The organism is Methanosarcina baltica (assembly GCF_055394095.1).
Window position 1 is genome coordinate 922,741 of the sequence record NZ_AP042463.1, and the last position, 57,671, is coordinate 980,411.

46 protein-coding genes, 1 tRNA gene and 1 other RNA gene (1 of these 48 running past the window's edge) are annotated in these 57,671 nt (G+C 46.1%); 14 read left to right on the forward strand and 34 right to left on the reverse strand.

Features of this window, described 5'->3' with window-relative positions:
- Window positions 1–420 precede the first annotated feature (420 nt).
- The gene (locus ACZ5QV_RS03995) at window positions 421–906 is read right to left on the reverse strand and encodes a hypothetical protein (protein WP_464601324.1); all 486 of its coding nucleotides are present in this window, start codon (window positions 904–906) and stop codon (window positions 421–423) included.
- 547 nt (window positions 907–1,453) lie between these two features.
- On the opposite strand from ACZ5QV_RS03995, the gene iscB reads away from it, so the two are divergent.
- Window positions 1,454–2,674 carry an RNA-guided endonuclease IscB gene (gene iscB, locus ACZ5QV_RS04000; protein WP_464601325.1) on the forward strand — a complete coding sequence of 407 codons (1,221 nt, stop codon included), beginning with the start codon at window positions 1,454–1,456 and terminating at the stop codon, window positions 2,672–2,674.
- Between the two features lie 240 nt (window positions 2,675–2,914).
- Here the strand turns inward: iscB and ACZ5QV_RS04005 are convergent, their stop codons facing one another.
- The 3 genes from ACZ5QV_RS04005 to ACZ5QV_RS04015 all read right to left on the reverse strand — a co-directional run bounded on the left by ACZ5QV_RS04005 (window position 2,915) and on the right by ACZ5QV_RS04015 (window position 7,580).
- Window positions 2,915–3,310, reverse strand: a complete 396-nt coding sequence (locus ACZ5QV_RS04005; RefSeq protein WP_464601326.1) for a DUF1699 family protein — start codon at window positions 3,308–3,310, stop codon at window positions 2,915–2,917.
- A 998-nt stretch (window positions 3,311–4,308) separates the two neighbouring features.
- Complete coding sequence (locus tag ACZ5QV_RS04010) at window positions 4,309–5,964, reverse strand: tRNA uridine(34) 5-carboxymethylaminomethyl modification radical SAM/GNAT enzyme Elp3 (RefSeq protein ID WP_464602028.1); 1,656 nt, start codon at window positions 5,962–5,964, stop codon at window positions 4,309–4,311.
- 1,043 nt (window positions 5,965–7,007) lie between these two features.
- Window positions 7,008–7,580, reverse strand: coding sequence for a hypothetical protein (locus ACZ5QV_RS04015; protein ID WP_464601327.1), 573 nt, complete (start codon window positions 7,578–7,580; stop codon window positions 7,008–7,010).
- A 670-nt stretch (window positions 7,581–8,250) separates the two neighbouring features.
- Here ACZ5QV_RS04015 and ACZ5QV_RS04020 point away from each other — a divergent pair.
- Both ACZ5QV_RS04020 and ACZ5QV_RS04025 read left to right on the forward strand, forming a co-directional pair.
- Entirely contained in the window at window positions 8,251–10,350 is a 2,100-nt protein-coding gene (locus ACZ5QV_RS04020) for an S-layer protein domain-containing protein (protein WP_464601328.1), read from the forward strand.
- A gap of 492 nt (window positions 10,351–10,842) precedes the next feature.
- A complete protein-coding gene (locus ACZ5QV_RS04025; RefSeq protein ID WP_464601329.1) occupies window positions 10,843–11,409 on the forward strand; it encodes a hypothetical protein in 567 nt (188 codons plus the stop codon).
- 637 nt (window positions 11,410–12,046) lie between these two features.
- On the opposite strand, the gene ACZ5QV_RS04030 is transcribed toward ACZ5QV_RS04025, so the two are convergent.
- The 4 genes from ACZ5QV_RS04030 to ACZ5QV_RS04045 are packed head-to-tail and all read right to left on the reverse strand — an operon-like array spanning window position 12,047 to window position 16,276.
- Window positions 12,047–12,805 (reverse strand): formylmethanofuran dehydrogenase subunit C, encoded by a 759-nt coding sequence (locus ACZ5QV_RS04030; RefSeq protein WP_464601330.1) that lies wholly within the window; start codon window positions 12,803–12,805, stop codon window positions 12,047–12,049.
- Window positions 12,806–14,524: a formylmethanofuran dehydrogenase subunit A gene (locus ACZ5QV_RS04035; protein WP_464601331.1), complete on the reverse strand. Its 1,719-nt coding sequence runs from the start codon at window positions 14,522–14,524 to the stop codon at window positions 12,806–12,808. It abuts the gene before it with no gap.
- 2 nt (window positions 14,525–14,526) lie between these two features.
- Window positions 14,527–15,834: a formylmethanofuran dehydrogenase subunit B gene (locus tag ACZ5QV_RS04040; RefSeq protein ID WP_464601332.1), complete on the reverse strand. Its 1,308-nt coding sequence runs from the start codon at window positions 15,832–15,834 to the stop codon at window positions 14,527–14,529.
- Between the two features lie 58 nt (window positions 15,835–15,892).
- Window positions 15,893–16,276: a molybdopterin dinucleotide binding domain-containing protein gene (locus tag ACZ5QV_RS04045; protein WP_464601333.1), complete on the reverse strand. Its 384-nt coding sequence runs from the start codon at window positions 16,274–16,276 to the stop codon at window positions 15,893–15,895.
- A 1,043-nt stretch (window positions 16,277–17,319) separates the two neighbouring features.
- Between ACZ5QV_RS04045 and ACZ5QV_RS04050 the strand changes: the two genes are divergently transcribed.
- Window positions 17,320–17,432 (forward strand) — tRNA-Met (locus tag ACZ5QV_RS04050).
- Window positions 17,433–17,679: 247 nt separating this feature from the next.
- Here the strand turns inward: ACZ5QV_RS04050 and ACZ5QV_RS04055 are convergent.
- The 3 genes from ACZ5QV_RS04055 to ACZ5QV_RS04065 all read right to left on the reverse strand — a co-directional run bounded on the left by ACZ5QV_RS04055 (window position 17,680) and on the right by ACZ5QV_RS04065 (window position 21,680).
- Window positions 17,680–19,671, reverse strand: a complete 1,992-nt coding sequence (locus ACZ5QV_RS04055; RefSeq protein ID WP_464601334.1) for an ATP-binding protein — start codon at window positions 19,669–19,671, stop codon at window positions 17,680–17,682.
- On the reverse strand, window positions 19,661–20,968 hold the full coding sequence (locus ACZ5QV_RS04060) for a DNA double-strand break repair nuclease NurA (RefSeq protein ID WP_464601335.1): 1,308 nt from the start codon (window positions 20,966–20,968) through the stop codon (window positions 19,661–19,663). The genes ACZ5QV_RS04055 and ACZ5QV_RS04060 overlap by 11 nt, the downstream gene beginning before the upstream one ends.
- A 160-nt stretch (window positions 20,969–21,128) precedes the next feature.
- The gene (locus ACZ5QV_RS04065) at window positions 21,129–21,680 is read right to left on the reverse strand and encodes a hypothetical protein (protein ID WP_464601336.1); all 552 of its coding nucleotides are present in this window, start codon (window positions 21,678–21,680) and stop codon (window positions 21,129–21,131) included.
- Between the two features lie 332 nt (window positions 21,681–22,012).
- Between ACZ5QV_RS04065 and ACZ5QV_RS04070 the strand changes: the two genes are divergently transcribed.
- A complete protein-coding gene (locus ACZ5QV_RS04070) occupies window positions 22,013–22,894 on the forward strand; it encodes a PHP domain-containing protein (RefSeq protein ID WP_464601337.1) in 882 nt (293 codons plus the stop codon).
- A gap of 438 nt (window positions 22,895–23,332) precedes the next feature.
- On the opposite strand, the gene ACZ5QV_RS04075 is transcribed toward ACZ5QV_RS04070, so the two are convergent.
- The 4 genes from ACZ5QV_RS04075 to ACZ5QV_RS04090 all read right to left on the reverse strand — a co-directional run bounded on the left by ACZ5QV_RS04075 (window position 23,333) and on the right by ACZ5QV_RS04090 (window position 27,234).
- A complete protein-coding gene (locus tag ACZ5QV_RS04075; RefSeq protein ID WP_464601338.1) occupies window positions 23,333–24,055 on the reverse strand; it encodes a dihydromethanopterin reductase (acceptor) in 723 nt (240 codons plus the stop codon).
- 305 nt (window positions 24,056–24,360) lie between these two features.
- Window positions 24,361–25,014, reverse strand: a complete 654-nt coding sequence (locus tag ACZ5QV_RS04080; RefSeq protein ID WP_464601339.1) for a DUF447 domain-containing protein — start codon at window positions 25,012–25,014, stop codon at window positions 24,361–24,363.
- Window positions 25,011–26,105, reverse strand: a complete 1,095-nt coding sequence (locus tag ACZ5QV_RS04085) for a triphosphoribosyl-dephospho-CoA synthase (protein WP_464601340.1) — start codon at window positions 26,103–26,105, stop codon at window positions 25,011–25,013. The genes ACZ5QV_RS04080 and ACZ5QV_RS04085 overlap by 4 nt, the downstream gene beginning before the upstream one ends.
- Entirely contained in the window at window positions 26,089–27,234 is a 1,146-nt protein-coding gene (locus ACZ5QV_RS04090) for a methanogenesis marker 9 domain-containing protein (protein ID WP_464601341.1), read from the reverse strand. Before ACZ5QV_RS04090 ends, ACZ5QV_RS04085 begins: the two co-directional genes overlap by 17 nt.
- Before the next feature lie 281 nt (window positions 27,235–27,515).
- Between ACZ5QV_RS04090 and rnpB the strand changes: the two genes are divergently transcribed.
- Window positions 27,516–27,870, forward strand: an RNA gene (rnpB, locus tag ACZ5QV_RS04095) — RNase P RNA component.
- Between the two features lie 148 nt (window positions 27,871–28,018).
- Here rnpB and ACZ5QV_RS04100 read toward each other — a convergent pair.
- From ACZ5QV_RS04100 to ACZ5QV_RS04130, 7 genes are all read right to left on the reverse strand, one after another.
- A complete protein-coding gene (locus ACZ5QV_RS04100; protein ID WP_464601342.1) occupies window positions 28,019–29,143 on the reverse strand; it encodes a geranylgeranyl reductase family protein in 1,125 nt (374 codons plus the stop codon).
- Between the two features lie 426 nt (window positions 29,144–29,569).
- Window positions 29,570–30,190: a DUF116 domain-containing protein gene (locus ACZ5QV_RS04105; RefSeq protein ID WP_464601343.1), complete on the reverse strand. Its 621-nt coding sequence runs from the start codon at window positions 30,188–30,190 to the stop codon at window positions 29,570–29,572.
- Window positions 30,183–30,818, reverse strand: coding sequence for a DUF116 domain-containing protein (locus ACZ5QV_RS04110; protein ID WP_464601344.1), 636 nt, complete (start codon window positions 30,816–30,818; stop codon window positions 30,183–30,185). Before ACZ5QV_RS04110 ends, ACZ5QV_RS04105 begins: the two co-directional genes overlap by 8 nt.
- 209 nt (window positions 30,819–31,027) lie before the next feature.
- Window positions 31,028–32,284, reverse strand: coding sequence for a (Fe-S)-binding protein (locus tag ACZ5QV_RS04115; protein WP_464601345.1), 1,257 nt, complete (start codon window positions 32,282–32,284; stop codon window positions 31,028–31,030).
- Window position 32,285: 1 nt separating this feature from the next.
- Window positions 32,286–33,080: a respiratory nitrate reductase subunit gamma gene (locus tag ACZ5QV_RS04120; protein WP_464601346.1), complete on the reverse strand. Its 795-nt coding sequence runs from the start codon at window positions 33,078–33,080 to the stop codon at window positions 32,286–32,288.
- Between the two features lie 974 nt (window positions 33,081–34,054).
- The gene (locus ACZ5QV_RS04125; protein WP_464601347.1) at window positions 34,055–34,714 is read right to left on the reverse strand and encodes an NAD(P)/FAD-dependent oxidoreductase; all 660 of its coding nucleotides are present in this window, start codon (window positions 34,712–34,714) and stop codon (window positions 34,055–34,057) included.
- 342 nt (window positions 34,715–35,056) lie between these two features.
- Window positions 35,057–35,446, reverse strand: a complete 390-nt coding sequence (locus tag ACZ5QV_RS04130) for a ferritin-like domain-containing protein (protein WP_464601348.1) — start codon at window positions 35,444–35,446, stop codon at window positions 35,057–35,059.
- Window positions 35,447–35,665: 219 nt separating this feature from the next.
- Here ACZ5QV_RS04130 and ACZ5QV_RS04135 point away from each other — a divergent pair, with 219 nt between their 5' ends.
- The 6 genes from ACZ5QV_RS04135 to ACZ5QV_RS04160 all read left to right on the forward strand — a co-directional run bounded on the left by ACZ5QV_RS04135 (window position 35,666) and on the right by ACZ5QV_RS04160 (window position 42,462).
- Window positions 35,666–35,863 carry a 4Fe-4S dicluster domain-containing protein gene (locus ACZ5QV_RS04135; protein ID WP_464601349.1) on the forward strand — a complete coding sequence of 66 codons (198 nt, stop codon included), beginning with the start codon at window positions 35,666–35,668 and terminating at the stop codon, window positions 35,861–35,863.
- A gap of 38 nt (window positions 35,864–35,901) precedes the next feature.
- Window positions 35,902–36,639: an RNA methyltransferase gene (locus ACZ5QV_RS04140; RefSeq protein ID WP_464601350.1), complete on the forward strand. Its 738-nt coding sequence runs from the start codon at window positions 35,902–35,904 to the stop codon at window positions 36,637–36,639.
- A gap of 216 nt (window positions 36,640–36,855) precedes the next feature.
- On the forward strand, window positions 36,856–40,053 hold the full coding sequence (locus ACZ5QV_RS04145) for an LAGLIDADG family homing endonuclease (protein WP_464601351.1): 3,198 nt from the start codon (window positions 36,856–36,858) through the stop codon (window positions 40,051–40,053).
- Window positions 40,054–40,143: 90 nt separating this feature from the next.
- Window positions 40,144–40,434 carry a DUF424 domain-containing protein gene (locus ACZ5QV_RS04150; protein ID WP_464601352.1) on the forward strand — a complete coding sequence of 97 codons (291 nt, stop codon included), beginning with the start codon at window positions 40,144–40,146 and terminating at the stop codon, window positions 40,432–40,434.
- Window positions 40,435–40,837: 403 nt separating this feature from the next.
- On the forward strand, window positions 40,838–41,461 hold the full coding sequence (locus ACZ5QV_RS04155; protein ID WP_464601353.1) for a hypothetical protein: 624 nt from the start codon (window positions 40,838–40,840) through the stop codon (window positions 41,459–41,461).
- A gap of 35 nt (window positions 41,462–41,496) precedes the next feature.
- The gene (locus ACZ5QV_RS04160) at window positions 41,497–42,462 is read left to right on the forward strand and encodes a coiled-coil protein (RefSeq protein WP_464601354.1); all 966 of its coding nucleotides are present in this window, start codon (window positions 41,497–41,499) and stop codon (window positions 42,460–42,462) included.
- A 71-nt stretch (window positions 42,463–42,533) separates the two neighbouring features.
- On the opposite strand, the gene ACZ5QV_RS04165 is transcribed toward ACZ5QV_RS04160, so the two are convergent.
- The 5 genes from ACZ5QV_RS04165 to ACZ5QV_RS04185 all read right to left on the reverse strand — a co-directional run bounded on the left by ACZ5QV_RS04165 (window position 42,534) and on the right by ACZ5QV_RS04185 (window position 49,003).
- Window positions 42,534–43,103 carry an S-layer protein domain-containing protein gene (locus tag ACZ5QV_RS04165; protein ID WP_464601355.1) on the reverse strand — a complete coding sequence of 190 codons (570 nt, stop codon included), beginning with the start codon at window positions 43,101–43,103 and terminating at the stop codon, window positions 42,534–42,536.
- A gap of 121 nt (window positions 43,104–43,224) precedes the next feature.
- A complete protein-coding gene (locus tag ACZ5QV_RS04170; RefSeq protein WP_464601356.1) occupies window positions 43,225–44,202 on the reverse strand; it encodes a biotin--[acetyl-CoA-carboxylase] ligase in 978 nt (325 codons plus the stop codon).
- Window positions 44,203–44,273: 71 nt separating this feature from the next.
- On the reverse strand, window positions 44,274–45,755 hold the full coding sequence (locus ACZ5QV_RS04175) for an acetyl-CoA carboxylase biotin carboxylase subunit (protein WP_464601357.1): 1,482 nt from the start codon (window positions 45,753–45,755) through the stop codon (window positions 44,274–44,276).
- A gap of 84 nt (window positions 45,756–45,839) precedes the next feature.
- Window positions 45,840–47,555 carry a sodium-extruding oxaloacetate decarboxylase subunit alpha gene (oadA, locus tag ACZ5QV_RS04180; RefSeq protein WP_464601358.1) on the reverse strand — a complete coding sequence of 572 codons (1,716 nt, stop codon included), beginning with the start codon at window positions 47,553–47,555 and terminating at the stop codon, window positions 45,840–45,842.
- Between the two features lie 491 nt (window positions 47,556–48,046).
- Window positions 48,047–49,003 carry a class I SAM-dependent methyltransferase gene (locus ACZ5QV_RS04185; RefSeq protein WP_464601359.1) on the reverse strand — a complete coding sequence of 319 codons (957 nt, stop codon included), beginning with the start codon at window positions 49,001–49,003 and terminating at the stop codon, window positions 48,047–48,049.
- 258 nt (window positions 49,004–49,261) lie between these two features.
- Here ACZ5QV_RS04185 and ACZ5QV_RS04190 point away from each other — a divergent pair, with 258 nt between their 5' ends.
- Window positions 49,262–49,471 (forward strand): histone family protein, encoded by a 210-nt coding sequence (locus ACZ5QV_RS04190; RefSeq protein ID WP_464601360.1) that lies wholly within the window; start codon window positions 49,262–49,264, stop codon window positions 49,469–49,471.
- Between the two features lie 126 nt (window positions 49,472–49,597).
- Here ACZ5QV_RS04190 and ACZ5QV_RS04195 read toward each other — a convergent pair whose 3' ends face one another.
- The 3 genes from ACZ5QV_RS04195 to ACZ5QV_RS04205 form a co-directional block, all read right to left on the reverse strand.
- A complete protein-coding gene (locus tag ACZ5QV_RS04195) occupies window positions 49,598–49,867 on the reverse strand; it encodes a 4Fe-4S binding protein (protein ID WP_464601361.1) in 270 nt (89 codons plus the stop codon).
- 290 nt (window positions 49,868–50,157) lie between these two features.
- On the reverse strand, window positions 50,158–50,664 hold the full coding sequence (locus ACZ5QV_RS04200; protein ID WP_464601362.1) for a COG2426 family protein: 507 nt from the start codon (window positions 50,662–50,664) through the stop codon (window positions 50,158–50,160).
- A 75-nt stretch (window positions 50,665–50,739) separates the two neighbouring features.
- A complete protein-coding gene (locus tag ACZ5QV_RS04205) occupies window positions 50,740–51,744 on the reverse strand; it encodes a replication factor C small subunit (protein WP_464601363.1) in 1,005 nt (334 codons plus the stop codon).
- A 167-nt stretch (window positions 51,745–51,911) separates the two neighbouring features.
- On the opposite strand from ACZ5QV_RS04205, the gene ACZ5QV_RS04210 reads away from it, so the two are divergent.
- Entirely contained in the window at window positions 51,912–52,709 is a 798-nt protein-coding gene (locus ACZ5QV_RS04210; RefSeq protein ID WP_464601364.1) for a hypothetical protein, read from the forward strand.
- 113 nt (window positions 52,710–52,822) lie between these two features.
- Here the strand turns inward: ACZ5QV_RS04210 and ACZ5QV_RS04215 are convergent, their stop codons facing one another.
- From ACZ5QV_RS04215 to ACZ5QV_RS04230, 4 genes are all read right to left on the reverse strand, one after another.
- On the reverse strand, window positions 52,823–54,787 hold the full coding sequence (locus ACZ5QV_RS04215) for a DUF262 domain-containing protein (protein ID WP_464601365.1): 1,965 nt from the start codon (window positions 54,785–54,787) through the stop codon (window positions 52,823–52,825).
- A gap of 408 nt (window positions 54,788–55,195) precedes the next feature.
- Window positions 55,196–56,968 (reverse strand): IS1634 family transposase, encoded by a 1,773-nt coding sequence (locus ACZ5QV_RS04220; protein WP_464600267.1) that lies wholly within the window; start codon window positions 56,966–56,968, stop codon window positions 55,196–55,198.
- Window positions 56,969–57,175: 207 nt separating this feature from the next.
- On the reverse strand, window positions 57,176–57,511 hold the full coding sequence (locus ACZ5QV_RS04225) for a DUF4870 domain-containing protein (protein ID WP_464601366.1): 336 nt from the start codon (window positions 57,509–57,511) through the stop codon (window positions 57,176–57,178).
- 76 nt (window positions 57,512–57,587) lie between these two features.
- A protein-coding gene (locus tag ACZ5QV_RS04230) for a Fe-S cluster domain-containing protein (RefSeq protein ID WP_464601367.1) crosses the window boundary here: on the reverse strand, window positions 57,588–57,671 show its end. It continues 717 nt past the right edge of the window; only the last 84 of its 801 coding nucleotides appear in the window; the start codon falls outside the window, past its right edge; it ends in the stop codon at window positions 57,588–57,590.

The following is a 57,671-nucleotide window of genomic DNA, read 5'->3' on the forward strand; positions in this document are numbered from 1 at the left end:
TTGTGTGAGGGGATGTTTGGTGTGTGTGCATTCAAACCACGGAACACACGGAATACACGGAAAAAGACGGCAGGAAGACGATATTTAAGGTTGTCCTAGCGTTTTTTAGTCCGCTTGAGCTCGCAAAGCGAGCGAAACGGACACCGTGCTGTTGCACTTGCAGTGCAACTCCCAGGAAATCTTTGGTTTCCTGTGATCCCGAAGCGGAACTCGGGTGCCGAAGCGGAACTCGGGTGCCGAAGCGGAACTCGGGGAATCCAGGGTATTTTTTGAATTCTATTGCATAAAGATCCAACTTACTCACCGGCCGCAGGCCGGTTTCCGTGGTTAATAAATGGTAAACAAAAATACTTGATTTTATATTTGACCCATTCCTTAGGCTATTTTTTACTCCGCAGGTGGGAAGGGAGGAGGAATAGTTTACTCCCCACTACCCCAGTCCCTGGGTTCGATTAAGTAAGATTTCCCCTCTCTTTTTATTTCCGGAAATTCCCGGATTTCCCGGACCGTGTACTTGAGGGCTTTGTTGCGGTATCGCTTTTCCAGTTCTTTCCACGGGATTATGTAAGCTTCTCTGCCGTGCCCCATTCCCATCCTGAGTTCCACGGCCAGAAAGCCCTTTCTCCCGGACTTTTTCAGAAAATCCGAGATCCTTTCTATCTGGTGGACTCCGTTTTTGTCCACCGTAAAGTGCTGGGTAAAATACAGGGCATTTGCTCCCTTTTCTACTGAGATGCTCTTGCATTCGATTCCCAGGTAAAAGTCTGGGTTAAGGGAATCTACAAGCACGTCCAGAAACTGGGAAGTGAACCTGTGCTGTTTTAACCGGTAAGAGATGGCCTTTATCTCATGTTCTTTCATGTAAGTATTAAATGAACGTACCAGTATGCGTTCGAATTCTGTCATAAAATTCCCTGTTTGTTTTTGTACTGTTCTATTTATGAACTCGTCACTGAATAACCTATGTATAATTTCAAATTTACATATTTTGAAATTCAAGATCAACGTAGCCAATCGAAGTTGCAATGAATGATAAGTTGCATGGGTTATTTCGTTGCGGGCCCATAGAGTACCGAAACAACCCAAGCTGTTTTCAAAAAATATCCGGACTATCCGCCCCGGGAGCATCTTGAAAATTTGTAGTCAATAACCCCTCCCTGCCTCCTCACGGAGTCGAGGAAGGGGCTTGCTTGTAAAAGCGAGCCCTTATTGACCAGATCACTAACCAGGAGCTTAACATGGTTAGTAGCCGATAGGAAAGAATATTATAGTTACCCTGGAATACCGTCTCAGTTCCAGGCTCTAAGGGTGTAAGTTAAACAGTTCTGAGAGGTAGGAACAGTGCTTGCATCATACAAAACCTTTCCATATCAGATCGAGAGGAAGACGAATTCCGAACTTGACTCCACAAGTTCAGATACGCATAACCCTATTTAATTGGGAGTAATTACAAATGTTTGTATATGTACTGAACAAGAACGGAAAGCCGCTCATGCCAACGAATCCTGCGAAAGCCAGAATTTTGTTAAAAACTAACAGGGCAAAAGTGATGAAAACCACTCCGTTCACAATCAAATTACTTTATGATAGTGAGGAATATACCCAGCCAATTATTGCAGGAATGGACACGGGCTCAAAACATATTGGTTGTGCTGCAGTTTCCAACAATCAGGTAGTATATCAGTCTGAAATTGAGATCAGAGATGACATCTCTAAAAAGATGAAAACTCGATCCAGTTATAGACGTACAAGAAGAGGCCGAAAAACCAGATATCGACCAGCAAGATTCAACAATCGTCATAACTCTAAAAAATCTGGTAGAATAGCTCCGTCAATCCGCAGCAAGATCGAATCTCATCGAAGAGAAGAACACGTCGTTGAGTCCATTTTACCGATAACAAAATGGGTAGTCGAACTTGCATCATTTGATATTCACAAAATAACCAATCCTAATATATCTGGAGCTGAATATCAAAATGGTCCAATGAAAAACCTGTATAATGCAAAAGCATACGTCCTGAGTCGAGACGGATATACATGTCAGCATTGTAAAGGCAAATCAAAAGACCGTAAACTGGATTGTCACCATATTATATTCAGATCAAATCGTGGTACAGATACTCCCGATAATCTGATCGTATTGTGTCGTACCTGTCATGACGAATTACATGCAGGCAAATTTGAAATTACAGGATCTCCCTCCAAAACAAAACATGCAACTGAAATTGGGATTATTAAATCTCAACTTAAAAAATCATCATGGGAATTCGACGAAAAATTTGGTTACGAGTCGAAATTCAAACGAGAACAAATACTAAAACTGCCGAAAACTCACTATAATGATGCAGTTGCGATATGCTGCACCGACAATCAACATGTTCAACTGGATGATACAGTATATTTCAAAAGACATGTTAGTGCAGGAGATTACCAGCAAACCAAAGGTAAACGATCCGAAAAATCAATACCAACTGGTAAAATATTCGGAATTAGAAAATTCGACAAGATACGAACTAAAAAAGGAGAAGGATTCGTAAAAGGTAAACGATCTTCTGGGTATTTTTCAATCGCGGATATTCACAATAACATTATACATAACAGTGTAAATGTTAAAAATGAATGTACCCGACTAACTGCAAGATCAACCACACTTATCCAATTCGAACGGATTTAAACCAAATTGTCGCATTCCTCCCCCACCTGCCAGCCTACGGCTGTCGAGGAAGGGGTCTCCTGCGACATGAGATGAAAATTTAAAATAAGGGGCTGAAAATCAAAAAAACCTGAACTAAAATAAGAAACCGGTGTTTGGCAGGGATTTTTTTCCCCGCTCATTCCACATCCCGGTTATCGGAAGAAAAGATGAGCCAGTCAGACATAGGGTCTCTGACCGGCTCTATTATGAGTTTTGAACTCAGTTTGCCATAATGAAGCTTACGAAGTCCGGGCTGAGCCTGGTCTCCCTCACGAGTCTATCGATAGTGTCCTCGTCGGAAAGTCCCTCGACCTTGAGTTCCTTTATGCGGTCAAAGACGTTCTGAGAGACTTCGGAGTATTCGTTGATGTCTTTCCTGTGGCCCCATACGTCCCCTTCGAGCAGTGCGATACTCTGCATGGAAAGGTACATCTGGGCTGAGCTGGAAATTGTCCTCTTGTAAGAGCTTGGGATGTGGATGGCTTTGATCCCGGGGCACTTCATGATAAGCTTAAATATGTCCTTGTTGGATGGCCTGAATGCGAGGTGGACAATTTCTTCGTCGTTTTTCAATGTGTCAATTTCATCTTTTGAACTTACAACTCTAATCTTCATTTATATCACCATTCTTTTTCAGGGTTTGATCGTTTTCCCTATATTTTGTTTTTAACCCGTGTTCCGCATTTTTAGAGACATAAATGTCTCTAGATGTTGAATTATGTGCTTAAAATTTGGGAACCAGGGTTTTAAATTATGTTTTTTGGGTTTTTGGGTTTTGGGTTTTTGGGTTTTTGGGTTTTGGGTTTTTGGGTTTTCAAGCTCTATTTTCCATATTAAGTGTGGTATTTAGAGCTTGCGTTTTTTAATTTTGAGGGTTTTGAGTCAGCCGCTTATATATGGAACTCAAGCTGTTTTTTATCAAACAGTTATAAGAATGCAGCAGAAAACCCGTGCATTTTTAGCTCAGGGTTAATTGACTCATGCTGGATTCCGGTTTTGTTCCTTACATAAACAGTATGACAGTAAAGAGATTACATTCTGATTATTTTTAATAATTCGTGAAAGCAGGTATACTCTAACATATCATACTATTTAACATTTTTCTGTCATATTCTAGCAAAGATATTATTTATAAAGTCATTATTTAGCAGCAACAACTTTGACAATATATTTATATGTTTTGCTTGAGGAGACATCCCTTCTTGTAGGACTGTCCTGATTATTAACAGATCTGTTTTTAGCAGCCAATGCCATTGATAAGTTAGCATACTGGGACAGAAATTTTTTGGGGGCTGCCAATATTATTAATATGTTCACTCGCTTTATTTAAAAGCTGCTATTTATAGTTTTACATTGACTTCTCTTAATAATATATGCAGTATATCCATAAGATAACCGATATATTAATGACATGTTTCGTATACCTTCAATATATTCCACACATTCAAGGCCTCACACTTGTCCCATATTTTTACCAATATTTATATATATTTCTATAGGTGCCTGCTTTGGGGGCTCATTTACTTATCAGGTCACATGGGTCAACTATAAGAGTTTTTGTTGGATGTAGGTGGTCTGGAATTCCGGTTCATCTGAGATCCAAGACCGCATTCTCAAATTTCCAACTTTTTTGACATGTAGGGGCCTTCAAGGAAATATCCGAGTTTCCTGTAGTATTCTCTGGCTCCTATACCGCTGATTATGGAAAGTTTTCCGTAGCCTGCATCCATCGCAATATTTTCGGCCCTCTCCAGGAGCTCTTTTCCGTATCCCCGGTGCTGCCAGTCCATCTCTTTTGCATCTTTTCCCGGGGGCACCATGGAGCCGAATACGTGCAGTTCCCGGATAAGGGCTGAGCCTTCCAGTTCCGGCCTGTGTGGGGCCGCCGGGAAACGCAGGCGTGCAAATCCGATCAAAACATCGGCGGCCTGCTCTTCGACGGCAATGAAATATTCCCTACCCCCACAAACCTCGTAGCTTTCAACCGTAAGCTCAATTTCCTTTTCGTCTATCTTTTTACCTCTCAGGAGGTTGTGCCCGACTTCCCGGCAGCGGATACAGCGGCATTTTCCGCCTCTTTCCCGGAGCCTTTCATCCGCAAGCTGCCGGAGGTTACTCTTCCTGACTCCGGCCAGGATCTGCTGAGCCGGGATGTCACGCTGGACGCGCTGGAGCCGGACCCATTTCGGGAGGACGGTCTTTATGTCGGCGATCAGCTCCACGGCTTCTTCGTCTGCGAGAGCTTCGTATTTCCCCTCTTCCCAGAGCCTGTGCAGAGGAGTGCCTTCCGTGACAAGGGTGGGGTAAATTTTCAGGTAGTCCGGCCTGAAGCGGGGGTCTTCAAAGAGTATCCTGAATTGCTTGAGGTCCCGCTCAGAGTCCATGCCTGGCAGGCGGGGCATCATGTGAAAACCGACCTTAAAGCCGCTGTCTCTGAGGACCTGGTTTGACCGGACGATTTCTTTTACCCCGTGTCCCCGCTGCATACGGGAGAGGACAAAATCGTAAACGCTCTGGGCCCCTATCTCGACCTTTGTCCCGCCAAGCTTGAGGAATTCGTCCACATGCTCTTCTTTAGTCCAGTCCGGCCGGGTCTCGAAGGTGATGCCGATGTTCCGGATGGCTGCGGTCTCGTTTGCTTTCTGCACGGCTTCGAGGGAAACGTAAGGAAGGGTTTTTCCAATAAGCTCTACATTTTCTCGCCATTCCGTACCCTCCAGGTCATTCATGGCCTCAAGGCAGCGTTTTGTAAACCATTCCTGGTAGTCAAGACACCGGGCCGAAAAGGTACCTCCCATCACAATCAGTTCCACCTTCTCAACGTCATGCCCTATTTGCTTAAGCTGGGTAAGCCGGGACGTGACCTGGGCGTAAGGGTCAAACTTGTGCTGTATGGCTCGCATGGCCGCAGGTTCCCGGCCCATGTAGCTCTGAGGGGATTTGAATACGGACTTGGGCCCTCCGGGACAGGGGAGACAGACTCCGTGAGGACAGGGCGCAGGCGAGGTCATAACCGCAACCACCGCCACGCCTGAAATCGTCCGAATGGGTTTTCGCCTCAGAAATCCCTTTACTTTTGCCTTCTCTTCAGGGGTTCCCTGCCCAATGAGGTCCCCGTTTCTGGGCAGGCTTGGAAGATGATAATGTTTGCTAATGTTCTTTTTGACCTGGTTCAACTGCTCTTCGGTTTCTATACTGCCTGCAAGTACCAGGTCCAGGATTTCCCGACAGGCTTTCCTGAAAGTTTCCGTGTTTCTTTCCTGCTCCATCGTGTTTTTTTCTTGATTCATCGTGTTTTTTTCCGGTTCCATATCTTACTCCTAACTTCACTCCGTTTTTTTCCGTTTACGACGAGCTGAGGCCGTAAAATCTATAATAGGGGGCTAAAATACTTTCAGTCTCGAAAGAAGAAACCACGGAAGACACGGAAAAGCACGGAAAAAATAATGCAGGGAGACGCCATTGAAGGTTGCTCTGGCGTTTTTTAGTCTGCTTGAGTGAGCGAAGCGAGCGAAACGGACCTCGTGCTGTTGCACTTGCAGTGCAACTCCCAGGAAATCTTTGATTTCCTGTGATCCCGAAGCGAAACTCGGGGAAGACGGCAATTACGGTTTCTCGGGCGTTTTTTAGTCCGCTTGAGCGAGCAATGCGAGCGAAACAGACCTCGTGCTGTTGCGATTTCATCACAACTCCCAGTAAATCCTTGGTTTCCAAATTTTAAGAGCATATGCCAAATTTCACAAATGTATAATGTCAGATGATTGCGATTTTGAAATTAGAGCTAATTTTATATGTGCTTAATCCTAAGCGCATGATTAAACATCAGGAGACACTAATGCGCCTAAAAATGCGGAACTCGGGTATTAAAAGTCCCGGTGAGTAACTTGGACCTTTATATAATCGAATTCAAAAACACTCCTGGATTCTTGAAAGAGGATAAAAAATGCCAGTACAACCGTAATTGTTGTCTTCCGGCCGTTCTTTTTCCGTGTGTTCTGTGTGTTCCGTGGTTTGAATTCACACACCAAACGTCTCTACCAACAAAAACACAATCTGTATAAGTATAAAGCAGTTCCCGAAATAAAATCAGGAGTTATATTTTAACCATTCCCTAATATAAAATTGAATATTCCTGAAAAATTAAAAAAGTTCCCGTTGGCTGACCAATTAAAATATTGAAAAAACAAAAGCTCCTCATTTTTCTGGAAAATGCGCTTTCCGCATTCCGGATGCGTCGGGATTTCCGATGGAAGGCTGAGGAGCGTTTTCTGAAAAATTTCTGAAAATTCGATCTGATTACTTCAAGGCCAGTTTAGCAGATGTCGAACCCTATCAAAAAGGTTCCCTGGCCTTTCTCGTTTACAAGCCCCATTCTGTCCCTGATATACTCATCCGAGGGAGTGGAAGGGGACCCAAGCACGACATTTTCTATCCCGGCCCTTTCAACGGCAGAGCATTCCTGGGGAGGCAAAACCACGGTTAAAGGTTCATTCTTGCCTTTGATACCTTTAGGTATGGCGTTTTTATACAGAATGATATTTCCCATCACAAGAATGTCCTTGCAATTCCTGCACTCTTCCAGTTTTTCCTCGTTGTAGACGTCTTCTCCTACCCTTTCTCCGTTCTGCATAAGAATTACGTTCGGGCCCTCAGGCCATACGTAGTCCATGGTGGTCGTAAAAGCGACAATTACCTGACGCCTGAATACTTCCTTTACGCCCTGGTTATCTCCCTGCCCGAGGCCCATAAGGACCATTCCTTCGGCTTTCTTTTCGAGCTGCAGAATCGTTTCCTTATCTTCTTCATCGAGGATATATGTATCTTCAACGCCTTTTATGGCTTTTATCTTGCATAGGACGTCTTCAATTGTGGTGTTGCATTCCAATGATGATTCCCCTTTTGTTTTTTAGGCTTTAAATATATTGTTTAAGGGCTATATTAGGTCTTGTATTTATAAGTCTGGATGAACGAGTTTTGGATGTTTTTTATATATATAATGTTAATATTATATAACTCTTATTTTTATATAGCTTTTCTGAAAAGTTGTTATTACTCATCCAGCTTAAGAATTTAATACTTTTTGTCCTGAAACAGAGCTATTATACTCGGGTAAATTTCAAAACAGAGGGCTGGATTATAAACTGTATATTGATACAATAACAGGTCACGGGTTGATCAATTCTCCCCTCTTCCTTTTCGGCCTTTTTTAATTGTGTTTTTAAAGATTTCGTATTTATTCGGTCGTTTTTTCGGATGCTTCTCCTCCTTTTTTCTTTCGACATTTACCGTCATTTGTATCGTTATTTTCCGTTTTTATTGCTTAAATTCTCTGATATAGACCACAAAAGATTTAATAAGGCAATTATTCTATAGAACACTTGTAATCTAATGTAATCTAATTTGAAGGGATACGGAGGGTACCGAAATCCTCTTCGACAATAGACGAATATTTTCAGTCATATTTGATGAAGAACGATGAACCCCTTAATTTATTCATATCCCGAAACTATTTCTTACATACACTGTATTTAAATAAATACGGAGGAAACTATAATATGAAAAGATTAGCAGCAGTTGCACTGGCTGCCCTCATGCTCTTATCTGTCTTCGCTGCATCCGCAAGCGCAGCAAGCACAGTAGAGATCCGTGGCCCAGTGTACGAAGATCCAACTGGTGGGGAAGATTTCTCTAATTTCGATTTCCCTATTGAGATGAACGGAACTAACTTCGCAGCATTCTTCTTTGACCTTGATGAAGGCATCTCCACTGAGAAGCTCTCCATCCTCGGAAATGGTATAGATGGCGAAGCTACCGACAACAGAAGGATCCCTGAAGAGGCTCTGGAATACACTACCTCTATCGAAAGGATTGACTTCGAGTATATCAAGGGTGGCTGGACTGAAGATGAAGTTGAAGTCCCCGATTACCCAGTTCTTGGGTTCTTTGCAGAAAAATATATTCCTATTGAAGCAACCAGTCCTGACAAACTCGCCAAGCTGCTCATCGACGACGATGAGAAGTACACTCTGAGAACCGGAGAAGTTCTCGACCTCGGCAACGGCTACGCTCTTGAAGCAAAGCAGGTTGATGTTGACGGTAAGAAAGTCTGGCTTGAGTTCACCAAGGACGGAGAATTCATCGACGATGAAATCATAGAAATCGTAGATGAAGTTAAAAATAACAACTGGGAAATTGACCTTGACGACATTGAAGACAAGGATGATATTATTGTCCTCAGAGTTCATGTAAACCAGGTATTCCAGGGTGCAGTCGACAGCATTGCCCAGATCGAAGGTCTCTGGCTCATCGACTACGAAAACGCTTTTACCGTTGAAAGTGACGACACTTTCGGAAACCTTGAAGTTAACACCATTGGGTCCGATTACCTCTCACTTCTGAGTAACTCGGACATCACATTAACTGAAGATGATACCGAAGAGATCGGGGAAGATATGTCATTCAAGATTGCCGACTCTGACACACTCAGGTTCTATGTAATGAAAGAATTCACAGAACCCGATACCTATGAAATCAGAGGTCAGATTGTTGAGGGCGATGAGGCTAAGGGCTTTATCTGGGACTACTCAACGTTTGCCGGTTTCTTCTATGACCTTGATGACGGTACTGAGACAGAAAGTCTGGAAATCCTTAATACCACCCTGGTTACTGTCAAAAACAATTCTATTGAAATCGATGATAACCAGCTTGTCTACACCACCACCATCGGTGACGTTCAGTTCGAGTATAACAATAGCGGCTGGACTAACGAAGATGATGAAGTGATAAATGAATACCCCGTCCTCGGATTCTTCGCAGAAGAATACATCCCAATCGATGAAAACAACGCTGACAAACTCGCCAAGTTGCTCATCGACAACGATGATAAGTACACCCTGAGGACAGGAGAACAGCTCGACCTCGGAGACGGCTATGCTCTTGAAGCCAAGCAGGTTGATGTCGATGGTAAGAAAGTCTGGCTTGAGTTCTCCAAGGACGGGGAATTTGTCGACGATGAAATCATCGAAATCGTAGATGACATTAAAAAGAACAACTGGCAGGTCGACCTTGACGACATTGAAGACAAGGATGATGTTGTTGTCCTCAGAGTCCATGTAAACCAGGTCTTCCAGGGTGCAGTCGACAGCATCGCTCAGATCGAAGGTATCTGGCTCATCGACTACACGAACGCCTTTACCATCGAAAGTGACGATGAATACGGCGCACTCGAAGTATCGGTCAATGGTAAGACACTTGAGCTTTCTAACAAGAACAGTATCACCATTGACAAGGATGAAACCGAGCGCATCGCTGAAGGTATGGCATTCAAGAGTGCTGACAACGATGATGCAGACGGCTTCGTTAGATTCTTCCCATTCGTCGAGAGAACAATCGAAGGCGAAGGCGGTCTACAAGCACCTGATGAAGATGACAAAGAAGAACCTCCTGTAGGCAACGTCACAACTCCTGATGTTAACGTAACAGCTCCTGATGTTAACGTAACAGCTCCTGATGTTGACGTAACAGCTCCTGCTGACGACGACGCAGCTCCTGCTGAAAACGACACAGCTGCTCCTGAAGAAGAGACTCCAGGATTCGGCTTTGTCTTCGGACTTGTTGGACTCCTTTCAGTAGTCTACCTTGTTAGGAGAAACTAAATTAATTGATTAATTGATGAAGGGTTTTTTCTAAACCTTTCTTCTTTCTTTTTTTTAAAATTTCAGGCCTGGGTTTCAGGTGAGTTTTTTACAGATACTTTTAAATTATAGTTAAGCTTTTCAGGATTCTATATCTACAAGGTCAATAACCCCTCACTAAAGTGGGAGGCTTGTTTCGGCAAGCCTTGATTGACCAGCCTAAGTCTTAATTGACTACGTTGGATATGTCACGATACATTTGGATGCTTCCTCAGTCCAATTCCCTATCGTGTAGCATTAAAAGTCCTGAGAGGTAGGGGCGGTGTGCTACACATGACAAGCATATTCAACATTGGCGAGGGGAGATAGTTTAAAAAACTACGTTACCTGCTACGGGAACTTGTTTCAAAAGCAGAGTGGAGAAATCCAAACGTGGAACGGAATGCCTGAAAGTTGACGGCATTCCTCCCACGACTAAAGTCGCAGGCATCCTGCCTGAGGAATCGTGAGTCTATGAAAAAAAATATTTCTTTAATTGCAATTCTTATGCTTCTGGCCCTTTCCTTTTCCGGCTGTGTCGGAGACCAGGGTAATGTGACGGTTCCGGAAACCCCGGATGAAAATGTAAGTGAGGGAGCCGGAGACGCTGGTCCTCTTGAAGAACTTCCTTCCGGCTTTGAGTATCTCGCAACTCTGCCTCTCTCAGATGAGGAAATCAGGAATGAATATGAATCCGAGAACGTTTCCGGAGTCCTCGAAGGTTCCAGGTCCTTATACAAATACTCTGATGGGACTGATTTTTATGTTGATGTAATTGAGTGTGAGGGTGGTTCCGTTGCGGATGACCTGATCTTTTCATACAAATCATCTTTCAAGGCTTTAAGAGTAGGTTCCAGGTTCTCAGAAGAATCTTTTAACGGGCATTTTGCGTTAAGGATTATGGATTACGTCACAAGTAACGGGGATGATGTTGCACGTTATACCTATATCTGGAATAATGACAACGTTGTGTTTGTAGTACATGGTAATACCGACAACACTGAGTTGACAACAGAAATTGTGGAAGCTATTGGAAACTGATTCCATCAGTCCCATCAATTTCTTTTTTCACCAATCTGTTTTTTATTTTTTTGTCCTCTTTTTTACAACCTTTCTTCTTCTGGATTGTTCACCCCATTTTTCAATATTTCAGAAATGGCTGAAAAATAACTTCATATTTTCAGTTTGGGACTCACTCTATACTCATACAGGTTGTGTTTTTGTTGGTGGAGACTTTTGGTGTGTGCATTTAAACCACGGAAAGGCACGGAAAAGCACGGAATAAAGAATGCAGGAAGACACCAATTAAGGTTTGTCTGGCGTTTTGTCCACAATGGATTTTGAATCGATTATTAAAAGTCCCGGCGTACTCACCGGCCATCAGGCCGGTTTCCGTGTCTTTCCGTGTGTTCCGTGGTTGAAAGTTCTCTTGATAGTGATTTAGATAGAGATCTTTAATATTCTGAATTTTAAATCTGGGTGATTATATTTACCCGAAAAAAAAGGCCCTGCTGGATCTGCAATAAAAAAAATCAGATAAGATACACTGGTGAAAGAAAAATCCACCCAAAAAAAAGCCCGGTAGAATTATAAAAAAAAATCCCGGGCGCAGCAGATCCGCACCCGGGATTATATTCAGGCCCTAGAGAGCCCTCAAAGTCCTGTTTTTCTTAAACTCTTATTTTATATACAGAATACCCTTTCCACCGGCGTTGACGTCCCCTGTGAACTTGCGGAAGCTAACGCCTTCCAGCTCTTCGGCCTCTTCTTCGGTGAAGGAGGGAAGCAGATCAGTTACCTCGCCCTTGATGATGACAGTCCCTTTTTTCATCTCGCTTGCGGGCATGGCGGCCGAGCCTTCGATGATGATGGTCCCGCCGTTGTTTGAGATTGCGGGCAGGAGGCCGACATTTCCATTGACAAGGATTTCCCCGCCGCACATGTGCTCGCCGAGGTAGTCTTTTGTGTTTCCGTTGATGGTGATCTTTCCGCCTTTCATGCCACAGGACTCGCCTCTGTAACCGCTGCCCACGTAGTAGGTGGCGTTTCCGTTCAGGACGATCTCTCCGCCTTTCATCTCGCAACCGAGCCAGCTGTCGGCATCGCCGTTAATGACGATCTTTCCGCCTGCCATGTTCGAGCCGCAGTGCATGTCAACGTTTCCGTTGATCTCGATTTCCCCGGTGGTCATACCCTGGCCGATGCGCTTTACCCGGGAGACGTCGCCTTCAATCACTATCTTCGTCTCTTCGGCAGAAGCGCTGCCTTCCAGCTCTACATTGAAGAAGTCCCCGAGAGGGCGCTCTTCGTTTCCGTACCAGACCGGGAGGGCTTTGATTTCCTCCACGGTTTTGCCCGCGAAGGCGTCAGGGGTGACGTTCCCGGCTTCGATGGGGATTTTGTTTGCCTCTTTTAAGGACAATTTTACAAGCTGCATTTAGAAATCCCCCTCGGTAACGATTTCCATGGGTCTCGGGATGTACTCGTCCTCTACCATGTAATTGGACTTGCTGATGGTATAATAATTCTTGAACTTGAGGTCAAGGTCCTTCTGCATCGCGCTGTCGACTTCAGCCGGCACCTTCGCGTTGACCCAGTAAGTCCTGCCCAGCGGGCTTCCCTCAATTTCGCCGTCCTTGACAACGATTTCTCCGTCCTTGAAGGTGTAGGCGGTGGCGCTGAAGGCCTGCTTGAGTTTCTCGTGCTCTGCGGAGGGGTCAATTGTACCCGGCACAAGGTTGTAGATGGCAATGTCCGCATCGGATCCTACGGCAAGGTTTCCTTTCTCAGGCCTGCTGTACATCTTTGACTGGATTGCACGGGTCATGATGGCAAGCTCGTAGAAACTCAGTTCCCTGTCGATTCCGGGAAGCACCATTCTGCCAAGGGCCATGTCCGAGAAGCCGGAGTAGACCTGCTCACGCTTCTTTGCGCTCATCAGGTAGGTAATAACCTCGGGATAGTTCACAAAAGAGCCCCCGTTCGGGCTGTCCGTGGTGAACATGGCCTTCCAGGGGTCTTTTACGAGGAGGGCCATCTCAAGTCCGATTGCCCACTGGACCGCGTTTATGAAGCTCTTGGGGGAATAGGAAAGGGGAACCACACCTGAGGCGTCTTCGAGTTCAACGTCCTGGTTGCTCCATTTCTCGTGCAGCATCCTGGAGTTTGCGTATTCCACAGGTCCGTCGGCGGTCATGGTCACGGCAGGGCCGAAAATGACCTGTCCGATGTCAAAGGTCATGTGGTCTGCGCTGTTCACGTAGTCTGAAACCATGGGAGATCCCGTCTCAAAGTCCCTCCAGCCCGTGCCCGCATAGGAGTTGAACTGGATGTGGGTAATGTGCAGGTTTTGCCTGTCCCGGCTGGCCTTAACCTTCTCGAACATCTTCATGGTCTCGATGGTTGTCTCGTAGTTGCCGGGATGGCCCAGGTTGTTACAATGAACGTGGATCGAATGGGGGAGTTTCAGCTTTTCATTTGCTTTGCTGAGCCCCATCAGGATTTCCGCAGGGGTCACGTCAAAGTTCGGGACAGTGTCGTAAAGCCCGCTAACGTTTTTGCCCCAGCCCCAGGCTTCTCCTCCGCCGGGGTTAACGATCTTTATCCCGTAGCCTCTGGAGGCTTTAAGGGCCCAGGCAACGTAAGCTGCAAGCTTTTCGGGTTCCTTGTCCCTTATGTATTCCATTACCTGCCAGTTGCTCCCGAGCAGGGTAAGTCCCATCTTATCCAGAATAGGGATTTCCTTAAACTCCTCGTGGGTATGCCTTGCGGAAATCGGAGGCATTGCGGCTTCACAGATGGTGGTGTAGCCGAGTTTTGCGTACCTGTACCCGATTGCGTAGGTATTGGGGGTGTTGTACCCTACCTGAGCCCTGGTCTTATCGGTCCTTGCGACCTCGCCTGAAAGCCCGGGCACCGGATTTTTGCGGGCGTCGTTCGGGTTCATGAAACGGCCGACGTTGATCTTTCCCGCGCTGTGGGTGTGTCCGTCAAACCCTCCGGCCAGAGTGAGCCTGCCCTCTGCATCGATAACCGTTGCGTTTGCAGAGACACTTTCGACAATTTTCCCGTCCCGGATGCACAGGTCCATCTTTTCACAGTCTATTCCCTGAAGCGGGTCACAGACACATGCGTTTTTAATAAGGATTTCCGACATATTCATGCACCTCTCTTAAGTTCCCTGACCTTGCCAATCAGGTCTTTCATGATCTCCTCATCGGTCTTAAATTCCGTGTCAATAAGTTTCTTCATGCGAATGGGGATTGCGTCCATCCTGTAAGCGCTTCCTTCGGCCTCAACTCCTACAACCGCTGACGGGAAGACTACATCTGCCAGTTCGGTTGTGGGGTTTGCGTAGGGGTCAATCTGTATAACAGGGATTTTTGCAAGGTGCCTGAGAGCCTTTTGCGGGAAGTGGGCGCCGGGGTCCGCGGCCGCGATGAGGGCCGCATCTGCCTCTTCTCTGATAAGCACGTCGTTTGCTCCAGTCTCTCCGGGGTTATAGTAAGGATAGCCCTTTGAAAAGTCGATTGCCATGGGGAAACCGGTTTCCCAGGTCGCAACCTGCCCAAAGCCGGTAACGTTGTAGTGACCTCTCATTCCGATCATGACGGCCTTTGTGTGCTGGTTCAAGTCCGAGATCAAAGAGGATAAACCGTCTCCGTTCTTGTACTTGGCGCGGGACTGGGTAACGCCCATACCGAAGAAGACACATACGTATTTTGACTCCTTCATGAGGGTTACAAGCTCCAGAAGTTCTTCCTTCGGGACTCCGGAAACGCTCTCAGGTATAACTTCCTCATGTCCATTGACAATGGAGCGAAGGGCTGTGATTAAAAGAAGGTCGCTCCCCTGCTCGATTTCCACATATTTGTCGGCGAGTTTGGCGGTGTCGGTCTTTCTAACATCGATTACGACCATTTTCCTCTCTTTCCGGCCTTTAGGAACAAAAAGCCCTTTTGAAAAGCTGGAATAACGACTCATGTGTCTCGGGTGAGCGTGTACGGGGTTGCAGCCCCAGAAGATAACCAGATCTGCCCTGTTCTTTATCACACCAAGGGTTGCCCCGGGAGATCCTTTTTCCTGGGCCGCGAGGGCTGAGGGCCCGTGGCAGACGTTTGCCGTGGAGTCTATAATGGAACCGGTCTCTTCCGCGAGCTGGATTGCCTTGCTGATGGCTTCACAGGAGGTCGAACACCAGCCGTAGGAAAGGGTCCGCTTTGAGTCTACGAGGATCTTTGCAGCCGCTTCAAGGGCTTCCTCGTAGGGGACAGGCACCAGTTCCCCGTTTTTCCTGATCATCGGGGTCTTGATCCTTTCGTGCTCGAACATCCCGACGAACTTGCTGTGCCCGAGGATGCAGGCGTTTTCGACTTTAGTGATCTTATTGTCTTCGTCAACAGTGACGGTGATATCGTCGCAGAGGCACCCACAAAGGGAACATACTGCATTTTTGGTTACTGGCATGATTTTTTCTCCGAAGTTTTCCGAGATTTTTAATTGGATTTTCCGGTGCAGGGAATTTTCAGGCTTCCGTGTAGGTACGCATTAGGCTCTTCATGTCCAGAGGTTCTTCTTCCGTGGCCTCGATTTCGGCAGGTACGCCTTTAAAGCCCGGCATCCCGCAACCGTGGGTGTCAGGAGAGACGATTACGTTTGCCCAGGGGCCCATGGGGATAAAAGCAAGTCCTTTAGGGTTCCCGTTATTTGCTTTTGCAAATACCACCACTTCCCCGAACTCGGTCCTGACCTTCAGGCAGGCTCCCTCGGAAACGCCCAGTTTCTCAAGATCACTTGAGTTCAATTCGCAATAGGCACAGGCGTCAAAATAAGACCTGTATGTTTTTGCTTCCAGATGTGCGCCCTGCTGGGCGGTCCTTCCGGATATCAGGTTTGCTTTCAGAGTCATTGAAATTCCTCATATCGACTAATTTGATGTGGTTAATGATAGGAGTGTGAATTAGAGTGAATTTTAAGATCGGATCTGTCAAAGAATATCAGAACATATGGAACGCATCCGATGTCTGACAATTATTGCGGATAGAGTGAACCTGTTGTATTATGGGAGAGGCATTACAGGCGTTCCGTATGTCTCATGAAACACCGGCCGTATCGTGAATTATATCTTTTGATATCTGCTGACCCTATAATCATTTTCGGATACATCTTTCTGGCAGTGATGTTCCATGATAGCGTTGTTCTGGAATTAGATTCTCATGGGAATAATATATCGAATACATCAATTATATATATTATAGGTTATTAATACTATATGATGTTTCCATGTATTTAAACATATGGAGTTGACATCTAAGCAAAAGTTTCCGTTCTTTCAGCTTCTTTTTTCTCTATTTAATAAGGTTCTGAGAAGCAATTCATTTATCATTTTTATTATATATTAATCTATTATGTTAATCGTGACATAACGGCCTGTCTTTTATGACATGGAAGAGGCCCTGCTCCTCATCCTATACTCCTTTTCCGGTTTTTTTCCGCGAAACCTGCAAAAAAATATTACATATCTCCCTAGGCCCGATTTTTTCTTTTCCTGAACGTTCTTCCCCCGATTTCCTCAGATTTTCCCCTGTGTTTTTGAGGGGGGTCGTCGGGAAGGCAAGAAAGGGTAAGATTGCTACAATTGGCAAGCCGGATAAGACGTGCAGGATAAGATATGAAAGTCAGGGCATGTAGGACAAATAGGGCTATTGATGCTGTTTTTCAATGCCGTAAAGTCCGGTCAGGGCAGCTCAGGGCAACTTTTTCTGCCTGGGGCGGCAGGTCCGGGCATATTTTTTGGCCCCAGGCAGGTCTATATGAGGCCGGAGCTTTGAAATTCGGCCCAACTGACCTACATATTTTACCTTTTCATACAAAAAATTATGTAAGACTGCCCCTTTTTGGGCATTTCAATCGTCAAACTTTAATATACCTTCGTACATTTGTGTGTTGCAGGCCCGGATAGCCTAGTCGGTTGGGGCGCCAGACTCATAGGGACCTTTAATATGAGGCGTCTTTTAATCTCCTGAGATATCTGGAGGTCGCGTGTTCGAGTCACGCTCCGGGCACTTGCTTTTACCTTTTCTGATTTTGTTTTTGATTTTATTTTTGTTTTGTTTTTGATTTGTTTTGTTTTTGATTTGTTTTATTTTGATTTTGTTTTTCTTGCAGCGTATATTCCAAAATCTGAGAATAAACCGCGAAAATCAACATTCTCCTTTCTGCCTTTTTCCACAATCGTAAAAAGGGAACCGGGTTTTCCGGGATAATTTTCTACATTCCCCGATTCTCCAATTCCCTGTTTCCTTTTCCGTTTCACCTGTGCCGGACCACGCAGCTCGAAAGCCCTATGATCTCCACGATATCGCTGTTGTCCGGGCTGTGCACGATCATCTGGCCTTTTTTGAGGTAGGGGATCCTGCGCTCGTACTCTTTCGGGACCTTGAGGGCCGAAATAGCGGCGTCGTTGTTGAGGTTCAGGATAAGTTTCGTGTTTATCTGCTTGAAGACCGTGTCGTCGATGTCCTGGGGGTCCTGGGTGATCAGAAAGAGGCCAAGCCCCTCTTTTCGGCCCTGCCTTGCAGCATCTGCAAAGCGGGAGATGATCATGCGGGCATGTTCGCCTCCTGCACGGGAAAGGTAGCGGTGAGCCTCGTCCAGGGCCAGGATGATGGGGGTGTTTTTGATGTCCGGGTTTCCGGTGGTGCTGAGCTTGTTTTCCACGATCTGGTTCATGAGGGCAAGTACAATCAGATCCCTGATCCGCGGGTTGCTTATGAACTCCGTTGGAAATACGCTTATCTGGCCCGGCCTGAAGATCCGGTCGAGCATATCGGTGATGGGAGTCGCGTCCTGGTCAAAGACCTTTGGGAAGGCGCTGTTTTTGACTCTCCGGACAATCCCGTCGTAGGAAGCCTCATGGAGTTTTCCGCTGTCTACGTAGTAGGAACGGGTACCCTCGTTGTCGATGTAAGCAATGAAATTCCTGTAGATATGAGGCACGCTCGATTTGAAAAAGTCCCCGAGTAGCAGTTCAAGCCCTATGTACTGGAGTTCAGACATGCCGGTTGCTGCAATCAGCCAGGGGTTGTGCTCCACGAGGGAAAAGGGAATGGTAAACTCGAGCTGTTCGGCTCTTGATTTATCGCCGGGGTATTTCTGGCCCTCAACCTTTGCAACAAAAGCTTTTGTAGAAAGGACCCGGCCGTAGGTTACGTTTTCGGACTCGAAGGCGAACCTGTCGGCATCGGTCAAAGTCTCGTTGTCCTCAAAAATCTGAGAGTACTCGTCCTGGGGGTCCATGATCACAAGGCAGGGGTTTTTCCGGGCATCTCTGTCGGAAGAGTTCCTGAGCCTGTAGCGATTGGAGTCGGCCATAAACTGCCTGAGGATATTTTTTGAGAGGAAGGTCTTTCCGGTCCCCGTGCTCCCGCAGATGAGCATGTGCCGGAAGATCTGGGGATCGCCCATGGCGTAATCGTTCCTGAGGTAGTAGGCCACGGTCTCGGGCTCGGAATGGGTTTTGACAAGTTCTCCTCCCACACTCAGCCGCCCGAGGAAAATCCCTTCTTCCGGAATGTTCAGGCCGACCTGGACCTCCTGCCGGTCCCGAACAGGCAGCAGCGGGGTGTTTGGCCGGGGGATGCGGTCGGCCATGCGGCGGGAAAGAGGCCCTTCATGTCCGACACTGTCTTTTTTATAGAGGATGCAGAGGGGGTCGATGAAAGCCAGGAACTTGTAGTCCGCCTCGTTGGTGGAGTTTGAGCTTGATTTGAGCATACGCTGGGAATGAAGCTCGGTCGCGTCGTCCACGGCAAACTCCTGCCGGTACTGGAGCTTTTCGATCCTTGCAAAAAGCTTTTCCCCTTCCCCGTAAGGCACGACCACATAGGTCCCGAGCCTTATGTCCCTCCGCCTTAAGGATGTGATGTAACCTGTAATGGTGGCACCCGAGGGAGTGATTTCCAGGGGCTCGATTCCCGTGGTCACGATCCCGAAGGCCTCGTCGGCAGGAGACCCACCACCCGGAAAACCGGAATCGTATGCCCCGAAGTCCTCGAAAGGAAGGACGGATGGGGTAGCCGGGGGTTGCCTGTTGCCAGCTTCGAAAAGCTCTCCGGATTTATCGGCTTCTGTTTCGGCTCCGGGTTCAGGGCCTGTTTTGGCCCCGGTTTCAGGTAAAGGGCCGCTGGAAGCGCTTTCAGCTCCGGATTCATTTCCAGAGTAAATTCCAGAGTCTTTTTTTGAAGCAGATTTTTTCAGGTTGTCGGAGACAAAGTCCATAATGTCTAAATCTTTAGATGTCAAAGTTTTTACCCCACCGTAAATCGTTGTAAGTGGTATCCGGGTTCATGCTTACGAATTGTTTGTCGATCTCTTCCCGCTCGACCTTGCGGATCTTTGCCACATGGTCGGCCTTGGTAAGGGTTATGGGGAAGTTGTAGAGAGCCAGATCAAAGAGCACCTTTCTGGTAATACTGTTCCTGAGCCCCTCGTCTTTTATAAGTCCGTAGGGGACCTCGATTTTGAAGAGCACATCTTTTGAAGGCAGGTAGGCCATGAAGAAACAGATGGCATAATCCTCGGCCGGAAATTTATGTTTGAGGTTTCGGGCCGCAAGGGGGGAGCTTTCCCTGAGCATACGCTCGTAAAAACGGTTCGGCTGGAGGAACCAGTTTGTGTAGGTTATGAAGGTGTTATCAGGCCTCTTTCTTTCCCGGCCCTGTTCATTCTCTCCGAAAAAGTTCTTTTCGGGGGAAAGGACATTTTTGAAAAACTGAGAGTCAAGCACCCAGGGCAAATCAACGTACTCGTCCCTCTTCCGGATCGCGTCCATGAGCTGCATGTCAACCGGGTTTTTCACAAAGCCAATGACCGGAGCTTTTCTTTCAAGAAAATTATCCATGATGTCGATGTAGTTCTGGAGGATTTTCCCGGCATGTTTGTTCCTGTAAATCCGGACCTCCTCGTCCTCAAGGACAAGCCAGTACATGAGCTGTTTGGGGTAAAGAGGCCCGTCCATTATGAAAAAGCTCCCTTCAAGTTTTTGCATCTCTTCGAGCTTTTCGAGCATGAAAAGGATGTGTTCGGAATCAGCCATATACATGGCCATGTTGTGCACGATGTCCGGCACCTTTTTCTTGAGCTCGTCAGGCTCGATTTTAATCAACCTCGCCCGGCCCATGCCCTCGTCGAAGTCCTCCCAGCCGTCCGATTCCCGGACCGCGGCCCGGTGGCTCGAGGTATAGGCCGCACAGACGATTGTTCTGTAGCGCTGCAAATCAAGGTCCGTCGGGGTGGCCGCAAGCGCACAGTGGCAAAAGTCCACAAAAAGCCCGCTGTCGTAGGTCTTGGGGTTCGTGCTCCCGCTGTCGCAGGCGTAGGTTACGGGGTATGGTTCTTCACACTGAGCCATAAGGGCTGTTCTGACCTTTCCCCGATACAGCCTGTCCACGGCCTTCAAAACAGTTTTCCCGTCCACTTTCAGCTCATCCAGGAGCAGGTATATGTCGGTGGCAGTCTTCGGTTCCTCAAACTCAAAAGAGTAATCAATCCTTTGTGCCAGCTCCGATATCTTTTTCATGTGCACGGGCTCAAGGGTCATGGACGGAAGATACTTTGAGGAGTGATATATACTTATTGAGCTGTCTGGCCGGGGGGTGGAAAGCCATGATAAAAAAGAGGCTTTTTCCAGCTTTTTTCCAGCCTGCCTGTAGCTTCTTTGTGAACCAAAAAAAGAGATAAAGGGATTTTATTCCGGAAAATTACTTCAAAATCCCATTTTTCCAGAAAAAGTTCTTTTTGGGGTCCCGTTCAAATTTCTCAAAGACACTAGGGTAGAGACCCGGATATTTTGCTTCTTCAAGCGGGATACAGAACATTGTTTCAGGCCTTTCAGCAGATCCACCCAATCCTATAACAACAAAGAAAGGAAGTCCGGTCTCCCTGGAAAATGCCTGATAACGCTTTAACTGCTGGGGGTTGGACCACTGGAGTTTACCCTGGTATAAATCGGACCTGAATTTGCATTCGATACAAAAGGATTCGTTTTTCGGCACGTAACGCATTGTAAGGTCCGGCCGAGAATCCGATTCGACATAACGGTCGTGTTTTCTTCCCATATCCGTTGTCCATTCCACAACAGAATAATATTTGCCATCAAAGAGGTCTACAACATACCTCTCGAAATCATTTCCTTTTTCCACGGCAATATCTTCCGGATTTTTCTCAATCGAATCGTTTTTTGGATGTTTCTCAATCGAATCATCTTCCAGAATAACATTTACGATTTTTCCAAGTTTTTTTAGTAATCCCACAAAAAAACCTTCCAACGTTTTATAATTATAAATTCAGACGCACTTTTAAAATTTAAATACCGTTAGAGCTAACTTAGAACTTGAAATTCAAAGAATGAATATTTCTCTATACTCAATAAAATACTTGCCCCTGAAAAGAAGCCTATATATTAAGGCAGAAATTAAAATGTAATTTAATAATTCCAAAAAATTCAGTATTCTAAGCCTATTAGGGGGGAAAGGCCAGGAATTACGCGGATAAACTAATTACACCGGAGAGGGCCACCGAACTGATCGAAGAGGGCTGGAAAAAGGCCGACCTGCACGTTCATACCTCATGTTCCTTTGACGTTTTGCCGGCCCCGGAACTGAGCCCGGAGGCCCTTTATAAAAAAGGGCTGGACCTGGGCCTGGACTTCATCACCTTTACGGACCACGACAGCATGAAGGCCTACGAGAGCCTGGGCCTTGAGCGGGAAAAGCTTGTTTCCGGAGTTGAGCTTACGGTCCGTGACCCTGAAAAGGCCGGGCATACGGTGCACGTAAACATTTATGAGCTCGACTTTGAAGAGTTTGCGGAGCTTCGGGAGCTTGCGGATGTCGAGCACAAACTCCTGAGCATCATCGATTTTCTGAAAAAGCACAGGCTGCCATATATCTACAACCACCCCCTCTGGTTTGAGTTCCATGAAGAGGCCGACCCTTCAAAGGTCCCTGAGCTTGCAAAACTCTTTCCGGTGCTTGAGTACAATCTGCACGAGCTGAAACTGAAAAACGAGCTGATCCTGGCCCTTGCGGAGAGACTTGGAAAAGGAATTGTAGCGACCACGGACGCCCACACGGGAAAACTCGGGCAGATCTATACCCTTGCGAAAGGGGAGACTTTCAGGGAGTTTTTTAGAAATATCGAGAAGGGACAAAACTTCATAGTCCCGGAAGACCTGACAAGGGAATTCCTGACCGATGAGATGAACACCTGGATCGACCTCATTTTTGAAAAAAGCCAGCAGAGCAGGGAAATAAAAGGATTCCTGTCCGGAATTAAGCCCGTGGATGCCGTTGTCAGGATATCAAGGAGCAACCTTCTGCACAACTTTCCCGGGCTTAACAGGACAACCATGGAGCTTTTCTACCTTCTCTCAAATACCGGAATTCCGGCCTCCTTCTACCTGCACTCGGAAATGTCCACGGCAAGACAAATTGTTCAAAAAATTCGACATGGGTGGGAGAAATAAAGCTGTATTGTTTTCTGGAATTAATGAGCATGGGTGCAGATAATCAGACAGAGTAAGCGATATTTATATATACGAAAAATACCTTATATAATATGGTAAATCAAATTAAATTGATTTACACTTTGCTTGCCATTGAAAAATACCAGAAACTGCTAATAATGATTGGTCCAACCATTCATTAACCTCCTTTTCAAACCTCCTTTGTTTTTTATATTTTGTTTTTTATATTAAATGCCAGACAATATCTTTTATCAGGCTCTCCTTTTACTGATCCCTATATCGTTTTTTGTCATTTTCTGAATACGAAAATCCAGATTACGGAAAGAATGAGGCAACTCTACCGAAAAAAAGATGAAAAAAAGAGAGCCTGGAAAAAAAAGATCAGGGAGGAACTCCTCCCAAAAAAAATAAAAAACCGGGCCAAACCAAAGGGAAGAATTAGCGGAAAAGGTCCAGGATCTGCTCCGGGTTTTCAAGCACGGTAATGCCCTGCAGGCTTTTTACGGTCTCCACGTTTCGTTTATCCACATCCCGGATAAGGACCTCGACAGGGCCTCCCTTTATTGCGGAGTAAGGGCAGACTTCCTTGCAGAGCCCACAGCCCTTGCACTTTAAAAGGTCGATCTGCTCCGTAAGCCCGTTTCTCTCCTCTATGGCCCCGTGGGGGCAGATCTCACGCGGGGGACATTCCTCACAGTGCTGGCAAAGGCCCCGGTCAACGCTGTAAGGCATCTCGGAAATGATGGAGCCCTCGATGTCCACGGGCACGATATAGACCGGGACCCGGCCTTTCACGGCCTGGGCGACAGCGTTCGTCACCAGGGAATCCGCAATCCCGTAGGCTATTTTCGAAACCGTGTTCGAGGTTGCGGGCGTGATAAAAAGAGCATCGTACTTCTCGAGAAGGAAGCGACCCACTTTCGGAGAACTCGAACCTTGTTCAGTTTCCCGGTAGATCTCCTCCAGGTAGTCCCCGCCCGAGATCTTTATAAGCTTCTGCTCAAGTCCGTACATCCGGAGCACCTCCTCGGCGGCCCTGGAAATGTAGGTGTTAACCGAAAGTGAATGGTCGGCCTGTTTGAGGTCTTTGAAGACCCCGTAACTCCGCTCGAGGAAATGCCCGGCACCCGTGATGCCCCACGCGATTCTCTGAAAACTCATAAAGAGAACTCATACCCGAAGGTAATAATATATTTATCTAAAACCCGAGGCATTCCAGAGTTGTATTTCCCGAGTTCCGCTTCCCGAGTTCCGCTTCGGGAGCACGGGGTCCGTTTCGCTCGCTGCGCGAGCTCAAGCGGACTATAAACCTTATTTCAGAAAAGTTGACTAAAAACAAACGCCAGAACAACCTTAAATGTCGTCTTCCTGCATTCATTTTTCCGTGATTTACCGTGTCTTCCGTGGTTTTTTTGAGGGTAGTTAAAGAATCTTGGCACCTATCTGTAAAAGGGAACCCAGAAAAATTATTCAAAGCCAAGCACTTCATAGAGGAGTTGCATTGCTTTTTTCTCCTTTTGGCCCCCACACTTTCGGGCAAGAACTTCGTAATGCCTGATCCAGTCCGCGTATTTTTCCTCGCTGGTAAGCTGGTAACGGGTGGCGTGTACTGTGGCTTCAAGGACGGCATTAAACCCTCTGTTCGGGGCCGGGAGCACATTCCTGTTCTCCTCAAAAAATCCCGCCCTGAGAGGCAGGAGCTCGGCCACAAGTACGGAATCCTTGTTTTTCACGTTTATGCACTCAAAGGCCACCCAGGCTGCTGCGGCTTTTAAGACGGGGAATCTTCGGCCCTCGATTTCCACGTACTCGAATTCCTCGGGGGCCAGGTCGGAAAAGGTCGAACGCACGAGCAGGAGGGGATCGAGCACCACATTTGCCGTAAAATACCCTTCCTTTGAGACATTTTCCTTTGTCTGGCTGCCATCGAAAAGACGTACAAGGGCTTTGCCACGTTTCCTGATGATTCCAATGGGAGCTGCGTTCGGGGTTTCAAAGCCCGTGCACACGATTGTCTCGGAAATTCCTTCCAGGATTCCATAACTTGAGAGGTCAACAGGCCCAACCGGGGCTGCGGACCTGCTTGCTGGCAAGTCTCCGGAATCATTAACTTCATTCAAAAACGGAGTCCTCCAAGTAAAGCGATAAACAGGCCTGCGATTATGATATCCGCGGTGGAACCCGGATTGATCCTCTGTTCGAGGAGTTCGGAATCAAATTCCCGCAGGGCAGGGAGCAGGGCCTTAAAATCCCTGGTTCCGGCACTGAGGCCAGCATTCATAGCGGTATCCAAATCCGAATCCGGGCCTGAAAATGAATATGGAACTGAATCAGAATCATGATCGTTTTCCTCCCAGGAGGAAAGGATCAAATGAGCGCGGGAAGATACCCTGTTAGCGATTTCGGCATTGAACTTGGTCTGGATAAAGGTATCCCTGTACCTGGAAAGCAACTTGAGGAAAGTGTAGACCACGGCTTCATTTATCCCGGTTCCGCAAAAGTTTTTACCGATACAGGTTTTACCGTTTCGGGCCTGCATGAAAGCAAGGATAGTCTCTGCCCCTTCAAGGCAACACCTGAAGCCTGTAGTCCATTCGTTTGCTATCAGGTCGTAACCCTTTGAAATTTCCATAAGGTCATAGAGGCTTACGTTTTGCTCCTGAAGTTCAATGGTCGAGGCGGAGTCTTCCAGGTCAAACTCCTCTACACTGTTTACCCTGACCCCACCGGCCGCAAAGGCCCGATAAAACTCCACAGCGTCTTCATAGTCCGTGGCCTGGACAAGGGCATGGGCCCGGGAGACCAGGACTTCGAAGTCTTCTGCCTCAAGTATTCCCGGCCCGGGAACTTCGGAAGAAGGGCTTTGGGCACATCTATCCTCTCTTTTCCCTGCAAGGATTTCCCCTGCTGCCATTGCCAGGGGGATAAGCAGGAGGAACGCTCCGAAATGGGTGTTTCCCCCTCTCTGCCAGGCCACACTTTCGGAAACTGCCTGCCTGAGTAGAGTCCCGATTCCTTTTTTGCTCCCTGCGGCCTTTTCGAGGATTGGATAGACTCCTACGGATGAGGCCAGGAAATGCTCGTAAGAGGTGTCGGGGAAGTCATGTTCCCGGTCAACGTTTCCGGGTTTGGGGGAAGCCGAGACCTCCAGGAGCATGGCAAGCTGGGCGGAGCGAGCGATATAGGCCGGGATCTCAGTGTAAGGATTCATTTACGGGAACCTTTGCATGGTCCAGTACGTATTCTGCAAGCTCGCGCTTGAGTTTCATGTAGCCGGCATTGGAAAGGTCAAGGGTGTTGAGGGCTCCGTCCCGGATCCAGCAGGGTTTGGTGATTTTGCAGCACCAGACCAGACTTCCAAAACAGGTGTCCTGTCCGAACTCGAGCAGGGTGCCCTTTGCAAAGTCCAGTTTAGTCCGGGTAAACTCCTCGGCGGTATAACCCAGCTTTCCGAACTTCTCGTGTACAGGGCAGGGTTTTACGGGCAGACAACAAAAAGCAAGTCCTCTGAAATCTCCACTGCTGCAGACATGCTTGGGGGCGTTGTACCAGCCTATGACTTTCTGGTAAGAACTGATACTTTCTACCAGTTCCGGGATCAGGCCGGAGTCGTCCAGGACCCCCCGGGCAACCGAAACCATATTGACACCCCAGGAAAAGGCTTCCTTTGCCCCGGCAAAATCCCTGATGGAATTATTTCCTATCAGAAAGAGCCTTGTCGAGTCCCGGTAAGTGAGGATCACGTCCAGATCGGGCCCCTCAAAACCATTGAGCATGGCATCAACGTGTATGATGTCCGCTCCGGCCCTGTCGATGGCTCTGGCAAGTTTGACGTCGTCCACGACATTCGCCCTGACCTTGACCGAGAGCACGACTCCGGTTTCCTTAATGGCCCGGATCCATTCCGTAAGCCTCGGAAGGTCATACAGGAGAGCTTCTCCAAGCCCTGCTTCGAGTATTTCGGGCTGTCTGCAATGGGCGTTTAACTCGAGGATTGCCCCTTCTTCCTTTACCATTTTTGCAGCTTCGACCAGAGGGCCAAGCGTTGTGCTCCGGACATTAACCGCAACAGCACTGCCGGTGGTCACGGCCCGGATTTCTTTCTTTATAAGCTCCAGGGGTTCACTGGAAATGAATTCTTTCCTACCCCGGGCTTCCAGTTCGGACGCAACCGCGATGGAACCTTCATCCACGTTAAAGGCCCCAAGCACTACCAGTCCGGCATCACCTGCATATTTACTGGCAAACTCACTATTGACAATTCCTGCCATCGGTGCCAGTGCGATTGGGTTCTTAAAAGATACATACCCTACATGCAGATCGAATAAATCATCACTCATGTTTTACCTCTGAAAATAAGCCTGAAAATGAATAGGAAAGTGTCGTCGTGTTTACATATTAAAGTGACGATAAACATTTTTTAACAATAAGAGGGATTTGTGTTTCCCTGATAAGGGATACATGCATATATATTAATATTTGGACAAGGCTCCAACACACAAACATTATATTGAATGTATGAGAGGCCGGAAGATACACACTGCCTGCTCCAGAGCTAAGGGTGGCAAAAATATATATAACAAAAGACAGATGCAGTCCACAGGAATAAAATCTCAGTTGCGAGAGAGGTCGGACGGCTTCCGGACCACTGGTCTGAGGAAAGTCTCCCCACCAATCCAGATACACGAACACCTGTAAAGGGTGTCGGGTGAGAACCCGGGCTCTGGCACAGAAACGATACCGTCCCGTGCTAATGCAATGAGGCCGAAAAGCCGAGGTCGCATGGGAAAGCGGATGAAACGGTGAAACCTCGTGGGTGCAAGTTGGGAAAGGGGTTTAAGCTGTCTGGATCGCCCCCTTTCATTATGATACGCTTAGCCGAATGCCGTCACTGCAAGTGCCCTCAGGGGCCGTCCCCTCACGGGAAGTGAGACGGGACTTTTGCAGGAACAGAAGGGAGCTTACGGACCTCACTCGCATACATTATTCTGAACTGTTTTTCCAACTGTGTCTCCAACTGTTTTAGTTGAAAGTGCAATGTGTACTTTTATTTTTTGTACATGTTAATCGAAGAGTTTCATATACGTTTTTTCTGCACCGGTTTTTCTGTACTGAATTTTTGGTTTAGCGGGATTTGAAGTTCAACAGGGTCCAGCGCAGGAAATCCTTGTAGTTTATACTGTAATCCATAACCTCCAGGTATTTGTCTATCATTTTCTCATTTGAGGTAAATGTCCTGAAGGTCTTTTCCGGAAAGCGGTGCATCAGCTTTGAAAACACGAGGGAATACTTCAGGTGGGTCCCGAACTCGGCCTGACAGAGGCTCTCGTATTTTTTCAGGCCTTTTGATTTTTCCCCTTGCTGGCAAACTTCGGCAACCGTTTCCGCCGCAAACTGCCCTGTGCGGATGGCGTAGGCCAGGCCTTCTCCTGAAAAGGTGTCTACGAACCCACCAGCATCCCCGCTCAGGATTATTCTCAAACCTGTTACCCTACGCTTGAGCCCTCCACAGGGGATTTTGTGTCCGTGCAGCTTGTATTCCCCTGTAAAGCCGTTTTTCATCAGGTAATCGAGCATGGTTTGTCTCGGGTGGGGGAGATCTTTGACAAGGCCTCCCATTCCTACGGAATAATAAGTTCTATGGGGAAAGACCCAGCCGTACCCGCCACCTGCGATTCCGAACTCCAGTTCCACAGCTCTCCCGAGCCTCTCCTCAATCTCTGCTTCTGTGGCAGGGACCTCGGTGACCATGCATATCCCGTACTCTTCTCTGCTATCCGCAGGCCTCACGCAGGTCTTGAGAAGTCCCTGGACCCCTTCGGCAATGATTACGAACCTTGCCCTGTAAGTGTTCTCCTTTGTTTCCACTTTTACGCAGTCGGAAAATTCCCTGCAGTCAGTTACCTTTTCCCCGGTATGAACTTCGACCCCGCTTTCCCTCACTTTTTCAAGCAGGAAATTGTCAAACGCATTTCTGGAAACAAGGACCGAGATCCGGTGGTCTTTGTAGGCTTCAGTGCACTGGTCTTTGAAAATGACCTTTGCCCCTGTAACTTCCCATTCTATAAGCTCTTCAGGCAGTTTGAAGTCAAGGTACGAGAGAGCCTTTTCGGAGAGGGCTCCCCCACATGCTTTGTAGCGTGGAAAACTCTCCTTTTCGAGAAGTAGCGCATTTAATCCGAGCTTCCCAGCTCGCCTTCCAGCCGAGGAACCGGAAGGCCCACCGCCTACAATGATTAAATCATACATATCTGAGCAACCTATTATGGAACGATTCAAATATAACATCAAGGACTTTTGCTAACAATAATGATTATTAGGTAAATGGAACTATTGTATCGATTCCAAAATTTGAAATTATATTATTACCATTCCTATATATAAAGTGTGAAATCCCAGGCATTTAGCTCAGAGGATGTAAGCATCACTTATTTATTTTTCTTTTTTTCCATCGTTACGTTTTCCATGAAGGGACGTTCCAACTTTATAAATGAATGGAAAAAGCCCTGTAGACTTATGGGTTTTGCTCCGAAGAATGAAGCAGGAAGCTCCACTGCTTTAGTGTTGGGTAACTGACTTAAGCGGTTGGTTTTTCTGGAAGTTCAAACTTTGGATGTCTGAATTTAGGAAATGCAAAAAAACAAACCTCGCCCGGGAATCGGCAAACCATGAAATTTAATTATTGAATTCTTCCAGAACAGCGGTTACCTTTGAATAATCAACTTCTGTCCCGTAGCAACCGTCATTTTCCATGGGAATCCCATAGGTCACGACATTTTTCCCCTTGAGAGCCCGCATCACCTTGTTGATTTCGTAGTCACAGGCTACCATAAGTACCCCGTCCGCTTTTTCCATTTTCAGGATGCGTTTTACGAAAGAAGAACCCGTGAGGATGAAGAGTTTATATCCGTACTTTTCAGCATCTTTTTTTAACTGGGTAAACACGCATTTACCGCAGGACTTACACTGGATTCCTTCTCTTGTGGAATAGGCCGGGCAGTCAAGGGCCCGCATACAGTGAGGGGCCAGGATGATCCTTTTCTGGGTTTTTGCAAAATCGGCCTTTTGTGCCATATTTTTCAGGGAGGCCATCCATTTATCCAGGACCCGGGAATCCGAGAACTTGATAAAAAGATGTCTGAGGGGGAGGTAGAAAAAATCGAGCACATCTGCAAAAAAACCTGCAAGCCAGACGTGCCTTTTCAGGCTGATCCTGCTTACCGCAAGTGCAAGCGTTGAAAGGGCAACGGACAATACAATGACGACAAAGAGGACTTTGCCAATAAAATTATACATCGCACATCTCCATTCTTCTGATTATTTCGTCCACATTTGCTTCGGTGTTGAAGCAGCCATCTCTGAGAAGGAGGATGCCCTGTATCGGGACGAAGGCTACTTCCTGCATGTCTTCTGCAAGCTCATTATAGCAGGCGACCCCCAGGCAGGACCGGGGCTTGTATTCCTTGAAGATCTTTTTGACAAAACTGCCACCGGGAATCACGAAGACCTTGAAATTACACCTGTCTCCGGCTTCACAGATCTTTGCGATATCACATTTCCCGCAGCGTTTGCATTCGTACCCATGGACAGGGTCGCATCTGGCTTTGCATTCCGGGTGCCTCAAGCACTGGGGGAGAAGCACAACTCTGCGCTCTTTCGTGTGTATGAAGTCCTCCAACATGGAGGCGTTTCTTACATCAATCAAGATATCATCTACCAGGGTTTCACGGATTCGGAAAGTTCTGCAAATCCACCGGGAGGGAGAATAAAAAAGATAGAGCATGAAAAGTATGAAATTTGGGAAGATGATCCTGTGTTTTTTGAAAGAGTATGCCCCTACAATGAGGGCAAAAACCGTGCCGCAGAAGGCCAGAATCATCAGTAATATGAATACTCTCCCTAGTAATTCATAAGGAACTTGCATAACTTGACCATGAGCTTTTGTAAGTATTTAAAGTTACCCATATAATTCAAAACAGTTACAGGAGCGATAAAAAGAGAGTTTAAATGAGAGAATTCTATGATAAATTCAAAAAAGGAAAAAATGAGCAGAAAGGAGTTTAAATAAGAAAAAAGGACAGAAAAGAAAAAAGTGAAAAAAAGTGAAAAAAAGGAAAATTAACCCAGAAGGGTTCAATCTCCTATTACTTCAAGGCCGAGGGCTTCTGCGACCATGACAATAATGTCCTCGACTTCCAGCTTTTCTGCACCCGGAGTCTTCTTTTCATTGAGGGATTTCGTTCCGTCCTGAAGGTTTCTCTTACAGAACGGGCAGGCGCTTGAGAGGATATCTGCATGGGTTGCAAGAGCATCCTTTACACGGGTTTCGGCAACTCCCAGTGCAAGTTCAGGGATACCTGCTTTCACACCACCGCCGGCTCCACAGCAGCGCTGGAATTCCCTAACGTTTTCCATTTCAATGAACTTGACCCCTGGAATGTGTTCAAGCACAAATCTTGGGGCGTCGTATACACCTACGTGGCGGCCAAGGTGGCAGGGGTCGTGATAGGTAACAGTCTTGTCAATGGACTTTTCCCACTTGATCTGGCCTTTCTTGATAAGTTCCTCTAGGAACTCGGTAATGTGGATTACTTCAAAGGGCAGTTCTTCTCCAAGCTGCCTTGGCCAGTCGACCTTGGAAGTACGGAAGCAGCCTGCACAGGCATAGAGGACTTTTGTTGCACCTTTGGCTTTGATGGCATCCACATTGTGCCTGGCAACCTTGCGGGCGACGTCTTCAATATGGGACTGACCAGTCCTGATCATGGCTGAACCGCAGCACCATTCATCTTCCCCGAGCATGGTGAACTCAATGCCTAACTTGTTAAGCACCCTGGCAGTCGCAACAGCCAGTTTGGTCTGCCTGAGTTCGGCAGTACATCCACCGAAGTAGAGGATGTTGGCTTTCTCGGCGATCTTGACATCATCAGGAATCCATTTGAGGCGGTCTTCAGGAGCACCCATGTAGGGGTTGTTGTACTGGTTGACCAGTTTCGGAAACATGCTCTGTTTCCCATAGGGGCCAATTCCTTTTTTTACAAGGTTTGCCCGCATGGCTTCCCAGAGTTCCACAGTAGCGATTCCGGACTCACAGACGGTACCGCAAATTCCGCAGGTTGTACAGTTGTGGACGTCATCTTTGAACTCTTCGAGTTCGGCATCTGAGATCTCCGTTGGGCCGAAGAGCTTTGCTTTAAGCCCATAGGACCTGTTCATGAAATCCTTCCAGCGCAGGATCTTGTCCCTTGGGGCAAGACCCGGTTTCTGGCCGGAGGCTGCATAGGTCGGACACCACTTTACACATTCTCCGCAGCGGGTACAGGAATCAAGCTCCATGAGCTGGACTGCGGTAAGGTTTTTGGTGTCTATTGAAGGTTGTTTTTTTGCCATTTTATTCTCCTCCCTTGTTTGCAAGAATTGCAAGCGGGGTGGCGATTATGTGGATGTATTTACTGTAGGGGATGTAGGCAATACAGAATAGAAGGGAAATTACGGAGTGGAAGAGAGCCGCGGGAGGTGCATAAGCAACTGCGGTATCTCCGGACATACCAATATTCCAGACGATATCTCCGGTTCTTATCCCGTCAGCGACGAACCCGGAAACGGTGACAAGGAAAAGCACTCCTATAAGGATCCAGTCATACATGATGGAAGCGTCTCTGACTTCCTTGATAAAGAGTCTTCTGGCAATGGCGATGAGCACACCGACAAGCAGGACGTATCCGAAGATGTCGTTGGGGAGCTGCAAAACTTCTCTGAATTGTTCGGCGGTGAAAGGTAGTTCGATAAACCTTTCGGCCATTTCTACTGAGAACATCATCCCGGACATGGCGAAAAGAGTCATCCAGCCGGCAAAAATCGTAAAGTGCATGAACCAGCGGCCCGGACTTCTTTTGAGAATTCTCCTCTGTAAGAGGATGTCCAGGACAAGGACCTCAAGGATGGGTTTTCCATGCCCGTGGGCAGACTTTTCAGTTACCTGTTTCCACCAGGTCTTTAAGAAACGGACTGCACTTCCCTTGCTGCCGGCTTCAGGTTCAAGAGCATAGCCTGTCACTCCGGCACCCCATTTCTGGAAATTGCCAATCATACCGATTACAAAAATCACCATGGCAATCATACTAATTGCCATCATCTGAACGAACGGAATCCGAAGAGCATCCGTCAGTCCAGAAAAATATAGCATTTCACTAATAGTTTATTCCTCCTACGTAATGGGTCAAAAATTGAGAACTGAGACTGCACTCCAGAACTCATGGACTTTTACAGGATTATCGATAACAGTAATGATTGAGAAACTGTAGATACGACTGTCTGTATAAGGTTTGAATAGTCTTTGTATCTATTATATTTAAACGTTATCTTTAAGAGATGATACTCCGGAAAGCCGCAGGTGGCTCATAAAAATCAAGAAGCATTGGGACAATTGAGCTTCAGGGAGAAAAGAAAATATAGAGTGAATTGTTATTTTTATAAAAATAGAAATATGAAGTTATTCATCCGGAAAAAAACTCTCAACAAAATCCGTTAAATATTTGCCCTAAAAATGTTGAAAGTCCCGAGTTGTACTTCCCGAATTCCGTTTCGGGAGCACGGGGTCCGTTTCGCTCGCTGTGCGAGCTCAAGCAGACTAAAAATCCGAAAGTGGACTAAAATCCGAAAGTGGACTGAAAAACACCAGAAAAACCTTAAAGGGCATATTTCCGGCGTTCTTTCTTCCGTGGTTTTTTATTCTCAGACAGCAGAAGACTCCTTCCTCGACAGTTCCGACTTTGGAGGAACTGGCAGGTGGGAGATGAATGCGTCGAGATAAGGCCCCCATTTTTTGTTTAACAGGGGACCTTAATGTTGTTTGACAGTGGCCTTATGTTCTGTCCTCCTTTGCAGGAGTGGGTCCACATCGCCACTGTTATACTGGCTTGTTATGACCTGAACACTTCCCCTACCTCTCAGGGATGTTTAATCCAAATCGAAATCTCCGAGAACGTGTGGAGTATTCTCGAATATCATGACCAGTATAACGAAAGGCTATTCAACTAGGGCTTACCAAAGCAAGCCCCTTCCTCAAAAACCTGAGTCGTTAGGCGAAGGTTTTAGGGAGGGGTAGTTGACCTTCGTTTGAGATTGGTGAAAGGATTTTGGCACTCGGATATAATGGATTTAGAGTCCGATTTCTGCTTTGAACTTTTCAAGGCCTATTTCTTCAATGACCTTTCCGAGCCGTTTTTGTTTCCCGTACCCTTTGTAGAAATTAATGATTTTCTCCACCATGTTCAGGACTTCATCTTCAGAGAGCCCTTTTGCCACCGTGTCCGCTAACCTAGGGCTCGGGCCGGCAGTACCTCCGACCATCAGATTATAGCCCTTTGCAGTACCCATGATGCCTATGTCCTTGATTGCGGGTTCAGAACAGGAATTAGGACAGCCGCAAACGGCCATTTTGAACTTTGAGGGCAGTTCCATGCCATGGTATATTTCATCAAGTTTAAGCCCCAGGCCCACAGCGTCCTGTTTTCCTTTCTTGCAGAAGGTTGTGCCGGGACAGATCTTTACACTCCGGACACAGAGACCTATGGCGGCTCCGGGTTTCATATCCAGTTCTTCCCAGATGGAATCAAGGTCCCCTTCTTTTAAGCCCACGATTGCAATCCGCTGGGCAGAGGTCAACTTAAGGGCCGCAGCGTTGTATTTCTCGGCAATTTCCGCAATCTTCTTGAGGGTTTTCGGATATATGATTCCCCCCGGAATATGGGGGGCGATTGCGTATGTTTCTCCGTCTCGCTGTACGATTGCAGCTTTTTCAGGTATGTCTCCTGTCATGTTACCCACTCCTTCTATAATGTAGTATATTGTGAACTTCAGCAGTTGACGGCAGGCCAGGCCAGCCCAGGTCAGGAATTAAAAAGGCCTGAAGCCGCCGTTTCAACCACGAAAAAAAAGCTCCGATTAAGCTAGATAAGTTTTAATAACCCGGCACCGGACTCCCATATTCAGTTATGCCCCAACAAATATAATAGTATGTACAAAAAAAGTTAGGGCCCCTAGATCGGTCCCCTAAAATCCGGCCCCCCGAAAAGCAGGTCCCAAAAAAATGCATGATGCCGGGAAAAAGAGACGGAGCCATTTACCTGAGACCCATCTCCCCAAAATCCGTCCTGAAACTTACTCTTTTTGCTCTTTTTTTATCCGGTCCAGAAAACCCTTGAGTCCGGCTCTGTGCCTGGCCTCGTCGAGGGAAGCCCGCTCAAAAAAGAGGGCGGCCCTTGTGTTTCCTTCCTGGCGGGCGATTTCGGCGGCTTCGGCTTTTTCGACCTCGGCATTTGCTTCCCCTTCAATCATCATCTCCAGGTTTTCAATGGTTGAGTCCTTGACGAGCCCCAGGATTTCGGCAACCTCGGTGGCATGCCAGGCTTCGTCCATTGCGACCTGACGGAGATAAACCGCAACATCCGCAAAGCCCTCTCTTTCCGCAATCTTTGACATCGCAAGGTACCAGCCAACTTCGGTAGTTTCCCCTTTGAAGGTGTTCTGTAAGATTTGTTCAAGACTCATAAATTACACTTCCTTTTTAAAGAATATTTGTGAGAAAACAGTTTCTCTTTGCGGGTTTAACCCCTTTTAAGATACTTGAATCTTATATAATAATGAGAATAAATAAGGTTTCTGTACACATATGCATTAAGCCTGTCTCCTTCTCCATCCTTCTCCGGAAAAGCTTCCGGAATTCCGGATGGATTTACGAAAAAAGAAAAATTTTGTTTCACCGTGAACATGAAGATTTATATCGATGAAAAGAAATGTACAGGCTGCGGATCATGCAGGGAAGCCTGCCCGAAAGGGCCCCGGATCTATTCCATAGAGGAAAAGGACGGGCGAGCGGTCGCTGTTGTAAAGGACCCTTCCTGGTGCCTGGGATGCAGGTTATGCGTGAGCGTCTGTATGGAAGACGCAATAACTCTTGAAAACTGATTTTTAAAAATGATATTAATTTTAGGATTTGATCATGAGTGTCATTTGAGTTACGTGTCGTGCTTGTGGAACCCATGTACCAGGGCAACGTGGGGTCTGTCACAAGGGCCATGAAAAATTTCGGGTATACGGACCTTGTCCTTGTAAACCCCTGCAAACTTGAGGGGGAGGCCAGGGCCATGTCTTCCCATGCCCGGGATGTGCTGGAAGGAGCCAGAGTTGTCAGCACGCTTGAAGAAGCAATCGAGGGGATTGACCTCACAATCGGGACCACGGGCGCATCATGCCTGAAAGCAGGGGAACACGTGCGTCTGCCGCTTTACACGCCCCGGGACATAAAAGAGAAATTAAAGGGATACAGCGGGAAACTTGCCCTCCTCTTAGGGCGCGAGGATAACGGGTTTAGAAACGATGAGCTTAAAAGCTTTGATATGGTAATCACAATTCCAACCTCGGAAGTCTACCCTGTAATGAACCTCTCACATGCGGTTGCGGTTGTGCTTTACGAGCTTTCAGACCTAAAAAGTCTGGAAAACCCCCTTGCCAAGGGCTTTGACCTGCGCCTGCTCTACGAGCACCTGGGAAAATTCCTTGAGGAAATCGATTACCCCCCGCACAAAAAGGACAAGACCCACCTCATGCTAAGGAGAATTTTTGGAAGGGCCGGGCTCACCCCCAGGGAAGTACAGACCCTGCGAGGCGTAATCCGGAAGGTGGAGAGGAAAATTGGAGTAAGGGATGAAGAGGAATCAGAAGAGCCCCTGCAGGAGAACTAAAACAGGGGAATGTCTCCCGCACTTTCGGAAGGAAAGCTAAAATAGGAAGCCACCACCAATACAAAATACTCCGGTCCTGAGATATTTCAGGTCTTCAGTCAGACCCTTTCCCCGGCCGGAATGGAAAACTTCATATTCGAACAGATCCGTTTTAATATTCGGAAGTTACAAAGTACGTTTTTAATGTACATTTTCCCATAACTTTTTTGAGAATCCATGACCGACGCAGAGAGCAAGTGGAATGAAAAACTGAAAAAGTTTTTTAAAGACTATTACTGGAATGAAATCCTCCAGCTTGCAAATGAGTACCCTGACCAGCGAAGTCTAACTGTTGACTTTAGTGATGTTGAAAAGTTCGACCGGGAGCTTTCAAAGGAGTTTCTGGACAAACCCGGCGAACTGGTTCCCGCGGCGGAAGCTGCGCTTAGAGAAATCGACCTGCCAGTCGAAAAAGAGTTTGATAATGCTCATGTCCGGCTTATTAAAATCCCGAACCGAGTCCCCGTCCGGGATCTCCGGAGCAAGCACCTCTCAAAATTCATCGCAATCGAGGGCATGATAAGGAAAGCCACGGAAGTCCGGCCCAGGATCACAAAGGCGGCTTTCGAGTGCCTGCGCTGCGGGCATGTGACTTTTGTGGAGCAAAATAGTTTCAAATTCGAGGAACCTTTTGCAGGCTGTGAAAACGAGACCTGCGGGAAAAAAGGCCCTTTCAAGATTTCGATAGGGGAATCCAGCTTTGTTGACGCCCAGAAACTCCAGATTCAGGAGTCCCCGGAAAACCTAAAAGGTGGTTCCCAGCCCCAGAGCCTGGAAATGGACGCCGAAGACGACCTGACCGGAAACGTCTCCCCCGGAGACAGGGTCATCATAAATGGGGTCCTGAACTCCAGGCAGCGAATCCTCAGGGAAGGCAAATCCACCTTTTACGACCTTGTCCTGGAGACAAATTCCATTGAACGCCAGAACCAGGACTTCGACGAGCTGGACATCACGGCCGAGGACGAGGAAGAAATCCTTAAACTCAGCAGGGACCCCGAAATCTACGACAAAATTATAGCTTCGATTGCGCCTTCTATCTACGGCTACGAGGACATAAAAGAGGCCCTTTCTCTGCAGCTTTTTTCGGGGGTTGTGAAAAACCTGCCTGACGGCTCCAGGGTAAGAGGAGACATCCACATAATGCTTGTGGGAGACCCCGGGATTGCAAAAAGTCAGCTCCTCCGTTACGTGGTCAAGCTTTCCCCTAGAGGGGTCTTTGCCTCCGGAAGAAGTGCCTCCGCAAGCGGGCTGACCGCGGCTGCCGTCAAGGACGAACTCAACGACGGGCGGTGGACCATCGAAGGCGGGGCCCTTGTGATGGCGGATATGGGGGTTGCGGCCATTGACGAGATGGACAAGATGCGTACGGAGGATAAGAGTGCGCTTCACGAGGCAATGGAGCAGCAATGTTATGACGACCGGACGGAAATACTTACCAGTAAAGGCTGGAAGTTCTTCAAAGATGTAAATAAGGATGACCTGGTCGCCACCCTCAGCCCAGCCGGAAAACTGGAATATGCAGTTCCGGAAAAATACGTTGAGGCCGATTATGACGGGGAGCTGTATTTTGTAAAATCCAGACAGGTTGACCTTGCCGTAACCCCCAACCATAATATGTATGTGAATATCAACAAAAGAGCAAACGAGTGGGAAGGGTTCAAATTAAGCAGAATGGATGAACTTCCCATCACCAGAAGAATGCGTTTTAAGAAAAATGCAATATGGGAAGGAGAACGCATCGAAGTGTTTGAAATCCCGCCTGTTACAAAATATAAAAATCAGAATTGCCAGGGGTACCTTACTGACCCGATAAAATTAAAAATGGATGATTGGGTGGAATTTCTTGGCTATTACATTTCGGAAGGGTCCATCGGAAAAATAAATGGAATACCTTACAGAGTGACGATTTCCCAGCTTAATGAAGAAAACTGTAAAAGAATTGAAAGTTGCATAAAGAGCCTGGGCTTCAAGTTCAGCTATGATGGAATAAACTTTAATATCCATTCAAAACAGTTTGCCGGATATTTTGCACAATTCGGAAAATGCCATGATAAGTTTGTTCCGGATTACATAAAACAGCTCTGTCCGGAACAATTGCAGATATTCCTGAATGCCCTTGTACTGGGGGACGGCCACATCCGAAAGACAAACGGACAGACCTGTTATATCACAAGCTCAAAACGGCTGGCCGATGATGTGCAGGAACTTTTATTAAAAACCGAAATATTCGGGAATATATATATACAGAAAAGAAAAGGTGAAACGGTATGCCTTCCCGAAGGGAAGGAAGGGGTACTGAAAAACAACATATATCTCGTTTCATTCCTCAGAAATGGGAATGGCGATAAAAATCACCTGGATACAAACCATCCGAATATTAATACTAATGGAAACAAACACATCACAAAAGGCCATTACAGTGGGAAAATATACTGCGTAGAAGTTCCTCATCATGTCATCTATGTAAGACGTAATGGAATACCTGTATGGTGTGGGAATACGATAAGTTTGGCAAAAGCAGGGATTATTGCAACTTTAAAATCAAGATGTGCCCTTCTTGGAGCTGCAAATCCAAAATACGGCCGTTTTGACAAGTATGAAGGGCTTGCAGAACAAATCAACATGCCTCCGGCCCTGCTCTCCCGGTTTGACCTGATTTTTGTCATGCTCGATACCCCGAACCATGCTTTTGATACGAAGATCGCAACCCACATCATCCAGTCCCACTATGCGGGAGAACTCTTCGAGCAGCGGGAAAAACTGCCGGGATCGGGAATCACGGATGAGTTAGTTACAGCGGAACTGGTAACCATAGAACCGGTAATAGATGCTGAAATAATGCGAAAATATGTGGCCTATGCCCGGAAGAACGTGTATCCCGTAATGGAAGAGGACGCAAAGAAACACATGATCGAATTCTACACGGGCCTTCGAAAGAGCGGGGATGGAAAAAACAGTCCTGTGTCGGTGACCGCAAGGCAGCTCGAAGCCCTGGTCCGACTCTCGGAGGCCAGTGCCCGGGTTCGACTGAGCAACATAGTGACCCTTGATGACGCAAGGCGGACCACCAGAATAGTCCTTTCCTGCATGAAAAACGTGGGAGTTGACCCCGAAACAGGGGCCTTTGACGCGGACATCATAGCCTCAGGCACAAGCAAGAGCCAGCGAGATAAGATAAAGATCCTCAGGGACATCATTAAAAAAGTTTCCGAAAGGCATCCCGGAGGCAAGGCCCCCCTTGAAGAGGTGTACCTGGAAGCTGAAAAAGAACACGGGATCGACAGGGAACACGCAGAAGGTCACTTTAAGAAAATGCTCGCAAAAGGTGATCTTTTCAAGCCGGACCTGAACCATATAAAACTTGTGAATTAACTGGACTGGCTTAATTCAACTGGACAATCAGCCTCACACTGATATATAAGAGATATATATTTAAATTTGTAAATAGTAAAAGTGTTAAATATGTACATGAAAATATATGAAAACGGGAGTAATTATCTGGTCGCGGCCTGTGACCGGGAATTACTTGGAAAAAAGATAAAACACGGGAATGCAATCGTGGAAATAAGCAGGGCTTTTTATGAGGGAGAAAATGTATCAGAAAGTGAACTCATAAGAAACCTTGGAAGAGCTACCACGGCAAATCTCTTCGGGGAACGGACTGTCCAATGTGCTGTAAAAAGTGGACTTGTCGATTCAGACACCGTGATCCTGATAGGAGAAGTACCTCATGCTCTGATTTTTAGGGTGTGACTAAAAACAAAATAACTTAACATAATTACTTAACATACTTCCTCTATCATAATAATTTAACATACTTCCTTTATCATAATAACTTAACATACTTCCTTTATCATAATAACTTAACATACTTCCTTTATCATAATAACTTAACATACATTCCCTATCATAATAACTTAACATACATTCCCTATCATAATAACTTAACATACTTCCTTTATCATAATAATTTAACATACTTCCTTTATCATAATAACTTAACATACATTCCCTATCATAATAACTTAACATACTTCCTTTATCATAATAATTTAACATACTTCCTTTATCATAATAACTTAACATACATTCCTATCATAATTATTCTACCATAATTACATAATCCGTTTATTAAATAAAACTAAAAAGTGATACCGTGAGCGAGAGTAACAACGATCCTGGGGTCAAGATAATTGCACCTGGGGAGCTGATAGCTGGAGTGGTACAGAAGCACAGGCGCTTTCTGGAAGAATGCCGGGAAGAATTCGAGAAGCTGGACAGTCACCTGAACCAGATTGAAGGTGATGTCAATAACTCGAAGGATTCAAAGGCCCAGTTCCTTGAAAGGAAAGAGGTCCTGGTGGAAAAACGACAGCAGTTCTACCATCAGGCTGAAGAGCTCCTTGAAAAAGAAGTCTTCCAGAAGATGGAAGCAAAGACGATGGGCAAAATTCAGGAAGAGATAAAAAAACTTAAAGGCCAGATAAAACCTGAAGAGGAAACGAAAATTGCGGATGAACTTCTAGACTTTTTGCATAAAGTGGCCCCGGATGCGGGAATGGATGAAGAAACTTTCATGCAGATTGCTGCTAAAATCAGGGAAGCGAGAAACTCCCACATGGAGTTTGTAAGCATCGAGGAATCTGAAAAGCAGATGAATGAAGACTATGACAGTAAAAACAAAGAACTGTCACAGGGCAAGCCCCAACACAAATTACTGGCTAACAAAATCAAGAGCCACGAAGAAGCCCTGAAACACTGGGAAAAGCTGGAAAATTAATAAAAATGCCCGAGATAACCCCAGGTGATGGATATATGGATGACGTTTCAAAACCGGAAATTGCAACGGCCGATCTTTCAATGCTCAACGAGCGAGAACTGAAGAGCAAAGTGAACGATCACAGGAGCAAAATAGAGAGGAACGAAAGACAGTTGAGTTCCATTTTCAAAGAACTGAAAATGTACAGGACCGACATCGACGAGCTGAAGGAAAAAAGGGATGCTCTGAATAAACAGGTCAAAGAGAAGGTTTCACAGGCCCAGGAACTCAAGAAAAAAAGAGATGCAGTAAACAGGAAGATCTCAGAGTACAAGGGAAAGCGCAGTGCCGTAAATGCCGAAACCCAGAAGCTCTTTTCAGGAATCTCGGACCTCAAGGAAAAGCGGGACGAATTCAACAAATTTTCCCACGGAAGTTTCGAGTCCCTCTCGAAAGCCTATGCCACTGAACTTGAGGCCTTCCTGAACAAAGAACTGCCCCTTGCCGTGGAAATCAAGATATACGAGAAATTAATAGACATCTCAAACCGCCTGGATGCTGCAAAGAAAGCAAATGAAATCCACGCAAAAATCCAGGAGAACTATGAAGAGTCAAAGGAAATCCACAATGAAGGGGACGAGATTCACGAAAAGATCCGGGCCCTTTCCGAAGAATCCCAGACTTACCATGTTGAAATGCTCAATAACTTCAAAGCTGCCGATGAGATCCGAAAAGAAGCAAACATGTACCACGCCCAGCTCACGGACAGGTACTCAAACATCCACATAATCAAAGAGAAGATCGATCCCCTGAAGAAAGCGATTGACACCGCCCGGGAAGAACTCAACGACTATCTCGACAAGCTCAAGGATATCCAGCTTACGAAAGACGAGAAAAACGTAAGCCAGAAACACAGCAATGCAAAAGAAAAACTTCAGAAAAACGCCCGCATGAGCTTGGAAGATCTCAAACTCTTAATCGAAAAAGGAGACGTCAAGTTCGCGAGCAAAAACGAACAGTAAAATAAGTCAATTTTTTTTACTTCCTTTTTTTTATTTCATTTTTTTACTTCCTTTTTTTTATTTCATTTTTTTTACTTCAGTTTTTTTCGACTTATACCTGTAAAAAGCCCCATGAGCAAAACAGCCACCAGAAATACTATCAGGGATAAAGAAGAATCAAATTCTTCTGTCCTGTTATTTTCGGATTCCAGGGGTTGAGAAGGGTCCAAAGGATACATGGGCTTCGAGTCCTCACTTTCCACGGGCCTCGGGAGCTGACTGTCGAGGTACTGATAAACAGGAGAAAACCTGACCAGGACCCCGTCCGTTCCGGTATATATAGTATCCACGGTAAGGTTCAGGATCTCATTTGAGTTTTTTGTGTACACAAGGCCACCACCTTCAGTTACGATAAGGTCTTCAAGGGACTCATTTCCCAGAGAAAGTTCGAGCCAGACCCTTTTGCCCTCCGTACTTGCCCCTTTTACATGAAGCCGGTAACCCTGGTAAAAGGTATGGTAATCCCCTGACTGCACATAGAGATCTTCCCCATCCAGGACCACTATGCGGGTTATTGTGGCTTTGGAAGCATTTTTGGGGGTAAAGTCCTGAGCTGCGGCAGAAAAATGGGTTGTGAGGGGATCCCGGGTTTCAGAGGACAACGGAGCTGAGGCTGCCGGAGAAGGAAGGATTAACAGAAAGAGAACGGATAGAAGTAACAGGGAAAAAAAAGCATGTGAAGGTGTATAAGAACCCTTCAGGCTACTTTCTTTTTTTTCAAAATTATTTCGTACGTGCATAGACACATCTGCCCGCGATAACCTCTTCTTTTGTATTATCCGGTTTTTTAACGACAAGAGCCCCGTCAGAGGTCATACCCACGGCTTTTCCTTCAATAATCCGGGTAGGGGTCGTGACCTTAACCTCCCTTCCGATGGTATCGGAAAGAGCCATCCAGTCGTTGAGGACCTGGGAGAATGGCTGGGTCTTGAAGCGGATATACTGCTGTTCGAGCTCGAAGAGCAGGTCCTGCAAGAACTTGACCCTCCTGACATGCCTTCCAAGCTCCACTTTCAGGGTTGTTGAGCCTTCCCTGAGAGGTTCGGGAATGTCTTTTAAGTCCATATTGACATTGATCCCTATCCCCACAACAACATAGTCCACCCGGTCCACTTCGGCCTTTGCCTCCGTAAGGATTCCGCAGACCTTTCGCTCCATAACCCGGACGTCATTCGGCCACTTGATCCGGGCATCAAGGCCCAGGTCCCTTATAACGTTTGCAACCGCAAGCCCGGCAACAAGGGTTAGCCTTGAGGCATGCATGAGGGGGATTCCCGGTTTCAGAATTATAGACATCCAGATCCCGCCCTGGGGAGACACCCATTCCCTGCCAAGACGACCCCTTCCTCCTTTTTGCATTTCCGCAATAACAAGGGTACCTTCCTCTTCGGAAAGGGCACTCTCCTTTGCAGTGCTGTTTGTGGAACTGAGCTCCTCAAAGTAATGGATTTTTTTCCCGAGCAGGGTTGTTTTAAGCCCCATCTGGATTTCTTCCGGGTAAAGGAGCTGAGGGACGGACTTCAGGACGTAGCCTCTCTTGGGAGAGGAGTCGATTTCATACCCATCAGCCTGGAGGGATTTTATGTATTTCCAGATCATTGTCCTGGAAATCCCGAGTCTTGAGCCCAGTTCTTCACCTGAGACAGGGGCACCCTTTGATTCTTTCAGAGCTTTGATTACCTGAGATCGTTTGTCTCCCATGCGCTACACCCTCTGGAGATATATTTGTTCAACATTATATATAAATTAGATATGAATTCGTAAACAGCCCTTTATCGCTGTGTTTTCTGGGCCATACTTACATAACTCTCTACCGCAGCGGTAATTGCTGCGACCTTTTTATCCCTTGAATCGAGAGCTGAAGCAAGAGTTGCCCCTTTTGCGGCATCGGATTTGACAACCTCTTCCACGGCTTCAAGGATGTTATTCTCCTCAATAAAACCGGTCGTAAGATCACCTTTCCGGAATGCGGGGTTGTACATAACCGCTTTATGGAAGGGGATATTGGTCGTAACGCCCATTACCACGTACTCATAAAGCGCACGCTCCATCCTGGAAATTGCCTCCTGCCTGGTCCTGCCCCAGACACAAAGCTTCGATATCATGGAATCGTAATAAGGGGAAATCGTGTAGCCCATATGCACCCCGCTGTCCACCCTGACTCCGGGCCCGCCTGCGGAACGGTACCTCCGGATCTTGCCGGGGGACGGGGCAAAGTCGTTTAAAGGGTCTTCCGCATTAATCCGGCATTCGATTGCATGCCCGTTAATGGAAATATCTTCCTGCTTGAAATCAAGCTCTTCCCCGCGGGCGATCCTGAGCTGTTCTTTTACAATATCGATCCCGGTGACCATCTCGGTAATCCCGTGTTCCACCTGAAGCCTGGTATTGACCTCAAGGAAATAGTAATTTCCTTTCGAGTAGAGGAACTCCACGGTCCCGGCGTTTACGTAGCCGATAGCTTTTGCGACCCTGACCGCGGTTTCTCCCATTTCCGCCCTGAGTTCGGAGGTCATGATAGGGGACGGGGCTTCTTCAATGAGTTTCTGGTGCCTCCTCTGGATGGAACATTCCCTGTCCGAGAGGTAAACCGTGTTTCCCTTAGAATCCGCAAGGATCTGGATTTCAATGTGCCTGGGCCCGGTCACGTATTTTTCAATAAAGACTGAGGAGTCCCCGAAAGCCGATCCTGCCATCTGTCGGGTGGAACTGAGAGCCGTTGCGAACTCCTCCCTGGAGTTTACGACCTTCATTCCAATCCCTCCACCTCCGGCAGAGGCTTTAAGGAGCACAGGGTATCCGATTTCGTCCGCAATGGTCCGGGCCTCTTCCATGTCATCAATTGCTTCTTTTGTTCCCGGAACGACCGGAACCCCGGCTTTGATCATGAGGTTTCGGGCCCTGATCTTGCTCCCCATTTCGGCAATGACATTGCTCGGGGGGCCGATGAAGATAAACCCCTCCTCCTCACAGCGCTTTGCAAACTCAGCGTTTTCCGACAGAAATCCATATCCGGGGTGGATTCCCTCGGCCCCGGTCTTTCTGGCGACATCGAGTATGGCTTCCATATTCAGGTAGCTCTGGCTCGCAGGGGCCGGACCTATCAGGTAGGCCTCATCAGCGTACTTGGCAAATAGGGCATTTTTGTCAGCTTCCGAGTAGACAGCCACAGTTTCGATGCTGAGTTCCCTGCAGGCCCTCATTACCCTGATTGCGATTTCTCCCCGGTTTGCGACGAGTACTTTTTTAAACATACTGGCCTCCGATAATTTTCAGTAATCTTTCCGATCTTTCCGGTATTTATGATCTTTCCGATCTTTCCAGCCTTTCCAGCCCCTTTATTCGATTACCATAAGCAGGTCCCCGGGAGAGACCGTGTCCCCTTCAGCGACAAAGATTTCCTTGATTGTGCCTGAATGGGGAGCATGGACGGAGTTTTCCATTTTCATGGCTTCTATGACGGCTATGGTATCCCCTTCCTGCACGGTCTCCTCGACCTTGACCTTAAGGGAAAGCACCATGCCCTGCATGGAAATGCTAACCCCCCCTTTAACGGACTCAAGGGTCGGCTTTTCGCCAGGTTCTGAAACGGAAATCCCGCCAACAGGCTCGATTTTTACCTCAAATACCTCGTCGTCCACGGTGACTTTGAAATCGGTGGGGATGGTGTATTCCTGCGGGGTCGTGAGAGCCGGAGCCACAACCGCGAGGGACTCTTCTTCCATTTCTCCTTTCAGGAACTTGGGAGCGATTGCCGGGTAAAGGATGTAGGTCAGGACGTCTTCTTCAGAGCCTGCTATACCCAGTTCTTCAGCCTCTTTCCTGCGCTTCTCGTACTCAGGCTTCAGGAGATCGGCCGGGCGGCAGTGGATGGGTTCTTCGTCCCCAATGATCTTTCCGATGATCTCGGGGCTGAGGGGTGCAGGAGACCTGCCGTAAAGCCCGCGGACGTAGTCCTTGACCTCTTTGGGGATGACCTTGTAGCGCTCCCCCATGAGGACGTTGAGCACGGCCTGAGTGCCTACGATCTGACTGGTCGGGGTGACAAGCGGGGGATAGCCCAGCTCTTCCCTGACCTTCGGCATCTCCTCAAGTACAGCCCCGTATCTGTCAAGAGCGTTCTGTTCCTTTAACTGGGAAACGAGGTTTGAGAGCATCCCGCCAGGGATCTGGTATATCAGGACGTTGGTATCGATCTGCTCGGAAATCGGGTCCAGGATACCCCTGTACTTTTCCTTGAGGTCCTTGAAGTAGTTCACAACCTCTTCAAAGGCCCCGAGGTCCAGCCCCGTATCGTAGGGCGTTCCTTTGAGGGCTGCAACCGTGGTCTCGGTGGGCGGCTGGGACGTGCCCCAAGACAGGGGAGAAAGTGCGGTGTCCAGGATATCGACCCCGGCCTCACAGGCCGCAAAGTAGCTCATGGGAGCCATTCCCGAGGTGCAGTGGCAGTGCAGGGAAATGGGGACCGAAACTTCCTTTTTCATCCCCCTTATAATTTCTCCGGCAGCTTTCGGGGAAAGGAGCCCTGCCATGTCCTTGACACAGATGGAATCGCATTCAAGCTCCTCAAGCTGCCTGGCAAGCTCCACGTATTTTTCCACGGTGTGCACGGGACTAATGGTATAGCAGACCGTACCCTGCACATGGGCCCCGAGTTTCTTTGCAACCTTTATGGAAAGTTCCATATTCCTGATGTCGTTTACCGCGTCAAAGATCCTGAATACATCGATCCCGTTTTCGTATGATTTGGTTACGAATTTCTCAACAACGTCGTCCGAGTAGTGCCTGTACCCGACAAGGTTCTGCCCCCGCAAAAGCATCTGAGCGTTGGTGTTTTTCAGCCTTTTCTTGATTTCCCTCAGGCGGTGCCAGGGGTCTTCATTAAGGTAACGGATACAACTATCAAAAGTAGCGCCCCCCCACATTTCAAGGGAGAAGTACCCGACCTGGTCCAGCTGTTCGACCACTTCGAGCATGTCCCGCGTCCTCATCCTTGTGGCCAGTAAAGACTGGTGAGCATCCCGGAGGACGGTTTCTGTTATTTTTATACTCATTAATAAGACCTCTTTAAAACCGAATTCAGTGATAGTATAGATATAGGCTTTGATTGGAATTATTCAAAAAAACCTTAATTGGAATTGTTCAGAAAGACCTTAATTGGAATTGTTCAGAAAGACCTTAATTGGAATTGTTCAGAAATATCGGTCTTGCAGGCCCCTGCCCGTAAGATCCGGCAAATAGCTTAAGGTGTACAGAAAGTTTGTAATATTAATATTGTTAACAGGTATATACATTTTGCCCCCGTTAACATTAAAAATATAATATAATTTTCGGGAAGAGGGTGCCTGAACAGAAGAAAGATAGAGGTATTTGTTAACAGGGATGAAGTTAACGCATTTCGAAATTTGGCTCTTCTGGCAAACCGAAACCGGCATTTCTCCCGAAAAAAAAGGAATTTCAAGGCCTCGGGCCTGGTTGAGGGGGTTGAGTTTCGACCTGAAGGTTGAGATGGAAATTCAGGAATTTTTCGAAAAACCCGGAACTCTCAGCTCCGGCCCTTTCTCCCAACAAAAAACCACTGGTCAAAGATCCCATCGGCGTCCTCATTGTCCACAATTTCTCCCTTCACTCCGGCTTCTTCGAGGGCCTTTGCCAGAATCTCGATTTCGGGCCTGCTTTTTACGGTGAAGAGCAAAAGACCTCCTTCGGCCGTGACTTTTGCGGCTTCCTGTACAATCCTGATCCAGAGCCCCTTATTAAACTCATAGACCAGGCCCAGCATGAAGCCCACGGCGGAATCAAAGCTTCCGGGCTCGAAGTATTCGGAAAGTTGCGTTGCGTCCATCACAAGAGCCTTTCTCGGGTTTAAGACCCCGTGCTCCAGGCCCTGACAGAGAGTGCACTTGCTGACCTCCACGCCCAGGGGGTCGAGGCCCATTCTATAAAGGCCAAGGGTGGACATTCCGTTTCCGCAGCAGACTTCCAGCATTTTGCCGCTCTTAAAGGAGTAACCTTTTGCTTTCAGGCTTTCGAAAAGTTCCAGGACCCTTTTGACCCTCTGTTCGGAAAACACGCTGTCGTAAGACTCAGGCCCGGTGCTGCAGCCCGGACAGAGGTTTCGGTTTACGAGCATGAGGGAGTAGTACTCGTTTACGGCGTCCCGCCAGAGTTCGGAGGAGACTTCAACCTCCCGCTCGGCCGGGTTGAGGGCCAGGACGGAGGCCGCGAGTTCTTCGAATTTTGTGCTATAAGGCTCTTTTGCAAGGGCTCCCGTAAAGACCGACCAGAAGTCCACAACATCTCTATCTCCGGGATTAAACAGGAGAAAACCCAGGGTTCTTTCTCCCTCCCTGACCCTGAGAAGGCGCATTTTTTCCCCTTCCAGAAAAGCACGGACTCCGTGAAGGTAGCGGAGAGTTGATTCTATTCTCCTCTGGGCAGGGTAGCTCTCTTCAACCAGATAGATATCTTCGGTAATTCCGGATATTTCCTGTAAAAGCATGTCTGTTTAATTTTAGGTAATGAAATATCAATGTTTCGAAGAAAAACGGAAAAGTATTTCAGGAAAAACAGGCAGGAATTTGGGAGAAAAAAAGGGAAAAATACCTTTAAAAAGTAAATAAAGAGATTAAATGGCATAAAATCCCGAATAAACATTAAAAAATGCTCTGATAAAGGCAAAAATATATATAGGGATTAATTACAAAATCAGAGATTGAAAAGGATCAATATTAAAGACCAGGTTTATTCGGAGGATAATATGGCTAAAGTTATACCTTTTGCACCAATTGAACGTCTAATAAGGACCGCAGGGGCCCATAGAGTAAGTGAAAGCGCAGGAATGGCCCTTACGGACATTCTGGAAGAATACGGACTTGCAATTTCGAAAGAAGCCATTAAACTGGCAGAACACGCAGGAAGAAAAACCGTAAAGGCCGAAGACATCAAACTGGCCAAAGAAATGCTCTGAAGTGTAATATCGATCTAAAAATTAGATAACAATTAAAAAAGACTCATAAAGGAGTCATAAAGGAAGGCTGCAAACGCAGCGTTTCCTCTTTTCCATAATTATTGTATATAGTAGGTTTCGTCAATATCAGGCTGCTGCGGATTCGGATTTGGATTCCAGCTCCACGACAGTCAGGGATTCCACAGGACAGATCCGGGCACATGCCCCACAACTGATGCAGAACTCATCATCGATAACGGCTTTACCGTCAATGACCCTGATGGCGAGATCAGCAGTCTCGGGGTCGAAATCATCCTTTTTTACAAGCTTTACATTGACCGGGCATACGGAAGTACATACCCCACACCCAATACATTCTTCAGACTGAACTATTTTTTTATTTTTCTTTGCTGCCATAGTAATCACCTTAAAAAGTTAAAATATGAATCAAGCTCCATGTCGGCCCCTATGAGAAGAGTTGACCGGCATAAAGGCTATTAAAAGTATGAAAGAGTTTACAAATATAAAATTATATTTATATGTGATTTATATATGATATATTTGATATTGTGAAGATATATGAAGATTTCGAACATTCCGGGGAAAGGTCAAACGTCGGAAGGGCGCAGGCAAGGGCAAGGGAGGGGCCAGGGCCGGGGGGTCCCCGAGAGAGCCCTTCCACCGCCGGCAGGGTGATTCTTAAGAAATCAGGCCCACAGGCCCACAGCCCCAATACCCATGAGCGTAACAAGGGTTACGACCACGCCCGCGATAAGGACCCCTGCCAGGATTGCCGGGAAAGCGTGCCTGAACTTAATCCCGAAGACAAAGGCCGCCGCACAGCCGGTCCAGGCCCCGGTAACGGGGAGAGGCACCGCCACGAAAAGGGTAAGGGCAAGGATACCATATTTTTCGAACCTCTCATTATGGTTGCGGCGAGTCCTCGCAAAGAGCCAGGTGAAGAAAATGTCAAAGAGCCTGTAGCGCCTGAGCCAGTCCGAAACCGGCCCCAGGAAGAGGAGGAGAGGCACCACCGGGAGAAGGTTTCCGAACACCGCAAGGGCATATGCCGAAAGCGGGTCCATGCCGTAGACTCCGATTGCCACGGGGATTGCTCCTCTGAGTTCACTTATGGGAAGGGCCCCCATAATTATGGTCGCAAGCCAGTCGGGAACGGCCTGAAGGAGTTCTACTAAAGTAGCCTGTATGGACATTGTGATCATCAACTGTTTTCGGGCAGGTTTTTACCTTATTACGAATTTTTGCCTTACTTGCCTTTTTACTTTTGATTATTTCTTACCCAGAAGCGCAAAATGAGCCAGGAGCGCTTCGAGCTGGATCTTTTCGGTGGCCCCTTCGGAGAGCCTGAAATCAATTTCCCCTATAATGTCCACGAGTTCCACAAGTCCTCTTTCAGAGATCCCCAGGTCCAGCATATCCCTGTTGCTCAGATCGGAGAGCGTCCTGAAGATTTGTTTTACCAGATCTTCCCCCGAAAGCCCCTGCTCGTTGAGGAAGCGGTCAAGTTCTTTTTTTGCGGCCTTGAAATTGCCGAGAAGCGCAGTTTCGAGGAGGTCCCTGATCTCTTCCGGGTTTGCAGTTGCGGTTGTCCTGAAGATGGTCTCCCGGGAAATCGGGGTTTCCCGGTCAATGAAAGCCGCGGCCTGCAGGGAGTTTACGGCTTTTCGCATGTCTCCCTGGGCCACGTAGACGAGGCCCTCGTAGCCGTCTTCCGTAACCTTAAGACCCCGGTCTTCCACAATAAACTCGAGTCTCTTCCGGATGGCCGGGTCCTGAAGTCTCCCGAACCTGTAGACCGCACAGCGGGACTGGATGGGTTCGATGATTTTGGACGAGTAGTTGCAGGAGAGGATGAAACGGCAGTTATTGCTGAAACGTTCCATAGTCCGCCGCAGAGCCGACTGAGCGTCCGAGGTCAGGGCATCGGCTTCATCCAGGAAAATGATCTTGAATTCGGCCCCTCCTATGGGGGCGGTTTTTGCGAAGTTTTTAATCTTGTTCCGGACAACGTCAATCCCCCTCTCATCCGAGGCGTTGAGTTCCGTAAAGTTTTCCCGCCAGATATCTTCCCCGAAAATCTCCCTTGCAAGGGAAACCGCAGAGGCAGTTTTCCCGACTCCCGGAGGGCCCGAAAACAGGAGGTGGGGCAGATTTTTGGCGGCCACGTAGGACTGCAAACGCTCGATAGTGTCGGCCTGCCCCGCAACCTCGCGCAGCCTGACCGGCCGGTATTTTTCAATCCAGATTTCTTCTTTAATAGTAGAGTCCTCCATTAATGCTTGCCCATAATTAGAATAGATAATATTTAAACTTTTGAATGTCTGCGGATTTTAAAGATAGGTCGGCTGCCTTTCATAAAAACATGACTCTGAGCAGTTATAAGTGCAGCGGAGACAAAAACAAACACAAGAATGCAGAGTCACAACACCGGGGGATAGAAATGAAAAGAAAACCAGCAATCTGCACGTTCCTATTTATGATGCTTATGATGATCCTGGCAGCTTTCGGGTCTGGATGCATATCGAATTCAGGAAACAAGAGCGTTGCAGTTCCCGAAACCTCCGCTCCGGATGAGGATGAACTCAGAGACACGGGAGAAGCCGATTTCAATGCTCTTATGCGGGACGCGAATTCAAACTACGTTAAAGCCCTGGTTTCGACCAGCAAACAGGATTTCAATGCCTCCGAAGAGGCCCTTGATGCCCTGATAAATGACCTGACAAACGTGGAAACCCGATACGTGGAGACTCCGCCGGCCCCCTACGCAATCGATGAAACCTGGCCGGAAATCCTTGCAGGGGCCCTGAATATATCGGAAAGTTCACGGGAATTCCTGCGGAAAAACGATATAGAAGCCTCCCACCTGGCCCTTGAGCCCATGCGGGACCTCTTCCTTGAACTGCATCAAAGAAACGGAGTTAACCTTATGGGCGACCGCCTGACCGTTTTCCACACCACAATGGAACACGCAGTCGATGCAGCCGCTGAAAATGACACTCAGTCAGTGGAGATGCTTATCCCGGAACTCGAGTTCCTCTGGACCAGGGTAAAGGCCGCGGAACCTCCTGATAGTGCGGACGGAGCTTATGAATCAGCCCTCGCAGAAGTGGAAGAAAAAATTCATGAACTTGAAACGGCCGCAAGCCTCGGTGAACCGGAGAAGACAAAAATCGCCGCCGAAGAATTGAGGCAGGCTTTTTCAAAAGTATTTGTAAAATACGGGGTCGTAATTGCCTGAGGGGCCTTTTAAATTTCTGGTCCCCGCAGCGATTCACTCCTTTTTCTGCTCAGCGACAGCGGCCCTGGGAGACTGTCCAGCTACCCTTTTTATCTTAAGGGTCCAGGGACAGCTTACTCCATAAAGTTAAGAAATAACAGCTCTTTCTTGTTTTCAATTTTTAAATTCCATCTTATTTCCATGAATTCCAGCATTTTCATTCCTCTCTCAAGGATTGTATCTGCTGTCCAGTTTTCATATTGAGAAACCATGATTTCACTGTATGAGCCGATGAAATAACCAACTTCATTTCCTTTTCGATTAGTGTGTTTTTTCTTGTAATCAAAAGAGAAGTTCTGTTGCTCTGAATTCTTTGATCGACTAAGCAGCAGAAGGTTTCCAGGTGAGTTCAAAAGGCTGTTTCTTTTTTCAGTGTCAAACTGTTCAAAACCAGTCTTCCAGTCTTCGGTGGGTGTTTGTGGGTATATATGTTCGATAGTATCTTTTTTTTGCACATCTTCCCAGACAATTTTTGAATGAAGTTCTTTTGAACATTTTTCTAATTCAAGTTCGTATTCATAGAGGAAATACCTCAACTCACCCCAGCCGTAGTATCCTTTACCCTTCTTGAAAAGATCCTCAAGGTTATTGTAGAACTTTTTAAGGTCGTAACCGTTCCATATATTATCCGGACTTGTTAACCACCTGAAATGGTTTATCACATCGTCAATTGTCTTCTCACCAGAGTATAATTGATGCGGTAATTTGTAAAAGTTTGGTTTTTCGGTAGATGCCTGCCTTCCCGTTACTTTGAATACGAGGAATATGAACCTTTCAGCTAATTTGAGCAGGTCTAGCATTTTTTCCTTTTCAATTTCTCCTTCAGAGTATTTTGCCATTGCACACATGACCAGAGGTTTTAAAGCCCCAAACCCCAACCGGTTTAATTTCTGCAGATATTCTTTAATTTCACTATCTAAAGAAGAGTAAGAAGGATTCGAAAGGTAAAACCACATTTTAATGCTTGTTGAGATGCTACTTATGTAGTCATCAATCTCTCTTTGACCGATCCACTTTCTTTGTTCTATGGGATTGTCTAAGTGGCATTCATCATCAAAAGCAATATTTCTTATGTTTTTCACAATAAAGTGCTTATTGAAAAGAAAATCAGAATAAGGTTCATTGGCCTTATTGTATCCAAAATACATAATCCAGTGATTTCTCAAAAATTCGTCTTCATCCAGAATGTCGTCTTTGTTTTTGCCAAGATATTCATAGGCCGTTTTCCACACATCATTAATGTATTTTCGAAGAATTCCTGACTCGTTTTTAGCGTCCGGCAGGACAGTTGTAAGGTATATCAACCTATTTTTTAAAAGTTCTAGTTTTGAAAGGGGTTTTCCCCTGTTGTTCATTGTTTCAAATGTAACAAAAACGTTGAATTCATCATCGATTTCATAAAGATTGAATTTCAACTGGATTGTGATTTTCTTTAAAAGCCCTTCCAGTTCGGCCCTGGATAAATTTTGTACTCTTTCTACAAAAAAGTCATTTGCAATCTGAAGGTTTGCTGTATACAGGGTTTCCTGAATCTCATTTGATTTCAGTATTTTTCTTTTGAGGATTTTGTTTTTGAAATATTCATCACTTGAGTCATTGTTTTCATAGCCGAATATAAAAGATTCATAATCACCTAATTTTTGGTACAGGAATTTTTCAACCAGTGTTTCCTTTTTCTGAAGATTTATGATTTCATCGCCCTTAAACTGTTCAAGGATGCATTTTAGTAATATTGTGATTGTTGTCAACCTTTGTTGCCCATCTACCACATAATACGCCTTGAACCCCTTTTCAAACATCCATAGGTCATCCTGCCACACATGATGCTTTTCAGCATTATTCAGGATCTCTTCCTTGCAAACTTTTTGAATCGTCAAAAGCCCGGTATAGTGAGATGCATCCTTTTTCAACCATTCCAGATCTTCCCAAAAATCAATCAGTTGTCTTTCATTCCAGGAGTAACCTCTCTGATAATCCGGAATCCTGAAAATACTATTATTAAATATTTCTGATAAGTTTTGAAGATTATTTCCTGCCAACGAATCCCTTCCGAGCCTTAAATTTTTATATAAAATAAATATAATAAGTTACCGGTTAAAAGTCTATTCATTTTTATCTTATGAGTTTCAGGCTTTCTAAAACATAAGAATCTCTATCAAAGCTTAAAAAAAATGAAGAGTGAAAAAAATATCAGATTCAAAAAAATCGGCAAACACAAAAAAACCAGAAAATAATCAAAAACACAAAGAATCTTACATTTCGACCCACCCTTGATTTTTCCACTTAATATTGATCCAATAACCATACTTTCTGGTTAATCCAGTAGTTCAACTTATCAAAATAGTTATATTTTCGTCCTTCATTAACCAAATTGTCAGCAAAAAACGTATAGCTACCGCTACAAGTTTACTTAGGTTTAACCTTTTATCCCTTTTGATTTAATAAGATCATCCAGGTTCAAGATTCAATCCCAATAGCCGTAGCAACTTTTGCAAGTGATCGACTTTACCGTTTTTTGCAAAAACTATATGTTTCCCACCCATAGTGATAACATTATGAAAGGAAAGTAACCTCAATAATTTTTCAGCGGTAGGATTTTTCAGGATATTCCTGCCAAAATCGATACGAAGAGGGTCTTTTTCGGTTTTCAAATTATTTCTTGCAATAATCCTCATAAGTACCCTTACTAACAAGGAAACATGCAGCAGCATCAGCAATGCTTCAATACGCTCTGGTTTTTTCAGAAATATACTGTAAAACATAGAAGGTTTTTTCAATTCTTCAAAATTAGTCTCAACGACATATTGACCTTTATATAACTGAAAGATTTTTTTATCATTTTTTGTTTTGGGTAGAACATTTGTAATCAGTACTACCGTTTCCAATGATCGCTTGCGTTTTTCCACTTTTTCTTTGTTTTGTTCAAGGCTTTTGAGTTTTACATGGAATTTACTGATGATTTCAAATATTTCTTGACTCTTTGATGGCCTTCCCCTTGGTCTTTTTATAATTGTTTCTTCCTGGATTTCGAATTTGATATTGAATAATGAGTTTTTATATTTTTTAATGAACTCATCAATTTCTTTCTGTGCATCTGGTTCACAGGAATAAGGGTCTTTAAAATTCTTCTTTATATCTGCTTCAATTATTTCCCTTTGTTTTTTAATCTCATAAACTATCTTTTCATTGTCACCGATGTCCCTATAAACAATCACACGACACTCTTTTTCATGAGCAATTTTATTAAAACTCTGTGCTTCATACTCCATTGCTCTTTTTGATTCTTCATCTTCACAGCAGGCCCCTATGTATTTCCATTTATTCTGAGAATAAGCTTCATTTATTGTCTTTTCTGCAAGTCTTGCACTGAATTTTTCTGGACACCTGGAAATAAAAGTGATTGGATTTGTTTTATCATAAAGAATTTTAAAATTGTTTTTACTGATCAGCTTACAATCTGCTATGAATATTGATTCATCACACATTTTACCAAAGAATTTTCTAAAATTGCGTATTGCATTTGGGATCCAAACAATGTCAGCAGTATTTCCATCAAGTGCTTCTGTATAAAGAGGAAATCCTGAAGAATCTGTGATCATACCACTCATTATTTGTTTTTTATCAGAACGATGAGCTTTGCTATGGCCGTAAGTGACTTTCAGGCCTTCATAATTTTCCTGTTCACATGCCTTATAATCCCCATAGCAAACGTGGGAAGTAGTATCCGCATGAAATACATTATCAAAAGGAATTTTGAATTTTACAAAAGTTTGCAATACAATCATGCTGAAAAGGCTAGAACACCCTGCTTCGTGAATTCGATCCAACAGCAAGCCTAAACAATCATCATTGAAGTAAAAATTGGGATATTCCTTACCAAAAACGAGTTTAGAATCCATGAATTCAACAATTTCTTCGACACTGCACAAAGGATATCGTTTATCTGTTCGAAAAAAAGGAGTTAACACTATACTCAATGCAAGTGTTCCTGGAGAAATTCTCCACTGATCTTGATCCCATCGAATATTGTCATTGATAATGGATTCAAAATTCATTTTATCCAAATAATTTTTGGAGGCCATAACTGTAAATGGGGTCGTTTTTGTCTGTGGAAATTCATTTGCATTCAAGTGTTTTGAAATGTTATTACAGTTGTAGTCCACTTCCATAGAAGATATCGCTTGTATTTTATTAAGAAGTGGAAGTGATTTATTCATCATGTGAATATATATCAATCACGTTTTATAAAAATCGTTTCTTATTTAATAAATTGTTATGAAGGGGAGCTCAAAATACTTATTTAAAAAAGAAATTATGTTTTATTGAAGGGTGGGGTCGAAATACGAGAGAATACAAAAAATATCCAAAAAAAGAATTAGAAAAGGAATTGCCTCTGAAAGGCAATTCGATTCCCAGGTTAAATATTGTTATTTTCCGTATGCAAACTCGTAGGCGATCTTCCCGACGAAGGGAAGTTTGAACTTTGCGCCCCTGAAGGCCATGTACATTGGGACCAAAAGGAGCAACATTGCTCCCATGCCCATTCCGTCTGCAAGGAACCAGCCAAGGTAAGGGATCCAGGCAATAATGAAGATAAGCAGGGAAACCGGTAAGAAAACCAGTATTGACTGCATGGCATGGAAACGGACGAACTTGTTCTGGCGCTCAAGGAGCAGGAATAAAATTCCGGTTGGCCAGCCGGCGATATAGGTGAGAGCCGCAACGACATTTTCGTTCAGGCCGAGGGAAGTTTTGTAGCGCATAATTACTACCTCCTAATTATATCCTGAGATTCATTTCAAGGTTGGAAAAATGAAAGAGCCGAAAAAGCTTAAAAGCTTAATCGACCCTGACGATTGCCGACTGCGGGCAGACTTCAACACATTTTCCACAGCCTGTACATTTCTCCTGATCGATTTCCGC

Excerpts from the sequence above, each read along its gene's own strand:
- ACZ5QV_RS04205 (WP_464601363.1), bottom strand. The coding sequence starts at position 51,744 with ATGGAGGACTCTACTATTAAAGAAGAAATCTGGATTGAAAAATACCGG.
- ACZ5QV_RS04130 (WP_464601348.1), bottom strand. The coding sequence starts at position 35,446 with ATGAGTCTTGAACAAATCTTACAGAACACCTTCAAAGGGGAAACTACC.
- ACZ5QV_RS04210 (WP_464601364.1), top strand. The coding sequence starts at position 51,912 with ATGAAAAGAAAACCAGCAATCTGCACGTTCCTATTTATGATGCTTATG.
- ACZ5QV_RS03995 (WP_464601324.1), bottom strand. The coding sequence starts at position 906 with ATGACAGAATTCGAACGCATACTGGTACGTTCATTTAATACTTACATG.
- ACZ5QV_RS04085 (WP_464601340.1), bottom strand. The coding sequence starts at position 26,105 with ATGAATCCTTACACTGAGATCCCGGCCTATATCGCTCGCTCCGCCCAG.
- ACZ5QV_RS04125 (WP_464601347.1), bottom strand. The coding sequence starts at position 34,714 with ATGACAGGAGACATACCTGAAAAAGCTGCAATCGTACAGCGAGACGGA.
- ACZ5QV_RS04060 (WP_464601335.1), bottom strand. The coding sequence starts at position 20,968 with ATGACCCTTGAGCCCGTGCACATGAAAAAGATATCGGAGCTGGCACAA.
- ACZ5QV_RS04150 (WP_464601352.1), top strand. The coding sequence starts at position 40,144 with ATGTACATGAAAATATATGAAAACGGGAGTAATTATCTGGTCGCGGCC.
- ACZ5QV_RS04220 (WP_464600267.1), bottom strand. The coding sequence starts at position 56,968 with ATGATGAATAAATCACTTCCACTTCTTAATAAAATACAAGCGATATCT.
- ACZ5QV_RS04200 (WP_464601362.1), bottom strand. The coding sequence starts at position 50,664 with ATGTCCATACAGGCTACTTTAGTAGAACTCCTTCAGGCCGTTCCCGAC.
- ACZ5QV_RS04040 (WP_464601332.1), bottom strand. The coding sequence starts at position 15,834 with ATGCCAGTAACCAAAAATGCAGTATGTTCCCTTTGTGGGTGCCTCTGC.
- ACZ5QV_RS04105 (WP_464601343.1), bottom strand. The coding sequence starts at position 30,190 with ATGTATAATTTTATTGGCAAAGTCCTCTTTGTCGTCATTGTATTGTCC.
- iscB (WP_464601325.1), top strand. The coding sequence starts at position 1,454 with ATGTTTGTATATGTACTGAACAAGAACGGAAAGCCGCTCATGCCAACG.
- ACZ5QV_RS04075 (WP_464601338.1), bottom strand. The coding sequence starts at position 24,055 with ATGAGTTTTCAGAGAATCGCGTGGGGCATCACGGGTGCCGGGCATTTC.
- ACZ5QV_RS04160 (WP_464601354.1), top strand. The coding sequence starts at position 41,497 with ATGGATGACGTTTCAAAACCGGAAATTGCAACGGCCGATCTTTCAATG.
- ACZ5QV_RS04195 (WP_464601361.1), bottom strand. The coding sequence starts at position 49,867 with ATGGCAGCAAAGAAAAATAAAAAAATAGTTCAGTCTGAAGAATGTATT.
- ACZ5QV_RS04135 (WP_464601349.1), top strand. The coding sequence starts at position 35,666 with ATGAAGATTTATATCGATGAAAAGAAATGTACAGGCTGCGGATCATGC.
- ACZ5QV_RS04190 (WP_464601360.1), top strand. The coding sequence starts at position 49,262 with ATGGCTAAAGTTATACCTTTTGCACCAATTGAACGTCTAATAAGGACC.
- ACZ5QV_RS04110 (WP_464601344.1), bottom strand. The coding sequence starts at position 30,818 with ATGCAAGTTCCTTATGAATTACTAGGGAGAGTATTCATATTACTGATG.
- ACZ5QV_RS04100 (WP_464601342.1), bottom strand. The coding sequence starts at position 29,143 with ATGTATGATTTAATCATTGTAGGCGGTGGGCCTTCCGGTTCCTCGGCT.
- oadA (WP_464601358.1), bottom strand. The coding sequence starts at position 47,555 with ATGAGTATAAAAATAACAGAAACCGTCCTCCGGGATGCTCACCAGTCT.
- ACZ5QV_RS04010 (WP_464602028.1), bottom strand. The coding sequence starts at position 5,964 with ATGGAGCAGGAAAGAAACACGGAAACTTTCAGGAAAGCCTGTCGGGAA.
- ACZ5QV_RS04170 (WP_464601356.1), bottom strand. The coding sequence starts at position 44,202 with ATGGGAGACAAACGATCTCAGGTAATCAAAGCTCTGAAAGAATCAAAG.
- ACZ5QV_RS04035 (WP_464601331.1), bottom strand. The coding sequence starts at position 14,524 with ATGTCGGAAATCCTTATTAAAAACGCATGTGTCTGTGACCCGCTTCAG.
- ACZ5QV_RS04090 (WP_464601341.1), bottom strand. The coding sequence starts at position 27,234 with ATGAGTGATGATTTATTCGATCTGCATGTAGGGTATGTATCTTTTAAG.
- ACZ5QV_RS04025 (WP_464601329.1), top strand. The coding sequence starts at position 10,843 with ATGAAAAAAAATATTTCTTTAATTGCAATTCTTATGCTTCTGGCCCTT.
- ACZ5QV_RS04020 (WP_464601328.1), top strand. The coding sequence starts at position 8,251 with ATGAAAAGATTAGCAGCAGTTGCACTGGCTGCCCTCATGCTCTTATCT.
- ACZ5QV_RS04005 (WP_464601326.1), bottom strand. The coding sequence starts at position 3,310 with ATGAAGATTAGAGTTGTAAGTTCAAAAGATGAAATTGACACATTGAAA.
- ACZ5QV_RS04045 (WP_464601333.1), bottom strand. The coding sequence starts at position 16,276 with ATGACTCTGAAAGCAAACCTGATATCCGGAAGGACCGCCCAGCAGGGC.
- ACZ5QV_RS04185 (WP_464601359.1), bottom strand. The coding sequence starts at position 49,003 with ATGCTTTTACAGGAAATATCCGGAATTACCGAAGATATCTATCTGGTT.
- ACZ5QV_RS04030 (WP_464601330.1), bottom strand. The coding sequence starts at position 12,805 with ATGCAGCTTGTAAAATTGTCCTTAAAAGAGGCAAACAAAATCCCCATC.
- ACZ5QV_RS04175 (WP_464601357.1), bottom strand. The coding sequence starts at position 45,755 with ATGTTTAAAAAAGTACTCGTCGCAAACCGGGGAGAAATCGCAATCAGG.
- ACZ5QV_RS04120 (WP_464601346.1), bottom strand. The coding sequence starts at position 33,080 with ATGCTATATTTTTCTGGACTGACGGATGCTCTTCGGATTCCGTTCGTT.
- ACZ5QV_RS04145 (WP_464601351.1), top strand. The coding sequence starts at position 36,856 with ATGACCGACGCAGAGAGCAAGTGGAATGAAAAACTGAAAAAGTTTTTT.
- ACZ5QV_RS04225 (WP_464601366.1), bottom strand. The coding sequence starts at position 57,511 with ATGCGCTACAAAACTTCCCTCGGCCTGAACGAAAATGTCGTTGCGGCT.
- ACZ5QV_RS04115 (WP_464601345.1), bottom strand. The coding sequence starts at position 32,284 with ATGGCAAAAAAACAACCTTCAATAGACACCAAAAACCTTACCGCAGTC.